45 protein-coding genes are annotated in these 41,224 nt (G+C 65.3%); 25 read left to right on the top strand and 20 right to left on the bottom strand.

Features of this window, described 5'->3' with window-relative positions; all coding sequences use genetic code 11:
* Positions 1-68: 68 nt before the first annotated feature.
* Positions 69-1,379: a UDP-glucose/GDP-mannose dehydrogenase family protein gene (locus AADH62_RS14170; protein ID WP_341580071.1), complete on the bottom strand. Its 1,311-nt coding sequence runs from the start codon at positions 1,377-1,379 to the stop codon at positions 69-71.
* Positions 1,380-1,465: 86 nt separating this feature from the next.
* On the opposite strand from AADH62_RS14170, the gene AADH62_RS14165 reads away from it, so the two are divergent.
* Positions 1,466-1,960 (top strand): DUF4916 domain-containing protein, encoded by a 495-nt coding sequence (locus tag AADH62_RS14165; protein ID WP_341580069.1) that lies wholly within the window; start codon positions 1,466-1,468, stop codon positions 1,958-1,960.
* Here AADH62_RS14165 and AADH62_RS14160 read toward each other — a convergent pair.
* From AADH62_RS14160 to AADH62_RS14140, 5 genes are all read right to left on the bottom strand, one after another.
* Positions 1,954-3,402 (bottom strand): sugar transferase, encoded by a 1,449-nt coding sequence (locus tag AADH62_RS14160; RefSeq protein WP_425355696.1) that lies wholly within the window; start codon positions 3,400-3,402, stop codon positions 1,954-1,956. The two genes, AADH62_RS14165 and AADH62_RS14160, sit on opposite strands and share 7 nt — an antisense overlap.
* Before the next feature lie 180 nt (positions 3,403-3,582).
* Positions 3,583-3,873, bottom strand: coding sequence for a Dabb family protein (locus tag AADH62_RS14155; RefSeq protein ID WP_341580065.1), 291 nt, complete (start codon positions 3,871-3,873; stop codon positions 3,583-3,585).
* A gap of 2 nt (positions 3,874-3,875) precedes the next feature.
* Positions 3,876-4,859 carry a GDP-L-fucose synthase gene (locus AADH62_RS14150; protein WP_341580064.1) on the bottom strand — a complete coding sequence of 328 codons (984 nt, stop codon included), beginning with the start codon at positions 4,857-4,859 and terminating at the stop codon, positions 3,876-3,878.
* A 49-nt stretch (positions 4,860-4,908) separates the two neighbouring features.
* A complete protein-coding gene (gene gmd / locus AADH62_RS14145; RefSeq protein ID WP_341580062.1) occupies positions 4,909-5,937 on the bottom strand; it encodes a GDP-mannose 4,6-dehydratase in 1,029 nt (342 codons plus the stop codon).
* Positions 5,938-5,984: 47 nt separating this feature from the next.
* Positions 5,985-7,232 (bottom strand): glycosyltransferase, encoded by a 1,248-nt coding sequence (locus AADH62_RS14140; protein WP_341580061.1) that lies wholly within the window; start codon positions 7,230-7,232, stop codon positions 5,985-5,987.
* 606 nt (positions 7,233-7,838) lie between these two features.
* Here AADH62_RS14140 and AADH62_RS14135 point away from each other — a divergent pair.
* Together AADH62_RS14135 and AADH62_RS14130 are read left to right on the top strand one after the other, a co-directional pair.
* Positions 7,839-7,988 (top strand): hypothetical protein, encoded by a 150-nt coding sequence (locus tag AADH62_RS14135; RefSeq protein ID WP_341580060.1) that lies wholly within the window; start codon positions 7,839-7,841, stop codon positions 7,986-7,988.
* A gap of 69 nt (positions 7,989-8,057) precedes the next feature.
* Positions 8,058-9,392: an O-antigen ligase family protein gene (locus tag AADH62_RS14130; protein ID WP_341580059.1), complete on the top strand. Its 1,335-nt coding sequence runs from the start codon at positions 8,058-8,060 to the stop codon at positions 9,390-9,392.
* A gap of 263 nt (positions 9,393-9,655) precedes the next feature.
* On the opposite strand, the gene AADH62_RS14125 is transcribed toward AADH62_RS14130, so the two are convergent.
* Positions 9,656-10,288, bottom strand: coding sequence for a glycosyltransferase (locus AADH62_RS14125; protein ID WP_341580058.1), 633 nt, complete (start codon positions 10,286-10,288; stop codon positions 9,656-9,658).
* A 566-nt stretch (positions 10,289-10,854) separates the two neighbouring features.
* On the bottom strand, positions 10,855-12,090 hold the full coding sequence (locus AADH62_RS14120) for a hypothetical protein (protein ID WP_341580057.1): 1,236 nt from the start codon (positions 12,088-12,090) through the stop codon (positions 10,855-10,857).
* A 171-nt stretch (positions 12,091-12,261) separates the two neighbouring features.
* On the opposite strand from AADH62_RS14120, the gene AADH62_RS14115 reads away from it, so the two are divergent.
* On the top strand, positions 12,262-13,221 hold the full coding sequence (locus AADH62_RS14115; RefSeq protein ID WP_341580056.1) for a sulfotransferase domain-containing protein: 960 nt from the start codon (positions 12,262-12,264) through the stop codon (positions 13,219-13,221).
* Here the strand turns inward: AADH62_RS14115 and AADH62_RS14110 are convergent.
* The 4 genes from AADH62_RS14110 to AADH62_RS14095 are packed head-to-tail and all read right to left on the bottom strand — an operon-like array spanning position 13,195 to position 17,002.
* A complete protein-coding gene (locus tag AADH62_RS14110; protein ID WP_341580054.1) occupies positions 13,195-14,064 on the bottom strand; it encodes a hypothetical protein in 870 nt (289 codons plus the stop codon). The two genes, AADH62_RS14115 and AADH62_RS14110, sit on opposite strands and share 27 nt — an antisense overlap.
* Before the next feature lie 9 nt (positions 14,065-14,073).
* Positions 14,074-15,324, bottom strand: a complete 1,251-nt coding sequence (locus tag AADH62_RS14105; protein WP_341580053.1) for a sulfate adenylyltransferase subunit 1 — start codon at positions 15,322-15,324, stop codon at positions 14,074-14,076.
* A 2-nt stretch (positions 15,325-15,326) separates the two neighbouring features.
* Entirely contained in the window at positions 15,327-16,238 is a 912-nt protein-coding gene (gene cysD, locus AADH62_RS14100) for a sulfate adenylyltransferase subunit CysD (RefSeq protein WP_341580052.1), read from the bottom strand.
* The gene (locus AADH62_RS14095) at positions 16,235-17,002 is read right to left on the bottom strand and encodes a 3'(2'),5'-bisphosphate nucleotidase CysQ (protein WP_341580051.1); all 768 of its coding nucleotides are present in this window, start codon (positions 17,000-17,002) and stop codon (positions 16,235-16,237) included. The genes cysD and AADH62_RS14095 overlap by 4 nt, the downstream gene beginning before the upstream one ends.
* 115 nt (positions 17,003-17,117) lie before the next feature.
* Between AADH62_RS14095 and AADH62_RS14090 the strand changes: the two genes are divergently transcribed.
* From AADH62_RS14090 to cysC, 4 genes are all read left to right on the top strand, one after another.
* A complete protein-coding gene (locus AADH62_RS14090) occupies positions 17,118-17,588 on the top strand; it encodes an Rrf2 family transcriptional regulator (protein WP_341580050.1) in 471 nt (156 codons plus the stop codon).
* Positions 17,589-17,708: 120 nt separating this feature from the next.
* Positions 17,709-18,626, top strand: coding sequence for a sulfite exporter TauE/SafE family protein (locus AADH62_RS14085; RefSeq protein WP_341580049.1), 918 nt, complete (start codon positions 17,709-17,711; stop codon positions 18,624-18,626).
* 109 nt (positions 18,627-18,735) lie between these two features.
* Positions 18,736-19,701, top strand: a complete 966-nt coding sequence (locus tag AADH62_RS14080) for a sulfite exporter TauE/SafE family protein (protein ID WP_341580048.1) — start codon at positions 18,736-18,738, stop codon at positions 19,699-19,701.
* Complete coding sequence (gene cysC, locus AADH62_RS14075; RefSeq protein ID WP_341580046.1) at positions 19,698-20,798, top strand: adenylyl-sulfate kinase; 1,101 nt, start codon at positions 19,698-19,700, stop codon at positions 20,796-20,798. Before AADH62_RS14080 ends, cysC begins: the two co-directional genes overlap by 4 nt.
* An 80-nt stretch (positions 20,799-20,878) precedes the next feature.
* Here cysC and AADH62_RS14070 read toward each other — a convergent pair whose 3' ends face one another.
* The 3 genes from AADH62_RS14070 to AADH62_RS14060 form a co-directional block, all read right to left on the bottom strand.
* Positions 20,879-22,264 carry a polysaccharide biosynthesis tyrosine autokinase gene (locus AADH62_RS14070; protein ID WP_341580045.1) on the bottom strand — a complete coding sequence of 462 codons (1,386 nt, stop codon included), beginning with the start codon at positions 22,262-22,264 and terminating at the stop codon, positions 20,879-20,881.
* A gap of 164 nt (positions 22,265-22,428) precedes the next feature.
* Complete coding sequence (locus tag AADH62_RS14065; protein WP_341580044.1) at positions 22,429-22,827, bottom strand: type II toxin-antitoxin system VapC family toxin; 399 nt, start codon at positions 22,825-22,827, stop codon at positions 22,429-22,431.
* On the bottom strand, positions 22,824-23,078 hold the full coding sequence (locus AADH62_RS14060) for a type II toxin-antitoxin system VapB family antitoxin (protein ID WP_195693032.1): 255 nt from the start codon (positions 23,076-23,078) through the stop codon (positions 22,824-22,826). The genes AADH62_RS14065 and AADH62_RS14060 overlap by 4 nt, the downstream gene beginning before the upstream one ends.
* A 150-nt stretch (positions 23,079-23,228) precedes the next feature.
* On the opposite strand from AADH62_RS14060, the gene AADH62_RS14055 reads away from it, so the two are divergent.
* The 10 genes from AADH62_RS14055 to AADH62_RS14010 all read left to right on the top strand — a co-directional run bounded on the left by AADH62_RS14055 (position 23,229) and on the right by AADH62_RS14010 (position 31,405).
* Complete coding sequence (locus AADH62_RS14055) at positions 23,229-23,837, top strand: hypothetical protein (protein ID WP_292734231.1); 609 nt, start codon at positions 23,229-23,231, stop codon at positions 23,835-23,837.
* Between the two features lies 1 nt (position 23,838).
* Complete coding sequence (locus AADH62_RS14050) at positions 23,839-24,525, top strand: hypothetical protein (RefSeq protein ID WP_414683158.1); 687 nt, start codon at positions 23,839-23,841, stop codon at positions 24,523-24,525.
* Positions 24,526-24,567: 42 nt separating this feature from the next.
* Positions 24,568-24,813, top strand: a complete 246-nt coding sequence (locus tag AADH62_RS14045; RefSeq protein WP_292734225.1) for a hypothetical protein — start codon at positions 24,568-24,570, stop codon at positions 24,811-24,813.
* 20 nt (positions 24,814-24,833) lie between these two features.
* The gene (locus AADH62_RS14040; protein WP_341580043.1) at positions 24,834-25,121 is read left to right on the top strand and encodes a hypothetical protein; all 288 of its coding nucleotides are present in this window, start codon (positions 24,834-24,836) and stop codon (positions 25,119-25,121) included.
* A 79-nt stretch (positions 25,122-25,200) separates the two neighbouring features.
* Complete coding sequence (locus AADH62_RS14035; protein ID WP_229382258.1) at positions 25,201-25,452, top strand: type II toxin-antitoxin system Phd/YefM family antitoxin; 252 nt, start codon at positions 25,201-25,203, stop codon at positions 25,450-25,452.
* Positions 25,449-25,709 (top strand): Txe/YoeB family addiction module toxin, encoded by a 261-nt coding sequence (locus tag AADH62_RS14030; protein WP_292734219.1) that lies wholly within the window; start codon positions 25,449-25,451, stop codon positions 25,707-25,709. The genes AADH62_RS14035 and AADH62_RS14030 overlap by 4 nt, the downstream gene beginning before the upstream one ends.
* A gap of 113 nt (positions 25,710-25,822) precedes the next feature.
* The gene (locus tag AADH62_RS14025; RefSeq protein ID WP_341580042.1) at positions 25,823-26,134 is read left to right on the top strand and encodes a hypothetical protein; all 312 of its coding nucleotides are present in this window, start codon (positions 25,823-25,825) and stop codon (positions 26,132-26,134) included.
* A 119-nt stretch (positions 26,135-26,253) separates the two neighbouring features.
* Positions 26,254-26,586: a hypothetical protein gene (locus AADH62_RS14020; protein WP_195693039.1), complete on the top strand. Its 333-nt coding sequence runs from the start codon at positions 26,254-26,256 to the stop codon at positions 26,584-26,586.
* 148 nt (positions 26,587-26,734) lie between these two features.
* Complete coding sequence (locus tag AADH62_RS14015) at positions 26,735-30,007, top strand: DEAD/DEAH box helicase (protein WP_341580041.1); 3,273 nt, start codon at positions 26,735-26,737, stop codon at positions 30,005-30,007.
* A gap of 114 nt (positions 30,008-30,121) precedes the next feature.
* Positions 30,122-31,405, top strand: coding sequence for an ATP-binding protein (locus tag AADH62_RS14010; RefSeq protein WP_341580040.1), 1,284 nt, complete (start codon positions 30,122-30,124; stop codon positions 31,403-31,405).
* Positions 31,406-31,563: 158 nt separating this feature from the next.
* Here the strand turns inward: AADH62_RS14010 and AADH62_RS14005 are convergent, their stop codons facing one another.
* The 3 genes from AADH62_RS14005 to AADH62_RS13995 are packed head-to-tail and all read right to left on the bottom strand — an operon-like array spanning position 31,564 to position 33,792.
* Complete coding sequence (locus AADH62_RS14005) at positions 31,564-32,250, bottom strand: low molecular weight phosphatase family protein (RefSeq protein WP_341580039.1); 687 nt, start codon at positions 32,248-32,250, stop codon at positions 31,564-31,566.
* Positions 32,251-32,293: 43 nt separating this feature from the next.
* Positions 32,294-33,580, bottom strand: coding sequence for a type II toxin-antitoxin system HipA family toxin (locus AADH62_RS14000; RefSeq protein ID WP_341580037.1), 1,287 nt, complete (start codon positions 33,578-33,580; stop codon positions 32,294-32,296).
* Positions 33,577-33,792, bottom strand: coding sequence for a helix-turn-helix domain-containing protein (locus AADH62_RS13995; RefSeq protein ID WP_292735617.1), 216 nt, complete (start codon positions 33,790-33,792; stop codon positions 33,577-33,579). The genes AADH62_RS14000 and AADH62_RS13995 overlap by 4 nt, the downstream gene beginning before the upstream one ends.
* 243 nt (positions 33,793-34,035) lie before the next feature.
* Here AADH62_RS13995 and AADH62_RS13990 point away from each other — a divergent pair, with 243 nt between their 5' ends.
* Together AADH62_RS13990 and AADH62_RS13985 are read left to right on the top strand one after the other, a co-directional pair.
* A complete protein-coding gene (locus AADH62_RS13990; RefSeq protein WP_341580035.1) occupies positions 34,036-34,278 on the top strand; it encodes a helix-turn-helix domain-containing protein in 243 nt (80 codons plus the stop codon).
* Positions 34,275-35,567: a type II toxin-antitoxin system HipA family toxin gene (locus tag AADH62_RS13985; RefSeq protein WP_341580034.1), complete on the top strand. Its 1,293-nt coding sequence runs from the start codon at positions 34,275-34,277 to the stop codon at positions 35,565-35,567. Before AADH62_RS13990 ends, AADH62_RS13985 begins: the two co-directional genes overlap by 4 nt.
* Positions 35,568-35,654: 87 nt before the next feature.
* Here the strand turns inward: AADH62_RS13985 and AADH62_RS13980 are convergent, their stop codons facing one another.
* Together AADH62_RS13980 and AADH62_RS13975 are read right to left on the bottom strand one after the other, a co-directional pair.
* Entirely contained in the window at positions 35,655-36,296 is a 642-nt protein-coding gene (locus AADH62_RS13980) for a low molecular weight phosphatase family protein (RefSeq protein ID WP_341580033.1), read from the bottom strand.
* 156 nt (positions 36,297-36,452) lie between these two features.
* Positions 36,453-37,304, bottom strand: coding sequence for a hypothetical protein (locus AADH62_RS13975; RefSeq protein ID WP_341580032.1), 852 nt, complete (start codon positions 37,302-37,304; stop codon positions 36,453-36,455).
* A gap of 421 nt (positions 37,305-37,725) precedes the next feature.
* Between AADH62_RS13975 and AADH62_RS13970 the strand changes: the two genes are divergently transcribed.
* The 5 genes from AADH62_RS13970 (at position 37,726) to glmM (ending at position 41,042) form a co-directional block, all read left to right on the top strand.
* The gene (locus AADH62_RS13970; RefSeq protein ID WP_341580031.1) at positions 37,726-38,370 is read left to right on the top strand and encodes a CPBP family intramembrane glutamic endopeptidase; all 645 of its coding nucleotides are present in this window, start codon (positions 37,726-37,728) and stop codon (positions 38,368-38,370) included.
* 28 nt (positions 38,371-38,398) lie between these two features.
* Positions 38,399-38,554 carry a hypothetical protein gene (locus AADH62_RS13965; RefSeq protein WP_341580030.1) on the top strand — a complete coding sequence of 52 codons (156 nt, stop codon included), beginning with the start codon at positions 38,399-38,401 and terminating at the stop codon, positions 38,552-38,554.
* Between the two features lie 144 nt (positions 38,555-38,698).
* A complete protein-coding gene (gene rplM / locus AADH62_RS13960) occupies positions 38,699-39,145 on the top strand; it encodes a 50S ribosomal protein L13 (RefSeq protein ID WP_228177219.1) in 447 nt (148 codons plus the stop codon).
* A gap of 29 nt (positions 39,146-39,174) precedes the next feature.
* Positions 39,175-39,657 carry a 30S ribosomal protein S9 gene (gene rpsI, locus AADH62_RS13955; RefSeq protein WP_292729292.1) on the top strand — a complete coding sequence of 161 codons (483 nt, stop codon included), beginning with the start codon at positions 39,175-39,177 and terminating at the stop codon, positions 39,655-39,657.
* 20 nt (positions 39,658-39,677) lie between these two features.
* Entirely contained in the window at positions 39,678-41,042 is a 1,365-nt protein-coding gene (gene glmM / locus AADH62_RS13950) for a phosphoglucosamine mutase (RefSeq protein ID WP_341580028.1), read from the top strand.
* Positions 41,043-41,224 lie beyond the last annotated feature (182 nt).

The following is a 41,224-nucleotide window of genomic DNA, read 5'->3' as shown; positions in this document are numbered from 1 at the left end:
TCTAGGCGGTGGCGTGGGCCACAGTCGTGCACACTCGGGCCCCGCGGTGTGCTGTGGAGGAATCTGACCTACGGCCGCCCCATGCCGTAGTAGGTCCAGCCGGCGGCCCGCCAGGCGTCGGCATCCAGGCAGTTGCGTCCATCGACGATCACGCGCCCCTCGGTCAGGGCTGAGACGTGCTCGGGCGGCATCTGCCGGCGATATTCGTCCCATTCGGTGACGACAATCACGGCGTCGGCCGCGCGCAGGGCCTCGTCGCGGTCGGCGACGTAGTTGAGCTGTGGATGCTTCGCCTGAGCGTTCGCGATCGCCTCTGGGTCGGTGACCGTCACCCACGCGCCAAGGCCGTGCAGGCGCACGGCGACGTCGAGGGCGGGGGAGTCGCGGATGTCGTCGCTGTGCGGCTTGAACGCGGCACCCAGCACGGTGACGTTCTTCTTGAACACGGATCCGCCGAGCCCGTCGACCACAAGCTGCACGGCCCGGTCGCGGCGGCGCATGTTGATCTCGTCGATCTGACGCAGGAAGGCGATCGACTCGCCGCGGCCGAGTTCTTCAGCGCGGGCCGAGAACGCACGGATGTCTTTGGGCAGGCATCCGCCACCGAAACCGATTCCGGCGCCGAGGAACTTGCGCCCGATGCGTGCATCGTGACCGATCGCGTCGGCGAGCTGGGTGACGTCGGCGCCGACGACCTCGGCGATCTCAGCCATCGCGTTGATGAACGAGATCTTGGTCGCGAGGAACGCGTTCGCCGAGACCTTCACGAGCTCGGCGGTGGCAAGGTCGGTGACGATGAACGGCGTGCCCTTTGCCACCGGCGGCGCGTACACCTCTTTGAGAGTGCCGACAGCGTCGGCTCCGGCATCCGTTGAGGGCACACCCACGACGAGCCGGTCAGGGTCGATCGTGTCTTGCACGGCCCAGCCTTCGCGCAGGAACTCGGGGTTCCACACGAGCGTCGCCCCCACAGCCTCGACCCGCGGAGTCAGCTCGGCTGCGGTGCCGACGGGAACCGTCGACTTTCCCGCAACGATGTCGCCCTCGCTGAGGTAGGGGACGAGTGCGTCGATCGCGGCGTTCACGTACGTGAGGTCTGCACCATAGCCGTCGCGCTGCTGTGGGGTTCCGACACCGATGAAGTGCACTTTCGCGCCGCGAGCTTCGGCCATGTCGGTTGTGAAGCGCAGGCGACCGGATGCCACACCCTCGGCAAGGATCTCGGGCAGGCCGGGCTCGAAGAACGGGGCCTCACCCTTCGAGAGGGCATCGATCTTGCGCTGGTCGACGTCGATGCCGACGACATCGTGGCCGATGGATGCCATGGCCGCCGCATGGACGGCTCCGAGGTAGCCGCATCCGATGACAGAAAGTTTCACGCACCAAGCCTAGGGGCCGAATGTGACGCGCAAGTGACGCGCAGGCGTCGCGCGGATCGAGAGCGTTTGCCCGGGACAATGAAGTCATGGCCTACCTACCCGACGATATCTACCGCCAAATCGAGGAGTCGATACCGATCGCCTGTGTCGACTTCGTGGCGACACGCACGCGGCGTGACGGGACGCGCCAGTACGGTCTGATTCGGCGCCACTCACCGTACGGCGAGGTGTGGTGTCACCTGGGTGGCCGCATTCAGCGAGGGGAGACGATTGCTCAGGCCCTCCAACGCCACGCTCACGACACCCTCGCAGCCGGCCTGGACCTTCCGCTCGACCCGCAGCCGGTCTATACGTACCAATGGTTCCCGGCGGGCGATGCCCCGACCGATGGAACGCCCTACGGCAGAGACGAGCGTAAGCACTCGATCGGTATGGCGTTCCTGGCCGAACTCACCAGTGATCCTTCGCCACGAAACGAAGCTATCGACTTCGCGTGGTTCACCAGTGAAACCATTCCCGAGGACATCTGGCCCGGATGCGAGCACCTCTTCGAGAAACTCGGGATCGTCTCGCGTCAGTGAGCGGTTTCGCCGGGAGCGAGCGCGGCCCGGGCGGTCTTGAGCAGAATCGTGAGGTCGCCGACGAGCGTCCAGTTCTCGACATAAGAAAGGTCGAGACGAACGCTCTCGTCCCATGACAGAGACGATCGACCACTGACCTGCCAGAGGCCGGTGATACCGGGCTTCATCAGGAATCGGCGGTGGACGTGCTCGGCGTACTGCTCGACCTCACGGGGTAGCGGCGGTCGCGGCCCGACGAGCGACATCGACCCACCGATGACATTGAACAGCTGCGGCAGCTCGTCGAGGCTGTACTTGCGCATGAAACGTCCGACGCGTGTCACGCGCGGATCGTTCTTCATCTTGAACAGCACCTCGTTGCCCGAGTCGCGTTGCTCTTGCAGCAGCCTCTCGAGCAGTTGTTCGGCGTTGGGCACCATCGAACGGAACTTGATCATCTTGAACGTCTTGCCGCCGCGCCCGACTCGCTCCTGACGGAACAGTACGGGCCCGGTCGAGGTCAGCATGATTGCCACGGTCAGCAGAAGTAGGAGTGGGCTGATGACAATGACGCCCAGAACAGATGCGACGAGATCGAAGGCTCGCTTCGTGACCCGCTGACCGAGCGAAAACCGAGGCGTCTCGACGTGAATCAAGGGGAGGCCCGATACGGGACGAATGTGGATGCGTGGGCCGGCGATGTCGGCGATGCTGGGGGCGATCACGAGGTGCTGCTTGCCTGCCTCGAGTCCCCACGAAATCTGCTTGACCTTCGCGGGCGGAAGATCGTCGGCGCTCGTGACCGCAACGGTGTCGGCGCCGGTCGCCAGCAGCGCCCTCTCGACGGCGTTGACGTTGCCCATGATCGGGATCGTGGTTCCCGAGATCGTGTCACCGACCTTGCCGCTCGGCACGCATGCGCCGGCGACGAGGTAGCCAGCGCGGGGCGTGCGCTGCAGCTCGTGCGCGATCTGCGCCACGGAGCTCTCCGAGCCGACCAGAAGGACGCGGTGCATATAGGCACCGCTCCGGCGCTTGGCGATCAGCCACTGCCGCCACAGCCATCGCACGAGGATGAGCACGGCGACCCCGAGGGGCAGGCTGATCAAAAGGAAGCCGCGGGCGATGTTGATCTGGAAGACGAACGCGATGATCGCAATCACCCCGAACAACCGAACGCTCGAATCTACGATGCGGATGTACTCCGAGCTTCCGGCCCCGATGACGCGGTGGCTTCGTGAGTCGGCGAGCGAAAGTGCCCAGAACCACGCCACCACAAGTATCGCGGATAGGGCCCAGTACGAGACGTCGCTAAAGCGGTGGTCTTGCAGGAGTGAGAGCTCGGCGTTGCCCGTGCCGAACCAGAAAATCTGCGTTCCGAACACGACCCAGATGAGTACGACGGCGTCACTTATCCATAATCGCCGACTGAACAGTTGTTGCCACCGCGCGTCGGCGCGCATCGCGGGAATGACGACCGAACCTGTTGAGGTCGTTACGGGGCGCGGCCCCGTGGAACTCTCTTCGCCGTGCGCGCGATGCCCCGTTGCATTCGTGCCGTGCTGAACGTCAGCCGTCACAGAGTGCCCTTCGTCGTGGTCCCGATTCCACCCGGAGGTGAAGATACCACTCCTGTGTTTCGCTCAGTTGTCGCGCGCGTGATAGTCACCGACCCACCAATCCGAGATGCGCGCCATCTGGTCAGCAATAGCGACGTGCGCGGGATGGGCGCGGAAGCGTCGAAAGGCTTCGGCATCCGCGAAAGCCGCATCTTCGACTATCACCCGACCCTTGCGCGAGTCCAGCGAGACTTCAACGTTCCACGCCGCAGCCTCGATCTCATCGCCGAGTGCCCGCAAAGCCGAAACCACCTGTTTCAGCTCGGCGTCGGACACAGCGTCGTGCACGCGGAAGAGCACGATGTGCCGAAACACGTCTACTCGCGGATCGACTCGACGTGATCGTGATACCAAGCCACGGTGCGCTCGATACCGTCTTCCAAGGAGATCTGAGCTGTCCAGCCTGCCTCAGCGAGCTTGGAGACATCCAGCAGCTTCTGCGGCGTGCCGTCGGGCTTGGAGGTGTCCCACTCCGTCTCGCCCTCAAAGCCCGTGACAGATGCGATCGTCTCCGAGATCTCACGAATCGTGACATCCGACCCTGTGCCGACGTTGACCTGGTCGGGACCGTCGTAGTGCTCCATCAGGTGAAGGCACGCGTCAGCCATGTCATCCGCGTGCAAGAACTCGCGGCGCGGTGTGCCCGTGCCCCAGTTGGTCACGGTCGCGGCGCCCGACTTGGCTGCCTCGTCGTACCGGCGGATGAGTGCCGGTAGCACGTGCGATCCCTTCGGCGAAAAGTTGTCGTTCGGCCCATAGAGGTTGGTGGGCATCGCCGAGATCCAGGGCAGGCCGTACTGGCGGCGCACCGCCTGGGTGTGAAGGATGCCGGCAATCTTGGCGATCGCATACGCGTCGTTTGTCGGCTCGAGGTGGCCAGTAAGCAGCGAGTCCTCGCGAATCGGTTGCTCAGCGAGCTTGGGGTATATGCACGACGACCCGAGGAACAGCACGCGCTCCACATTGTTCGCGAGCGCAGCATCGAGCACATTGGTCTGGATGCGCATGTTGTCGCTCAGAAAGTCGACGGGGTAGGTCGAGTTCGCCAGGATGCCGCCGACCTTGGCCGCAGCCAGAACCACGTACTTCGGCTTGATTTCGCCCATGTACGCGAAGACCGCATCCCGATCTTTGAGGTCGAGTTCGGCGGATGTCTTCCCGACGATGTTCTCGAACCCGGATGCCTCGAGCTTGCGCCAGATCGCAGACCCCACGAGTCCTCGGTGTCCCGCGACATAGAAGGTCGCGTCCCGGTCGAGTTCGCCAGGCGTGTACTCGACACCATCGATAGCCGTACTCATGCAGATACCGACTCCCGGTCGTTGAGCGAGCGAAGCGAGACGAAACGCATCACTTCGTCCCCCACGATGCGAGCTTCACGGTGTCGATCCAGTCCGCGCCCTTCTCTAGTGCTTCCATGTCGGCATCAACCATGAGCTTGGCCAGTTCCTTCCCATCGATCGTGGGGGTCCAGCCGAGCTTCTCGCCGGCCTTCGCCGGGTCGCCGATGAGCGCGTCGACCTCGGTCGGTCGCAGGTAGCGCTCATCGAACTTGACGTAGTCCTGCCAGTCGAGCCCGACGTGGCCGAACGCAGTCTCGAGGAAATCCTTGATTGTGTATCCCACGCCGGTCGCGAGCACGAAGTCTTCGGGCTCGTCGACCTGAAGCATCCGCCACATACCCTCGACGTACTCGGCGGCGTATCCCCAGTCGCGGATCGAGTCGAGATTGCCGAGGTATATGTCTTTCTGCACTCCGGCCTTGATGCGCGCCACCGCGCGCGTGATCTTGCGCGTCACGAATGTCTCACCGCGGCGCGGGGATTCGTGGTTGAACAGGATTCCGTTCACGGCGAACATGTCGTAGGCCTCGCGGTAGTTCTTCGTAATCCAGAAGCTGTAGAGTTTGGCCGCCGCATAGGGGGAGCGGGGGTAGAACGGCGTTGTCTCCGACTGTGGCGGGGGAGTCGCCCCATAGAGCTCGGACGTCGAAGCCTGGTAAAAGCGCGGACGGATGCCGGACATGCGCACCGCCTCTAGTAGGCGGATTGTGCCGGTGCCCGTCGTGTCGGCCGTGTGTTCCGGCTCATCGAACGACACACGCACATGCGACTGAGCCGCCAGGTTGTAGACCTCGTCGGGCTCGATCTCCATGAGCAAGGTGACGAGGCGTGCCCCATCGCTGAGGTCGCCGTAGTGCAGAAAGAGCTTGGCCTCAGGGTTGTGAGGGTCGGTGTAGAGGTGGTCGATCCGGTGCGTGTTGAAGGTCGAGGCGCGCCGAATGATCCCGTGCACCTCGTAGCCCTTGGTGAGCAGCAGTTCCGCGAGGTACGAACCGTCCTGTCCCGTAATTCCAGTAATGAGTGCGCGCTTGGCCAAGACCGTCTCCGATATCTTTCGTCGTTGCTTTCGGTGGAATGGAGTGACTACGCAGTGCGATCGCCGCGCATAGTGAGTTCGTACAGCATGTCGGCAAACTTCGTGATTGCTGTCTCTTCGTCGAGCACCGTCTGACGGTAGTGCAGCGCGTTCGCCGCGAACGTGGCAGCCCGGTCGGGACTCGCGCGCAGTTCGAGCGCCGCGTTGCGTAGTGCCTCGGGATCTCCGGCCGGGACGACAAGCCCGGCGTCGGCTGCCCGAACCTCGCCCGCGGTTATGCCGGACGGATCGGTCGCGGCGATAACGGGGCGTTCTGCCTGAAAGTACGAGGTCAGCTTGCTCGGCACAGCCATTTCGGCGACGCCGGCGAGCTCGTTGACGAGCAGAATGTCTGCGCTCTTGAGAGCGGCGGCGTAGTCCGCGTCGTCAAGTGGGGGGACGAACTGGAGCGGCCCCACACCACGACCAAGGGCCTGCAGCATCTCCCGCTCACCGCCGTCGCCGACAAGTACGAAGCGCACCGGATCGCCGTGGTGCTCGACTGCTCGAGCCGCGTCGATGACATTCCTAAGGCCCTGCTTCACGCCCATGTTCCCGGTATGCAGCACGACGGTTTCGTCGGGCTTCCAGCCGAACCGTTCACGGCTAGCCGCGACATCGATCGCGGGGAACGGTGTGAGATGCGTCCAGTTGCGGACCACGACGATTCGGTTGCGGTCGACGCCGAAGTCACGGGCGATGATCTCGCCGAACCGCTCATGAATCACCACGATGCGGTCAGCGCTACGCAGGAGCCGACCCTCGATGGCGGCAAGCGCTTGGGCCGCACGCCCACCCTGGCCAGTCTCGTCCATTCCTCGTGCATAGAGGTCTTGCACCCAGACGATCAGAGGTACTGACCGGTTCACCGTCTTGGCTCTGACTGCCGCCATCGCTGATGAGATCATTGCCGGGGAGACGAGGACAATGGCGTCAGGCGCGCCCCATCGTGTCGCGGCGGCGCGGAAACCGTAGCTCACCTCGGACACTAGTCGCCGTACGCCTTTCGGTGGCGTCGGTACGTAGTGGCGAACCCGCCGCACGGATACGCCATCCACTATCTGGTCGAGCCTCCATTGTCCGTACCCGCGGCGGATACGCCACTCGGGGTAGTGCGGGTGGGTGGTGATCGCCCGCGCGGAGAACCCACGCATCGAGAGTCCGCGGGCCATCGCCGATGTGTACGGTGCTATTCCTGTGTGTTCCGGCGCGTAGTTGAGACCGATTAGCAGTATGCGTGGGGCGACGCGCGGCATACCGAGAGGCTACCTTGCTCCGCGTTTCGCTCCGATTACGAGACATGTAACGCCACTGTTCGAATCAGCAAAAGGGAGCAACGCATCCTGAGCGACCCCTCCCGTCGCGAGGGATTCCCCAACCGTCAATGATCGCGAACTGCAGCGCGGCGTGCCGTCCCCACGATTGCCCAGGAGCGCGCCTCCTTTCGGTGCCCGATTGCGCGATGCAGCCAAGCTGGACAGGCTCATCCCGGTTCGTTTGTGAGCATCCTGGATGGTCCACGCGGCGCACTTGTCATTCGCGCGAAACCGTAGCGCTGCTCGGAACGTGACAGACTGCCAATGCGAGTACCGCACCAGCCTTCAGGAGGGTCAGGGAGGTGCTGGCGCTGTTCGGAACCGCTGCGGTTGATGGAGGCGAGCGTGATCGTGGTCCGCGACTCTAGTGCGACCCGGAGACGGACTGAGCGCCGATCGCGCTCCTCGGCTTTCCGAGAGAAGGCGACGTTCCCGGTGCTCAGAGTCGCGCTCCCGCGAAACCTGCGACGTGACCCCCGCGAATGGTTCGCTAATCTGAAGTGCAGTGGGCTGGTCGTCGCATTCGGCGCCGGTATCGTTTCCCCCATGAGCCTCAGCACCGTCCACCTGCGACTCCGCGGTAGTGCTGTGGACTTCTCTGCCGGGTCGGTCTCGGTCATCGGGGGATGGATCGTCAGCGGCGCTACCGTCATGCATTCCCGCTTCTCCGTCGCGTCGCTGGCGGGATCATGGTGACGATCGGCGCGGTCTCTCTGATGATGGCCGACCCGCGCCAGCACGAGGATTCTGTTGGCAGGTAGCGGCATGCAGAAGATCGGTCGGACAGACTTTCTCGCGTGGACAACCATCGGGGTTGCGGTCGTCGCGCTCCTCACGCTGCTGTGGACTGACAGCTTCGTCGCGGTCCCGATCATTCTTGGTATGGTCGCCGGTCTAGCGTTCGGCATGAATCGCGGCTTGCCGTATCTTCTTCTGTTTGCTGCGCTCTCGTCCGCGACAGGGCTCAAGTACGGTGCCCTAACTGTCGGCGATGTTCTAGCGATCGCAGCCGTAGCCTTCGGACTAATGGGGCGGATCATCCACAAGGACGGGGCTCCGATTCTCTGGCCCTACGTTGCTCCAGCACTCGTGTTTCTCTGGGGCGCCGTAGTCGCAGCAGCGCACGATGTTCCCGTCGTACCGGTAGCGATCTTCGCGGGCTCGATCGTCGTGGTAATCGCCGCCTTCACGTTGCCGATTCGCACAGAGCGGCAACTTGAACTCGTCGCGGCAGCGTTCGTCATCGGCGCTTGCGTGAACTCCATTTCCGCTGTACTCGACTACCTCAATGTATTCGATGTGACGGCCTTCACGGCCTCCGATCGCCTAAACGATACCCGCCCACCCGGGCTGACGACACATAGCAATCAGCTCGCTCTCGTCACGTATCTTGCGCTTCCTTTCGCATACCATTTGACGGGTCGACGACCGATATGGGGTGTGTCAATCGCGGTGTTGGCGGCGGGCGCTTTCGCGACGGGGTCACGGGGTGCTCTCATCGGGGCAGTCATTGTGACGGTGCTGTACATCCTGATCTCGGGGCGGCGAGTGTTCGGCAAGTTCACTATCGCGATACTTGCCGCGATCGTCGTCATACTCGTCGCAACAGAGCTGGGGCTCACCACCGGTCTGACGCGACTCACGGGAGATGCGTCAGCGGATCAGAGCGATGTCGAGCGGGTCCGGCGCGCTCAGGTAGCTCTTTCGGAATTCTTCGCTAATCCGATCACCGGCGTCGGGTTCACAACCGGCGAGGCCCACAACTTCTACCTTGAGGTTGCTCGATCGGGAGGACTCGTGACATTGGTGATCATGGTGGTGTTTGCGGCCACGGTTCTGATTGCAGGATGGCGCGTGAGGCGACAGGTTGCGATCGCCGTTCCAGCACTCGCCTCGGCGAGCATCTGGTTCATCATGGCTTTTCAGCAGAACTCGCTCAACGTGAGATTCATCTGGGTTCCCGTAGGCTTCGTCCTCGCCGCAGTGGCTTTATCGAACGCGATTTCTAAGCAACCTTCGCTAGACGAACCGGTATTAACGACGCGTCTGACGCGAAAGCATCGCGCCCGTGGCTCGCGAGTCTCGCGTCCATCATCTTGATCGGCCCGGCCCCCAACGCGAGCGCCTTAATCGCTGCGATTTCCATTGTCCACACGAGACGAATGATGAGCAGCACGGGCCCCGCTGGTTGACGCGGTGGGCGAGCTATACCCGCTTGCGGCCTTCGGGAATCCGCGCTCTTGCCGCCGGACGGCAAGAAGCCGCGAGGTGCGCTCCAAAGACCAATCTCGAACTCGCGGAGAAGCGCGAAAGTCGGCGACAGGGCCCGGCACCCACCTCATTGAACGCTAGTGAGCAGCGTGTCACCCGACGCGTTGCAACGCATCCCGGTAGATCGAGATGAGGGCTTCGGCGTTAGCAGAAGGAGTGTAAGCCCCTTCATAGCGAGCTCGGCATTGTTGCCGGAGTAGCGCAGTCTCCTCGCGCGAAATGTTGAATAACCGCTCGATCTTGTCGGACCAGAGTTGCTCGGCTGAGGACTCCACTGTGAGCTCGTGGGGAAGGCCGCGCACAATCTCACCGAGACCGCCCCGATCCATCACGAGTGCTGGGGTACCGACGCTCAGCGCTTCCGCTGCTACCCGCCCGAACGGCTCATCCCACATTGACGGTACAAGCAGGACGCGGGCTCTCGCCATGAGCGCGAGCACCTCATCTGGATTCATGCGGGGGGTCCACTCGATATTCGCTGCCTGCTGTGTTGCAGCGCGCACGGCCTCCTCTCGATCGCCACGGCCAACGATAAGGAACTGGCGATTGGGCAGTCTCCGCGCGAGTCCCAGCACGAGGTCGATCCCCTTGTACGCGTCGAGTCGGCCGACATATGCAACGGCGTCGCCGCCCTCGAGCGACGGGTGCCCATTGTCATCGACGGCGTTTGGCTTGACCCATACCGGAAGGCCTGGTTCCAGTGTTGGTAGCAGTTCGTTTGCCACGTGTTCGCTCACTGCGATGTATCCCGCGAGATGTCTGCCAGCCGCGCGGCGCTCGCGCACTGCGTAGCCGAGGGCGACTGCGGAGCCTGCGCGCCCGCGATAGCACCCATGCACGACGCCCGGGAGTCCTGTTGTCGATGACCTGCATTCATGGCAGGGTGCCCCGTCGCGAAAGTGGGTCCCCGCCAGGCAGCTAAGGCGGTAGTTCCGCAAGGATCGGACCCACGGGATCCCTGAGTCCTCGATTGCGCGGATGCCGCCAGCACCGATCAAGGGGAAGAGGTTCTGCGCGTGAACAATCGTTGGGCGATACTCGTCGATTGCTGATGACACTGCCTCATGGCCCTCCCGCGTGCCGAGCGTTCGCAGTGCCGACGTGAGCCTGGAACCACTGCTCAACGCGTTGTTCGACACCTCTACCAGCTTCACTTCTGCTCCAGCCTGCTCAAGAGCGGCGGCCTCTGTTCGAGTGGAAACCGTTTCGCCTCCAATGTGCTGGTAATCGTTGTGGAGCATCAGAACTCTGAGAGGGCTGCTCATAATCGTGTGTCGACTCCCAACTGTCGCTAGCGGTCGTTGTCGCCTTTATCGGACTGCGCGGGCGGAAGATTCGGTGCTGCCCGAACAGCTGACAACGCGTAGAACGATGTACGGATCACGCTGTCGAAGAACTGTCCCCAACCGACGCCTGCAAGCCCGAAGCTGGCACCCATGATCGCACTCCACAGCAGCGTTGGAACGATGAACAGCCACCCGGTGGTTCTAAGCAAGGCGAACCGCCTGAAGGCACGGAGGTAGAGCATCGCCAGCGTCATGAATGGTCGCACCACGCCGAAGAGCGCCAGTGGGATGAGGAGGGTCGTGACGAGCCCCCATGATTCGCCAGCGATCTGGACGCCGACAGTGGACGGCAGAAGAAGAACAACAGCGCTATAGAGCACGTTTACTGCAGTCAGGCCCAGGAGATAGCTACGGCCAATCTTGCGCGTAGGCTTCCCGCCGTCGATTCGCACAGCCAGTTCTCGGAGGACTACCGGGGTGAGACCCGCGATCAACGTCGTTAGCGGAGCGAAGAGGGTTTGTGCAACACGGAATGCACCGGCCGCGGCGAGACCAACGACAGCAGTGACAACGAACGGGAGCAAGTTGGCGGCAAGCGCGTTGGCCAAGGACTCCCCAAACAGTCGACGAGAGTCCGCATTGTGCTTCTGATAGAACGCTACAGTTGCCGCGCTGGAGAGGCGCGCGTATGGGTCAAGAACAACACCCAAGATGACGGCCGCTGCCGCACCCGCGGTCCATAGTAGCGACAGGACGACCGCCGACGTCCCGCCAGACACAAGGTATGCAAGGGACGTGCCGACCTGGACCGTGAGCCAAGTGACATCGAGTAGCAGCGATCGCCCGGGGCGGCCGCGTGCGATCCATGTGTAGCGCATGAAGTCCTGCACGAGCGCGAAGACAGCGGAGAGCGCCAGCGCTGCAGCGACGTCGAGCGAGACGAGCCCGGTAAATCCCAGAAGGAGGGTAGCCGTGCCTGTCGCGAGTCCTCCGATGATAGACGCGCCTAGACCACCAGAGATGTCTCTCGCCGGGTCGTCGACGCGCGTGAGGATGATCGGGGTTGAGAGGGCAGCGCGGCCCAGCGTCGTTCCGAGGGTGACGATGGCGAAAGCAAGAGTCCAACTACCGAGTTGGTCGGGGGACTGCGTGCGCGCGATCGCTATCACGACGAAGAAATTCGTGAAGCTGGTGACGCCCTGACTTGCAACCCCAAAAATCACTCGACCGCGCGTGCTCAACCATCCTCCAAGTCAGCGTGAAGATGGCCCCGGCCCCCGGTTCGCCCGGAGGGTTCCGGGGCGCTCCGGAATCTCAAGTATGCTGCATTCGAGGGCCTCACACCGACGTGCACGACTGGCTTTTCATGCTCATGAGAAACGCACTAACGACGTCGAAACGCGGGAGCGCCTGTGGAACTTCGTGGCAGTAGACCCACTTTTCTCATTATCGGCGCCCAGAAGGCGGCTTCGACTGCGCTTCTGAATACCCTTAGATCGCACCCCGAGATCTGGATGCCCGAGCAGGAGGATCCGTTCCTTCGCGACCCCGTGTTCGACATCGCGCGGCTACCGGAATTCCTTGCCTCGTACGCGTCACATCCTGAACCGATCATCGGCCTAAAGTGCCCGGACTATCTTGGCCGCGCTGAAGTCCCGCAGCGAATCGTGGATCACCTCGATCGGCCGAAGATCATCTTGATCGTCCGCAATCCAGTCGAACGAGCTATCTCGGGCTACTTCTGGCAGATGCGGTGGGGTTCATTGCCGATAGTGCACCCAGACGAGGGATTCCCTCGCCTGATGCGGGGCGAGTACCTCGATATCAACCCGAGGTCAGCTGAAGTGCTCGACTGGGGACTGTACCACAAGCACATTCAGGATTATCTCCGCCTGATCCCGTTCCAAGATCTCCTTGTGATCCACGACAAGGATTTCCGATCGAGACGTGAGGAGGTCCTCGCTGAAGTGCTCAAGTTCATCGGCGCTGAGAAGCCGGGAGGTGGGCTACCAGTCACTCGGTCGAGCAACGAAGGAGTGTATCCTCTCCCGCGCCTGCGGTTTCTCCAGATTCGAAACCGACTTATTCTCCGATGGACGCCGGACCGGAGTTACTCGACGATCTTCAAGCCTCGCAACCCCCTCCTACGCGCCTATTCGAACGGGGTCGCTGCAATCGACCGCTGGATCCTGGCGAGAGTGTATGGGAATGCGAAGCCGTCAATCTCCGCGGAAGTGATTGAGCAGCTGCGCGGCTACTACGAAGCCGATGCCACAGATTTTCAGCGGCTTATCGGCAAGAGGCTTGAAGGGTGGCCTTACCGTGAAGAATCGTTGCCGAACTCCTCAGAAGACGTACCCGAGCTTCGCTGAAGCCGCGCGACACGACTCCTCTGCAAGCTCGAGAAGTTCGCCGTCGAGGTGTCGTCTCCACCCTTCGATCTCGCCGCTCCTGAACGTGGCTGCGCGTGTGTCAAAGGCGGCGCTCGCCGCTGCGCGAACTGTGTCGGGGCCAGCGTCGAGGCCGAGGTGTTCGCTGATTCGCCTTGCTGTCTCGAACTGAAGCTCGTCGGTTCCACCTCCGGCGCTCCCGACCAGATCCTCGAACCGAACGAGAAGGGCACCAGGTTCATCCAACCACGGGACGAACGCGTCGAGACGTTCCGACATTGGGCGGAGGTGGCGGGTTCCATTGTCCTGATCGAATCCAGCAATCACGCCCCGGATGACATCTGCGTCCGACGTAAACCGTCGGGCAACGGTTGCGTGAAGCGGGTGTCGTTCATAGGACCGCATGTACAAGGCGCCCGAGACGATCAATGCGCGTGGGTCTCGCACGACCAGTAGTTGGCGGAATCCAGCGTCATCAACTGTTCGCGCGATGGAATCATGGTAGGCGAGGTGCCCAGTCATGTATTGGCCACGGCGAACTTTGCTCATCTGTCGCGCCAGGCGAGCGTTGCGTTCGGTCAGTTCAGGCTCGTGCAGGTCGATCACGCTGAACGTGAAATGGCGCCCCGAGAACCGGTAGGCCGGGAATGCATCTAGCAATGACATCAGCAGGTGGGTGCCAGCCTTTGCGAGCGTGTTGACCATGACAGGATCAGCGTCGCTGCGGTGCGTCAGATTGGTGATCGCGCGATATCCGGCGACTCCGATCCGTCTACCAAAATCGCTTCGCTTTAGCGTTCGCCCGATTTTGCCGTTGATGTCCATTCGAGTGTCTCAGTCGGCGGCAGTGATCGTGCCGGCACCGACGGTTCGGTTGGTTGACTCGTTGATAAGCACGAAGGCGCCCATCGTCCGGTTCCGTACATACTCGTCTGCCACAAGCGGCGTCGTCGTACGCAGCTTGACACGACCGATCGAGTTGAGCCTGAGTTCGCTCGCCATCTCGCTCCGGTGGAGGGTGTTCACGTCGAGCTCGTAGGCGATTTCCTTCACGACAGCGCGCGCAGCGCGGGTGGTGTGAAGGATCGAGAGCTTTTGGCCGACAGTAAGAGGGACGTCATCCATCCAGCAGACCATCGCATCGATGTCCTGACTCACTTCGGGGTGGTTGCCCTTGCGGCAAATCACATCGCCACGTGAGATGTCGATGTCGTCAGCTAGGCGGACGGTGACCGACATCGGCGGGAAGGCCTCGTCGACCGGACCGTCGGCGGTGTCGATCCCGACGATCTTCGACGAGAGGCCGCTCGGCAGCACGAGAACCTCGTCGCCGATCTTCATGACACCACTCGCGACCTGGCCGGCGTATCCGCGGTAGTCGCGGTGCGCGCTCTGCTGAGGGCGGATGACGTACTGCACCGGGAAGCGAACATCCTGCAGGTTGCGGTCGCTCGCGATGTAGACGTTCTCGAGGTGATGCATGAGAGACGTGCCCTCGTACCAGGGCATGTTCTCGGAGCGGTTCACGACGTTGTCGCCGGCGAGCGCCGACAGGGGGATGGCCGTCATGTCGGTGATGTTGAGCTTCGACGCAAAGGCGAAGAACTCGTCGCGGATGGATTCGAAGACCTCCTGCGACCAGTCGACGAGGTCCATCTTGTTCACGGCGAGAACGATGTGCGGCACGCGCAGCAGCGACGCGATGGTCGCGTGGCGGCGGCTCTGCTCGAGCACACCCTTGCGGGCATCCACCAACACAATCGCAAGGTCTGCCGTCGACGCACCCGTGACCATGTTGCGCGTGTACTGCGCGTGGCCCGGGGTGTCGGCGATGATGAACTTGCGCTTGGGGGTGGCGAAGTAGCGGTACGCGACGTCGATCGTGATGCCCTGCTCGCGCTCAGCGCGCAGACCATCGGTCAGCAGGGAGAGGTCGGCATACTCGTCGCCACGGGCCTTGCTTGTTGCCTCGACACTCTCGAGCTGGTCTTCGAAGATCGACTTCGAGTCATACAGCAGACGGCCGATGAGCGTGCTCTTGCCGTCGTCGACCGAACCAGCAGTCGCAAATCGCAGCATGTCCATGTTTAGAAGTACCCCTGCTTCTTCCGGTCTTCCATCGCGGCCTCGCTGACCTTGTCGTCGCCGCGGGTCGCACCGCGCTCGGTGACGCGCGTGGCTGCCACTTCTTCGATGATCAGGTCGACGGTGTCGGCATCCGACGCCACCGCCGCCGTCAGGGTCGCGTCACCGACGGTGCGGTAGCGCACCTTGCGCGTCTCAACGACCTCGCCCTCTTTCGGAACGCAGAACTCGTTCGCGGCGAACAGCATGCCGTTGCGCACGAACACGTCGCGGTCGTGCGCGAAGTAGATCGACGGGATGTCGACCTCGTACTCGCCGATGTACTGCCAGATGTCGAGCTCGGTCCAGTTCGACAGCGGGAACACGCGGATGTTCTCGCCCGGGTGCACGCGTCCGTTGTAGAGGCTCCAGAGCTCGGGGCGCTGGTTCTTCGGGTCCCACTGGCCGAACTCGTCGCGGAACGAGAACACGCGCTCCTTGGCGCGCGCCTTCTCTTCATCGCGGCGGGCGCCGCCCATGCAGGCGTCGAACTGGTTCTTCTCGATCGTGTCGAGCAGCACCGGAGTCTGGATGCGGTTGCGCGAACCGTTGGGCTCTTCGCGAACCGTGCCCTTGTCGATCGCCTCCTGCACCGATCCCACGACGAGGCGGATGCCGTGCTTCTCGACGATCGAGTCACGGAACTCGAGAACCTCGGGGAAGTTGTGCCCCGTGTCGACGTGCACGATCGGGAATGGGATCGGCGCCGGGTGGAAGGCCTTCATCGCGAGGTGCAGCAGCACGATGGAGTCCTTGCCGCCCGAGAAGAGCAGCGCGGGGCGCTCCATCTGCGCGACAACCTCGCGGATGATGTGGATCGACTCAGCTTCCAGAATCTGGAGTTGGCTGAGCGCGTACTGATTAGGCGATGTCACTCCGATGCCTTCCGTTCAGCGTTCGCGATGGCCTCGAGAATCTGCGCCGCGAACTCCGGGCGGCAGACGACGAGGTCGGGGAGGTAGGGATTTTCTTGGTTGTAGACGAGAGGGCTTCCATCGAGCCGCGACGTGTGCAGGCCGGCGGCGCGAGCGACAGCGACCGGCGCCGCTGAATCCCACTCGTATTGTCCGCCGCCGTGGACATAAGCATCCACTTCGCCGGTCACGACGGCACACACCTTGACTCCCGCCGACCCCATCGCCACGAGGGTTGCTCCGAGTTGCTCGGAGACCGCGTTCACGATCTCCGGTGGCCGGGAACGGCTGACGGCGATGCGGATCGGACCCTCCGGGCGCACCGGTGGAGTGGGAACGGTGGCGCTCGAGAGCACGGTGTCGGGCCCGCCGAGAGCGACGGCGCCAAGAGCAAGCTCGCCGCCCTGCCAGAGGGCCACATGCACGGCCCAGTCGTCACGGCTCTCGGAGAACTCGCGGGTGCCGTCGAGGGGGTCGATGATCCAGACGCGATCTGCCGACAGCCGCTCTGCCGTGTCCTTCGCCTCTTCGCTCAGCACGGCATCGGCCGCAGCTTCGTCGGCAAGCCGCCCCGCGATGTGCGCCTGCGCTGCGGCATCCCCCGCGTCTTTGAGCGCGCGAAGGTCATCGCCGAGGAACTCTCGGCGAGTGGTGATCAGGACTTCGGCGGCCGTACGTGCGATGGATTCTGCGAGCGATGAATCGCTCAGTGGTGCTTGTGTCATTGGTCGCTTTCCCAGTGGCTGACCGTACGCTGAGCGACCTTACCGTAAGCGTGTGTCGTCAAACGAACGCCGGGTCTCTTCCGCGTTACGCGTACGTAACAGGCCATAATCGGGTATGCGCATCTCAGCCCGAGCGGACTATGCCGTCCGAGCGACGGTCGCGATCGCGCAGGCCGGCGACGAGGTCATTTCGGCAGATGCCGTAGCCGAGGCGCAGGGGATTCCGGGCAGCTTCCTCGAAGGCATCCTGACTTCGCTGCGGCGGGCTGGAATCGTCACCAGTCGTCGCGGAGCGGCCGGCGGCTATCGGCTCGCATTGCCCGCCTCGACCGTTTCGGTGGCTGACGTCATCCGCGCCGTTGACGGACCGCTCGTGTACGTGCGCGACGCGCGACCCTCGGATGTCGACTACGTCCAGGAGCAGGAAGCGCTCGCTGCCCTGTGGGTCGCACTGCGGGCAAACGTGCGTGCTGTTCTCGAGGCGACAACGATCGCCGATCTTGCTGCGGGGAGCCTGCCGTCGTCCGTGCAAGCCCTGGCCGACGAGCCACGAGCCTGGCTGAACGCTTCTTCTCTCGGCGACTGACCCAGCAGCCACTGGCTCATTGGCGACTGGTCGGTTCTCGAACTGTTCATTTGCGCCATCAGGCTCTCGTGTGTCTTAATACCCACTAATCCAGTCGGATTTATCGGGAAGAGGCATCGAATGCAAACCCTGCTCCTGCTTGCGGTCGTCGGTTTCGCCGCCCAACTCGTCGACGGCGCGCTGGGCATGGCCTATGGCGTCACCTCCACCACCCTCCTGCTGCTCATCGGCGCGAGTCCCGCGGCAGCGAGCGCATCTGTGCACCTCGCCGAAATCGGCACGACGCTGGCGTCGGGTCTGTCGCATTGGAGGTTCGGCAACGTCGACTGGAAAGTCGTCGCCAAGGTCGGCATCCCTGGCGCCATCGGCGCGTTCCTCGGAGCGACATTGCTCTCGAACCTCTCGAGCGAGGCTGCCCGGCCTTTGATGAGCGGCATCCTGCTCGCTCTGGGCTTCTATGTGCTCGTGCGGTTCACGTTTCGAGCGCTTCCCAAGCCCGACGGGTCCAGGCCTCTTCGCCTGCGGTTCCTGGCGCCGCTCGGTCTCTTCGGCGGGTTCATCGACGCCACTGGCGGGGGCGGATGGGGGCCGGTCGGTACGCCCGCCCTGCTCGCAAGCGGACGGATGGAGCCCCGCAAGGTCATCGGCACGATCGACACGAGCGAGTTTCTCGTAGCCATCGCGGCCAGCGTTGGCTTCTTCATCGGCCTGGGATCGCAGGGGTTCGATATGGCGTGGGTCCTCGCGCTGCTCATCGGCGGCCTCGTTGCCGCGCCGGTCGCCGCCTGGCTCGTGCGCATCATGCCTCCGCGACTTCTTGGGTCGCTCGTGGGCGGGATGATTGTCTTCACGAACACCCGCACGATCATGCTCGGCGTCGATCAAACAGGAGGTCTGCTGACCTGGTGGGTGCTCGGCGGTGTGATCGTGCTCTGGGTCGCCGCCGTGTGGATTTCGGTACAGGCCGTGCTCGCTGACCGCCGGGTTGCTCGGCATGAGCAGGAGCCTGAGCGAGCTCTCGCCGACAGTGCTGAGTGACGACGTGAGCAAAGAATTGACGAGCCGTTAACACGCCTGGACTTGCTTCGTCTGCACCTGTGCCGTTGAATACCGACTAATCCGGTCGGAATTTACGAGGGGGCACCGCATGGATTGGGGACTTGCCCTTGCGGGTCTCGGAATCGGAATCGTCGTCGGGCTGACCGGCATGGGCGGTGGCGCCCTGATGACGCCCGTGCTCGTGCTGTTCTTCGGAGTGTCTCCGCTCACCGCGGTCTCGAGCGACCTCATCACGAGCGCTTTCATGAAGCCGGTCGGCTCAGTCGTGCACATGCGACACGGCACCGTGCACTGGAAGATCGTGCTCTGGCTCGTGGTCGGATCGGTGCCTGCTGCCTTCTCTGGAGCGCTGATCATCAGCGCGATCGGCCCGATGGAAGAGGTCAACAACTTCGTCAAGACAGCGCTCGGCATCGTGCTGCTCATCGCCGCCGCCCTGCTGATCGTGCGTGCTTACATCGCGATGCGCACGCACGCGCGCATCATGCGCGGGGAAGAGATCGCTCGGCCCGAGGTCGAAGACAAAGACATCAAGGTCAAGATCGTCACCACGGTGATCGTCGGCATCGTGGGTGGCCTCATGGTCGGCCTGACCTCGGTGGGCTCGGGATCGTTCATCATCATCACCCTCATGGCCCTCTATCCGATGCTCTCGGCCAACCGGCTCGTCGGTACCGACCTCGTGCAGGCCGTGCCCCTGGTCATCGCTGCGGCCGCCGGCCACCTGCTCTACGGCGACGTCGACTGGGGCATCGTCTGGCCGCTCACGCTCGGCGCTATCCCTGGTGCGTACTTGGGCGCTCGGCTCTCGTCACGGGTCTCGGGAACCATCGTTCGACGCGCTCTGGCCCTCGTCCTCTTGGCTGCCGGCCTCAAGATGCTCAAGGTGTCGAATGAGTGGACCCTCATCCTCGTCATCAGCGCCTTCGTGATCGGTACTCTGGGCTGGATGTATCTGCGCACCCGCCACGGCCTGAAGCCCACGCAGCGACAAGAGAAGCGCGCTCGTGAGCTGCAGGAAACCCACAGCAGCGACAACGAGTCGACCTCGTGACCGCTCGCATGACGCTGAGCCCGGCGGGAGTCGCCGAGCTCGAGCTGGTGCTCGCCGGTGGCCTCGGATCGGCCTCGTACGCGTCTGAAGGCGCCGGTGGCCGGCTGCAGACGACTGAGCCCCTCACGAGCGGGGCCGTGGAACTGCTCGACCAGGAGGGCACGCCGCTCGCTGTCGTTGAGATCGATGGCGATGTCGCAGACGGCGAATGGCTAGTCGGATCGGTGAGACAGCTTCGAGCGTTCGGGCACCAATTGCACCGCGATCGCCGCATCGGCGCCCAGACCTCGCGTATCGAGAGTGCACTCGTCGTACTCGGCGACCTTCCCGGCGAGGAAGACGCACGCTGGGAGTCGCTCGGTGAGCGACCGCTCGTCGTGCTCGACACTGGCCACCACGCGGAGGCGTTGAGTCGCGACGTGCGGCGAGCCCTCACGGCGGGACATGACGTGCGGGTTCTTCCTGCCCCCGACGCGGCGCTCCGATCCGCCGAAGACTGGCGCGACGCCGTCGCTGTTGCCGCCCACGCGCTCTTCGCCGATGAGATCGAGGTCTGGGACACCGAGCGCGCCGTCGGCCCCGGCCTCGTCATCCTGCTCACCGGCCTCTCGGGTTCCGGCAAGTCCACGATCGCGAAGCTCTTGGCCGAACGCCTCGGCGAGGTCGACGACCGCACGGCCACGCTGCTGGACGGCGATGAGGTGCGCCTCATCCTGTCTTCCAAGCTCGGCTTCTCGCGTGAGGACCGCCTGATGAACGTGCGCCGGATCGGCTGGGTCGCCGCGCTCATCGCGAAGCACGGCGGAATTGCGGTCTGCGCGCCGATCGCGCCGTATGCGGAGATGCGAGCCGAGATGCGAGAGCGCGCCGAGAAGGTCGGACGGTTCATGCTCGTCCACGTCTCCACACCACTCGAGGTCTGCGAAGCGCGCGACCGCAAGGGTCTCTACGCGAAGGCGCGCGCCGGCGAGATTCCGCAGTTCACTGGAATCAGCGACCCCTACGAGGTGCCCACCGGCGCCGATCTTGCGGTCGACGCCAGCGTGGTGAGTCCCGAGGACGCCGTGGATCAGATCGTCGCCGCGCTCCCGCGCTGACGATCGCCGAGAGCGCAACGCCCCGACCCCGCCCGGCGCGATAACCGTCGGATCGCTCGGCGGAATACTTCTCGCCGGGACTACTTCTTGTCGGAGTGGCCGTAGCCGTATCCGTACCCGTAGCCATACCCATAGCCGTACATGTACGAGTCGGGCCCCTTGGTGGGCGCCATCGTCATGACGAGGCCAGCGACCTTCGCGCCGACGGTCTCGAGGGCATCCAGGGCGCCGTCGAGCTGGTGAGTCGTCGTACGCCCTGCGGCGGTGATGACGATCGCGCCGGCCGTGAGGCGTGACAGAACGGCGGCATCCGTGACCGGAAGAAGCGGGGGAGCATCGCAGATCACGACATCGAAGGTGTTCGCGAAATCGTCGAGCAGGGCTTTCATCTGCGACGATCCGAGAAGCTCGGACGGGTTCGGCGGTACCTTGCCCGCGGGAAGCACGTACAGAGGGCGGCGACCCCAGGGGAGCATCACATCGGTGACCTTCGCGCGCCCGATCAAGACGTCCGTCAACCCGACCGCGCCCTCGATACCGAGGTACTCGGCGACCTTCGGCTTGCGCAGATCGGTGTCGAGCAGGGCCACGCGCTTGCCGGCGTCCGCGAGAGCGATCGCGAGGTTCACCGCGGTCGTCGACTTACCCTCGCTGGGAATGCTCGAGGTGATGACGAACGTCTGGCCGCCATCCAACTCGATGAACTGCAGGTTGGTGCGCAGGGCTCGGAACGCCTCGGCGCGCTGGTTCGTGGGGTCGGCTTCGAGGATGATCGGGCGCTCGGCCGCCTTCGGGTCGAAGGGAATGACACCGATCATCGGGCGATCGGTCAGCTGTGCGACATCGCGCGGCGTGCGCACCTTGGTGTCGAGGACCGTCCGCAATATCGCGAACGCGACGCCCAGCGCGAGACCGATGAGGCCACCGAGCGCGAGGTTCAGCGGAACATTCGGGCTCACGGGAGCGCTCGACGGAAGCGCCGGGCGGATGACCGAGAGGCGCACCGGACTCGCTGCGAGACCCGCCGTCGTCTCGATCTCTTCCACGGCATCCGACAGGCCCGCCGCGGTCGCGTTCGCGATGTCGGCGGCAAGCTGGGGGTCGGCATCCTGCACCGACACGTTGATGATCGCGGAGTTCAACGGCGACGAGACCGAGATCTGTTGCGCGAGCTGACTCGCGGTCGTGTCGAGCCCGAGGTCGTCGATGACGGGGTTGAGCACGACCGGAGATGTGGCGACGAGCACGTACGACGGCACCCGGTCGAGGGAGAAGTTCGATCCCTGAGTCAGGTCCTGGACGGTTCCCGAGCCGGCCTGGGTCGAGACGAAGACCGAGCTCTCGGACTCATAGAGCGGCGTGCGCGTCAGGGAATATGCGGCGGCGGCACCCACACCGACGAGAGTCAGCGCAAGAATGATCAGCCAGTTCTTGCGCAGGATGTGAAGGTAGTCGCGGAGCTCCATGGTGCCTCTCGGTTGGGGATCCTCGAACTATCCTCACACACCCGGTATTTCGCGCTGGTATCCGGTTGGTATCCGGTTGGGGCGGGGAGGGCGCGTTTCGTCTCGCTTTGCTCGCTCAACGACCGGGATGAGGCAGCTCGCTCAAGGGCCGGGAGGGGAGAGTGTCAGAGGGCAGACGGGATGTCGGTCTGGGCGAAGTCGTCGCCCTTGAAAAGCAGCGGTGCGCCCAGGCTGCGTGCGAGCGCGTACGAGTAGCAGTCGCCCATGTTCAGTGATGCGGCGTGGCGACCCTTGCCGAAGCGCCGCCACGCTGCCGTTGCGATCGATGCCTGAGCAGTGTCGAAGGGTGCGACTGTGACGCGAGCGCGAGAGATGAGGGCTTCGAGATCCTGGGTAGCTGCTGGCCCCTGGCGCGCTTCGGCCACGATCGTCGCCTCAACGAGCGTTGCCGCGCTCACGTGTAGATCGCCGACGTTCTCAGCGATCACCTGGGCGAAACGCGACGCATCCTCTTCGCCAAGCACGATGGCCATCAACGCCGACGTGTCGAGGGCGATCGTCATCGGGGCAGGCCGTGCTCGTCGTAGCCGATGATCTCGTCGGCCGACCGCGCATCCAGGGTCGCCCGATCGCGCCCTCGGGAGATGATCGCCTCGAGGTCACTCTGCACATCGGGTGCCGTGGCCTGTGCCCTGACACGGTCGAGGCGCTCGGCGAACGCCCGCCGTGCGGCAACCGTGATGCTCTCGCCCGTTGCGTCGGCCAGAGCCCGCACCAGGCGATCGGCCTCGGGGTCCTTGATGTTGAGAGCCACGGTGGAAGTCTACCCTTTGAGGAAGAAAGGATGATGGCCAGGAAGATCGAGCCAGGCGATCCGCGATTCTACTTCTCGGTCGATTCTCGATTCCACCAATAGGTGGATTCTTGATTCTACTACTGAGTAGAATCAACGGGGAGGAAAGCGATGCGCGAAACCGATGCCGTCTGGCGAACGATGGTCGATGCTGCCCTCGCCGGGCGGAGGCAATGGAAGAACGCCGGTGACCTCGCGTGGGAAGCCGGCGTCGGAGAGAAGATCACCTACAAAGCCTTGTCTCGCCCGACTGCGATCGGTGCGGTGACGAAACACCTCGGTGGAGGCTTCAGTGTGTCGGATCCGGAACGCGTCCTTATGCTGCTCGCGGCAGCTCGAACACTCGCGGGTGCACGCGGAACCGAGTTCGCCGCGGCCCAGGACCTCGTCGCGCGTGCGCCTGAGTATGCGATTGGGGGTACTCGTGCAGCTGCTCATCACCTCGGTGGTCGCAATCTCATCGCGGATCACGGAATCGCAATGGTCTACGTGCCCTTCGATACGGATCTCAATGGACTTCCGCCTGGTGACGATGCGCGCGTGATCACGGTTGATCAGCGCACGCTCGCGAGGTGGGGCGACGGGTTCACCAGTGCCGCGCAGACTTACGCGGATCTCTTCGCCCAGCCGGGCTGGCAGGCTAGCGAGTTCCGTCGCGCCCTGTGGCGGGAGTGGTTCGCGATTGACGACTGGGCGCGGGCGGAGGAACGCGTTGGCTGAGGTGCCACTGGATGACGAGGGACATCTGAGGTTCGTCCTGGACTACCTGGGCCACGAACTCGAGCCTTCGATCCTTATCGGAGGGTGGGCGACGTTCGCGCGAGTCGGCGGTGATATCAGCCGTGACATCGACCTGATCATCGGCTCACATGAGGTGCGGGAGAAGGTCAGAGGCGCCTTGTCGGAGCTGTCGGAGTCCAGCCATCTGCAAGGAACAAAGTGGCGCGGTGAAGTCGAGGGTGTCCACGTCGATGTGTACATTCCACACCAGTCCGAGCTCGGCGGAAAGCTCCGTCTACGGGTCGAGGTTCTCGCCGACCACACAGAAGACCTCGGCCAAGGCAAATGGCGTCTGCTCACGATCGACGCCCACACGATCTCGAAGATGGCCGCACTGCTCGATAGGCCTGACACCGAAAAGGGCTTCAAGGACGCAAGGGAGATTCTGCGCCTGCTCGAGACGGGCGTCGACGCGTCCTCGGCATGTCGCATACTCGCGCGTGCATCGGCCAGCCCGCAGGAGGAGCTCGTGGGTTATGTCGATGCGGCATTCGATCTCCTGGGCCCCCGCTCTGGCGCCAACAAGAAGCAACGCGAGCAGATTCGTCGCTGGCGCAGGGAATGGGTGACTGCCATCACGCGGGAAGTGGAGGCGCGCCCGCAGCGCGGCAGACCAGCCCTCGCCTGAACGCCCCGACGTCCGGATACATGCGCCGACTACAGTATGGGCATGAAGACCGAGCGGCTTCAGGTGCTCATTGAGACCGAGCAGCGTGAAAGGCTTGGACGAATCGCTGCCCAGCGGGGCGTCTCCGTCGCTTCTCTGGTGCGTCGCGCGATCGATGTCGCCTACCCCTCGAGCCTCGAACCGAAGGCCGCGATCGTCGCAGGCATCCTGGCTGCGGTACCGATGGATGTTCCTGATCCACACCACCTGCGCGCCGAACTCGAACTCATCCATGGATACGCGCGCTGATCCGGCGCACACTGGAGAACATGGAGGTCGTCGTGGGGATGGACACACTCGCCGTGCTCGTTGCGCTCGCCGTGGGCATCGTCGGGCTGGCGACGACCGTGACGGCGTCTGCGCGACGCACTCGCGTCGAGCTGAAGGCCGAGTTCGCGACGGAGATCTGTCGCCTCGACGACCGACTTTCGCAGCTTGACGACCGGGTGTCTCGGCTTGACGACCGGGTGTCTCGGCTTGATGACCGGGTCTATGCGCTCGCGGCGGGTCTCGCGCCGCGACTTGCGCCCGCGCGCGAGGCTCCGCGCGACGAGTAATCTGCGTTCGTCGCTCCCGACGCCAGACCAATCTCCAGAGTGGTACCGTTTTACGTACTACTCACTCGGAGGTGTTCCCGTGTCCGCGATCACGGCGACCGAAGCGCGAAAGAGCCTGTTCGGACTCATCCAGCAGGTCAACGACGATCACACGACGGTGGAGGTCGTCTCCCGCCGTGGCAATGCCGTGATCATGTCCAAAGACGATTACGACGCTCTCACCGAAACCGCGTATCTTCTTCGAAATCCCGCTAACGCCGAGCGGCTGCTCGAGGCGGTCGAGCGCGCGCGTCGCGGCGAGTTCGAGCAGCACGACCTCGTCGATCCGTGACCCGCGCGCTTGTCTTCGACCCGAACGGGTGGGAGGACTGCGTGTACTGGCAGGCGCAGGATCGCAAGACGCTGAAGCGGATCAACACGCTCATCGCCGCAGTCCTTCGCGATCCGTTCGACGGCGTCGGCAAACCCGAGCAGCTCCGCCACGTGCTGTCGGGCTCCTGGTCTCGGCGGATCGACGAGAAGAATCGACTCGTCTATTACGTCACCGACGACCACATCGTGATCCTCCAAGCACGAGACCACTACTGACGTCACCGCCCCGGTTCCTCCCCATCGGACGACGGTGAGCGTTGGTATGGTCCCCGCCCGTTCTCGTGTTTCGCGGGGTGCGCGCTCGCCTACGGTTCTAGATACGTGGGCCTATGAGGCGCACACTGGAGAACATGGAGGTCACCGTGGGCATAGACACACTGGGCGTGATCGTTGCACTCGCTGTCGGCATCGTGGGCCTCGCGACAACCGTGACGGCGTCGGCGCGTCGCACCCGCGCGGAGGTGAAGGCCGAGCTGACCGACCTGAAGGCTGAGTTCAAGACTGACCTGAACCGTCTCGACGAGCGTCTCTCACGGCTCGAAGACCGCGTGTCGAAGCTTGACGATCGGGTCTACGCGCTCGCCGCTGGCCTCGCACCGCGTCTCGCGCCCGCGTCAGGTGATACCTCTCGCGACGAGTGATCCGCCTCGATCCGCCTCCCCATTCGTGCGAACGGCGCGGGTCTCCACACCCGTGACGACACGTGCGCGCTGAGGCCCACGAGGTGGCAGGCTTGCCGCATCCGTCGCACAATGAAGGGGTGATCTCGCTCGTGGACCCACAGAACTGGCTCTACATCGCCGCGCTCACGACCGTCATGCTGGGAGGCACGACGGTGATCGTCACACTCACCAATCGCACGACGACTGCCGCGATCCACGGGTTGCGGGGCGAGCTCTCTGGGCGGATCGACGCACTGGGCGGTGAGGTCAACGGGCGAATCGACGCGCTGAGCGGGCGTATCGACGGGCTGCAGGGGGAGATGAATGCGCGGTTCGCGGCGGTCGACGTGCGCTTCAGCGCGCTCGAGCACCGGATCGACAACCTCGACCGCGACGTGTCGGCTCTCATCAAGCGCGCGCTGGACTCCTAGACTCGCGACACGCTGGCGTACGGCATCCGCTGTGCTGCACGCAGGACGATGAGGAGCGGTTCCTCCACAGCGCGCCGAAGAACTCGGCTGCCGTTGGACCGGCGTCGACCGAGTGCGAGATGTCGGCGGCGGCTGCAACGATGGTTTCGTGGACTACTGGCATGAGGTTGCCCAATCTCTCGGGGGCGCGAACTACGACCGCGGCTGGACGCTGAACGCGGCAGGGCGGGTCACGATCGTCGACCTGGAAGCCGACCACGCGCGCACCTCGGTCGATGCCGTCGTGCGCGATCGCGGCCACGGGGGCGATGAGGTCGTGGTCGTCTCGGCCGTCATCGAGCCTGCGCGCGGGTCGATGAGTGCCTACTGCAGTTGCGAGCATGCCCCGCACTGCGCGCACGTCGCTGCCGTGCTGCTCGCCGTCTCGGATGCCGGGACGGACTCGGGCGCGAGAGGGCCGAAAGGCCAGTCATTCCCGCCGCGAGACAGCACTCCACCGTGGCAACGCTCGCTCGATGGGCTGCTGCCGGCATCCGATGCAGCCGCCGTGGAACTGTGCCTGTTCATCACCCTGCAGACACCGCGCGCGACGCGCTGGAGCAGGGTCCCGCAGCAGCCGAGGCTCGCGGCCCGGCCCGGGATGCGCGGCGCGCGAGGCGCATGGATCAAGGGCAAGGCCCGCTGGGGGCACCTCGACGGGCTGCAGGCGGATCCTGCGGCGCTCGCGCTGCTGATCGAACTCGACGTTCTCGACCCTGCCGCGAACTCGTGGGGCTACACCTATCGCGACGACGAATGGATGCAGCTCGACCGGCTGCCCTCGCGGACGCTCTGGTCGCTGTTGACCGATCTCGAGGCGGCGGGGGTCGCGCTCGTCTCACCGGGCAAGGCGCAGCATCCGGTGCGGCTCGACGGGGAGCCGTTGACCCCGCGGATCGCGGTCACCGAGAACCGCAAGCGACTCGCGGTGCGCGGCGAGCTGGTGCCGGTGCGAGACGACGAGGATGCCGGCGCCGGGGACGCCGACGCCGGCGCCGACGGGGAAAGTGAAGCGTCGGAGCCGCTCGTGACCGTCGGTAATCCTCCGATCGCCGTGGGTCGGGTCACCGCAGCCGGCACCGCGGAAGAACGCATCGTGCTGCACCCCCTCGATCCGCCGCTCACCGGGCCGATGCGCGACCTGCTCGCCGCCGACAAGCCCATCTCGGTCGACACGGCAGGCAGAGAGCGCTTCGAGAGCCACTACCTCCCGCGGCTGCAGGCGATCGCGCCGGTCGTATCGCCCGATGCCAGCTACACGGTGCCGGCACCGCCGAGCACCGTGCTCGAAGTGCGCGTCGACCACGGCGACGGGCTTGCCCACCTCACCTGGCGATGGGACCGGCTCGGCGGCAGCATCCGTCCCGACCGGGTTCGCGAGGGCGGCATCCTCGATGCCGTTCGCGGCGCCGCGGGTGCCCACGCCTCCATCGTCCTGCCGGATGCCGCGGTGGTGCCGCCCGACCAAACCCTGCGAGGTGCGGCTGCTGTGCTGTTCGTCGCCGAAGTGCTGCCCGGCCTGCGCTCGCTCGAGACCGTGCGGGTCGTCGAAGACGTCGAGGCTCCCAGCTTCCGTGCCGCATCCCGGGCGCCGGATGTCTCGGTCGCCGCCCAGCCCGGAACCAACGACTGGTTCGACCTGAGCGTGCAGGTGCGTATCGAGGGTGAGGACGTCGACTTCGCTGCCCTGTTCCGGGCGCTCAGCGAGAACGAGCCGATCCTCGTCCTGCCCAGCGGCACCTACTTCTCGCTCGATACGCCCGAGCTGCAGCGCCTGCGCGAGATCATCGCCGAAGCCAGTGCCCTCTCGGACCGCCCCGTCACCTCGGTGCAGGTCAGTCGCTACCAGGCCGACCTCTGGGAAGAGCTCGTCGAGCTGGGCGTCGCCGCGCGCCAGGAGATCGAATGGTGGATGCGGGTGCGTGGGCTCAGCGACCACGATCAGCTCACCCCCATTGATGCGCCACCGACGCTGTGCGCCGAGCTGCGCGACTACCAGCGCACAGGGTACTCCTGGCTGCACTTCCTGCGCACTCACCAACTCGGCGGGGTGCTCGCCGACGACATGGGCCTGGGTAAGACCCTGCAGACCATCGCGATGATCGAGAAAGCACGACTCGATGCGCTTGAGACGGGCGACCAGCAGCATCCGCCGTTTCTCATCGTCGCCCCCACCAGCGTCGTCGGCAACTGGGCTGCCGAGTGCGCGCGATTCGCGCCCGAGCTGCGCGTCGCTGCGATCAGCGCAATGGGAAACAAGCGCGGCACGGTACTGGCCGACGAGGTCGCCGGGGCGCACGTCGTCGTGACCAGCTACGCGCTGTTCCGTCTCGAGTTCGACGCTTACGCGACCCTGGACTGGCAGGGGCTCATTCTCGACGAGGCTCAACAGATCAAGAACCCGTCGTCGCAGGGCTACAAATGCGCCCGGATGCTGGATGCCCCCTTCACGCTCGTCATCACCGGCACTCCGCTCGAGAACAACCTGCTCGAGCTGTGGGCGCTTGTCTCACTCGCGTGCCCGGGTCTGCTGGGCGGGCGTCGCAACTTCACCGAGTACTACCGCACACCCATCGAACGAGAACTCGACAACGAACGGTTGCGGACGCTGCAGCGCCGCATCCGCCCCTTCCTGCTGCGCCGCACCAAGGAGCTTGTCGCATCGGAGCTGCCGCCCAAGCAAGAGCAGCAACTCGTGCTCGATCTGCACCCGACCCACCGGCGGCTCTACGACCGCAGGCTCGCACGTGAGCGCCAGAAAGTGCTCGGTCTGGTCGACGACGTCGAGGCGAACCGGTTCCAGATCTTCCGCTCGCTCACCCTGCTTCGCCAACTCTCGCTCTCGCCCGACCTGGTCGACGAAGGCGAAGCGCCCTCGGCAAAGCTCGACGCCCTCCTCGAGTTGCTTCGCGAGGCAGCTGCCGAAGGGCACCGCGCCCTCGTGCTCAGCCAGTTCACCCGCTTCCTCGGCCGCGCGCGGGATGCTGCGACGGATGCCGGGATCGCCTCGCTCTACCTCGACGGCTCAACGACCAACCGCGCTGCCGTCATCGACCAGTTCCGCACCGGCGACGCGCCAGCGTTCTTCGTCTCGCTCAAGGCGGGCGGTGTCGGGCTCAACCTCGTCGAGGCCGACTACGTCATCCTGCTCGACCCGTGGTGGAACCCGGCCGTCGAGGCGCAGGCCATCGACCGCGCCCACCGGATCGGTCAGACCAGACCCGTCATCGTCTACCGGCTTGTCTCGAAAGGAACAATCGAAGAAAAGGTCATGGCGCTCAAGACCGCCAAAGCCCAACTGTTCGACCGCGTGCTCGACACCGACGGCGACGCCATCGGTGGCGGACTCTCTGCGGACGACATCCGCAGCCTCGTCGACTGAACCGCCGATCGGTATTAGTCAGACGCGAGAAGAGTCGCGCCCGGCTCTGCGTTTGGTGGCGTGAAAGCGATGCTATCGGTAGCGTAAGGATGCTGCGGATGGTAGTTTAGCCGCGTGGATGGCTACCTTCCTCGGTTGATGGATCAGCAGCTGACCGCTGCGCTCGGTGAGGTGGCAGCGGTAGCCGTCGAGGGTCCGAAGGGAGTCGGAAAGACGGCGGCGGCCACTCGACAAGCCGAGAGCGTCATCCGGTTGGACGATGACTCGCAACGCCAGGCGTTCGAAGCCGACCCCAACCGCATCAGGTCACTCGCGTCGCCGCTGCTCATCGATGAATGGCAGCGATCACCCCAGGCGTGGGACGTTGCTCGCCGATGGGTGGACGACGGCGCGCCGACCGGAAGTGTCATCCTCACCGGGAGCGCGCATCCGCCCGGAGCGGCTGTTCACTCGGGGGCCGGCCGGATCGTTCCGCTTCGTATGCGGCCGCTCTCGCTCGCCGAACGATTCCCCGGGTCGGTGACTGTATCGCTCGGCGACCTGCTGTCGAGCCAAGCGTCAGTGGAGGGCGTGAGCGGTCTGGGCTTCGTGGACTATGTGCGTGAGATCACGGCATCCGGCTTTCCAGGTATCAGAACACTCACCCCGCGGGGCCAACGACTGCAACTCGACGCCTACATCGACAACGTGATCCACCGGGAATTCGCCCAACAGGGTCACGTCGTGCGGGCCCCCGACACTCTGCGACGGTGGATGCGTGCATACGCCGCCGCCACCGCGACCACGGCAAGCTACGCGACGGTGCTCGAGGCGGCCACGCCGGCTGAGGGCGCGAAACCCGCCAAGACGACAGCGATCGCCTATCGAGACGTGCTCTCGTCGCTCTGGCTGTTGGATCCGGTGGAGCCGTGGGTTCCGCGAGGAAATGAACTCGGTCGTCTTTCTCAAGCACCCAAGCACTTCCTCGCCGACCCCGCTCTCGTGTGCCGTTTACTCGAGCTCGACTCTGACGAACTCCTCGGATTCGACGGCGACGGATCGCGAACCTCGGAGTTCTTCGGCTCCGGTTACGGGCCGCTTCTCGGACGACTCTTTGAAGCGCTGGTCGCGCTCAGCCTCCACGCGTATGCATCCCACGCAGAGGCGCGGCTCGGCCACTTTCGCACCCGCAACGGCGACCGGGAAGTCGACTTCATCGTGCAACGAGGACGACGTGTTGTGGCCTTCGAGGTCAAGCTCTCGGCTGCTGTCGACGACTCCGACGTGCGGCACCTGCGCTGGCTTCGTGACCGCCTCGGGCCGCAGCTCGCGGATGCGGCAGTGATCACCACGGGCGAGCTCGCCTACCGAAGGTCGGATGGAATTGCGGTGATCCCGGCTGCACTGCTCGGGGCCTGACCTGAGCTGTCGCGCCTGCATAATCGCGGATCCGCGGGCGCGCGTTACTCAGGCCGGGAGGCGGGCTGTATGACAGGTATCCCGAGAACGGTGAGCGCTTCGGCTCGGCGGCAGGCGTAGGTCACGAAGCCGTCGAGGTATCGAGATAGACCGCCATCTCAGAAACGCTCGTCGTCGCGCAGCGCGTGCAGCTGCGGCGACAGCGAGTCGCCGGGCGCGGGCGGCATCAGCTCGGCGATTGCGCGACGCGAGACGAGAGCGCTGCGGATGACGCGAGCCACTTCCTCCACGGCCGGGAGGAGCTGGCTCATCGAGGTTTCGTAGGTGTTCCAGCTGCGGCCGGCCGGGTCGAGAACGTCATCCTCTGCCGGATCGGCTGGCGCGTCAACAGTGCCGCGGACGCTAAGCACCCGCGCGAGGGCAGCCTGGAACCGCGCTCGCGGGTCGTCGCCGGCATCCGTCGCAGCCTCGTGGATCTCGGCATCCGTCACGTGCCGTGACAGGCGAGCGAACTCGAGGATCGTGAACGCGTTGCGCAACAGTGACGGGTCGAGTTCGACCACGGCCTTGCGGTGCGCGCGCGTCATCGCGAGCACCAGATCACGACCGGCGAGCACCGGCTCGGTCAGACGCTTGGCCTGATGAGCCTCGATCTCTGCCGCCGGGATGCCGAGCTCAGCCGCGATTTCGCACGCCTGCTCGGTCATCGCCTCACCCGGACGCGGCTGGGTTCCGGCGCTCGCCACCTCGACCGGGAGATCGGCCAGGAGGAGACGCAGGTACAGCTCCGATAGGGGGGAGCGGACGATGTTGCCGGTGCAGACGGTGACGATCTCGATCGGCATGAATCGAGGGTACCTGGGGTGCGTTTCGTCTCGCTTCGCTCGGTCACCGAACGCGGACGAGCGGGAGGCGGCGAACGCCTGCCAACGCGGCATCCATCACCGCGACAGCGTCGGGGTCGAGATCGAAATCGGCCATGCTGGCTCGAGCAGCCTCGAAAGCTTCGACGAGACCCGATCTGATCTCGTCAACGACTGAGGATGCATCGTTCGGGGGTACACCGAATCGCGACCCCGTGCGGACGAGACCTGCCACAGAGATTCGGTCGAGTGCGTACTCGCCCTCCACGCTCATGGCGCTGCTGATGATCGCGGAGCCATCCCAGTACGCGGCGTACGTCAGCAGATCGTAGAGTGGCGCGAGCCGCACCGAGCGGCCCCTCAGCATGAGGGAGTAGTTCTTGGCGTGAGCATCCGTGCACCCCGCCACCACGTTGAAGACGAACGCGCGGAAGAACGCGGCGCCGGTCGCCTCGCGATCCGCGACGAGCGGCAGGGAACCGATGAGCTGAGCGATGCTGGCCACGCCCGGTCCGCCGTCGCGTTGCTGGTACTTCTTTGACGGCGGCACGCTGAGTGCCTGGCACATGTCCTCTTGGTGGAGGCGATGCCACCGCCCATCCGTCCACTCGCGGTCGTATCTCTCGCTGATCAAGACGTTCCAGTGGCCGACACGGCCAAGCCGCGCGGTTGCGACATCACACCCAAGATGAGCCGCTGCGCGCAGAGTGAGTTGCTCAACCACGTCGATGCGGCGGAAGGTACCGACGACCGGCTTGAGGATGTGCGTGGTCGGTTGGCTTCCCTCAGGAACCGCCCAGCGGCCATCCGGCATCCGGAACAACGCGATCTTCGGTTGCGCGCCGGCGATGCTGAAGCGCCCAGCGCCATCCCCGACAGCGACGCCGTCGGTGTACTCGGTAACCACCTGGTCGAGCATCCGAGCCACCTCCGCCTCGGTGACCGGCCGCGCGCTCTGTTCGGCGCGCGCGTCGCTCGCGAGTTCAGCGGGCGGAAGGATCTGTACCGCGCCCGCCGCATCTGCCCCAATGTGCTCGAGGAGCGCGAACGGGTTCGCAGGCGACGCCCCGAAGCGTCGTCCGATCGCCCGGAGCGCCTCGTCGTTGTCGGGGAGCAGCCCCTGGAGCCAGGGGAGCACCACGCGCTTTCGATGTGTTGCCGCACTCAGCGGCATCGCGAGCGACAGGGGAGTCGCATCGTGACGATCTCGGTAGTCGGCGTCATAGGTGAAGCTGACGTTTCCTGCTGCCGACTGGGTGAGCATCCCCGTCGGGATGCCATCCAGATACACCGCCAGTTCGGATGCCGTCACCGCAGCACCTGCCCGGTCGCGAGATCCCGCAGCACGACCTCGTAACCGAGCGCCTGGAAGAGATCGAAGAGCTTCGCTGACTCGACCGTCGGCTTGCCCGACTCGACATCGGCGACGAAGGATCGTGACAATCGCGCTCGTGTGGCGAGGTCTTGCTGTGTCCAGCCCCGTTGCGTGCGCAGCTCTCGCACAACTGCCGACGCGTCGCGCATTGTCAACACTCCGGGCCCCCTGATCAGTCCGTGCAGCCGTACGGCTGCACGAGCGGTTGTCGCCGTACGGCTGCATTCTACGTTGTCGCCGTACGGCTACACAAGGCATGGGCTCAGGGTGCTTCGCTCGCGCCTTGCCGTCCCTGACGTCGTTTCGGGAATCGGCTGCGGGGTGATTCCCGAAATGACATCGAGGCGGGTATGATGTTGTAACGGGAATCACCAGTGTCGGGGGGACATCACATGCGAGTGCTCATCGACGATCCGAGTGACCTCGGGCGGGTCATCCGTCGCATCCGAGAACAGCATGGGTGGACGCAACGCCGACTCGCCGCAGCTCTCGGGGTCGGCCAACGCTACGTCCACGAACTCGAAACCGGGCGCGCAAAGAGGTTCGACACTCACTACCTGCAGGTGCTCGCTGCACTGGGCGTGCAGCTGGTCGCCGAGGTTGACGATCCCGATCCCGCGGCATCCGAATCATGACCGACGCCCTGCCCGTGCGGCTCTATGACACACGCATCGGAACGCTCGAACGCACGGCGCGAGGCGGGGTGGTTCTGCGCTGGTCGCGCGAGGCGATCGACCGGTGGGGTGAGAACTCCCGGGTTCTCAGCGCTGGCCTGCGCGTAGGAGTGGACGACGAGCACGCCTCCGAAGCGTTCTTCGGGGGGCTGCTTCCCGAGGGCGAGCACATCGCCCGGCTCGCGCGGGAAGTCAAAGTCGACCGCGGCGATGTCGTGGGCCTGCTGGCGGAGGTCGGAGCCGACCTCGCCGGGGCGTTGCGAGTGGGTCACCTCGAGGCTCAGCAGCGCGACCCCGAGAAGCTCGACATTGACGCCGTCGGGGCGCTCCTGGACCGTGCGAGCGGCTTCCTCATCGGCGGGGGAGGATCTGCGCTCCCCGGCTTTCAGCGCAAGCTCACGCTCACACGCCGTGACGGATCGTGGTGGCGTGGTAACGGCGTCATCCCCTCGACCCACATCCTCAAGCCTGTCGCGGCCGAATACGTGGCATCCGTCGAGAGCGAGAACTATGCGCTGCAGGTCGCGCGGCACCCCGGGCTTCTCGCATTCGAAACCTGGACCGAAACCGTTGCGGGCCGCCCCGTGCTTGTCGTCGAACGCTACGACCGCGTCGACGACGGTGACACTGTTCGCCGCATCCATCAGGAGGATGCCGCGCAAGCGCTGCGCCTGCCATGGGGTGGCAACGACAAGTTCGAGCAGAACAACCCCAGCGCCACCCTGCGAGGCATCGCGGGCCTTCTTGACACCGGACGGACCGTCTTCGAGACGCCGTACGCCGACCGGCTACGCCTCGCGCGATACGCAGCGTTCACCATCGCCGTCGGCAACACAGACGCCCACGCGAAGAACTTCTCTCTGCTGCACGATGAGCGGGGCCGGATCACGCTGGCGCCGATCTACGACGCGGCGCCGCTCGCTCTGGCCTATGACGCGACGGACGCCCTCGCGTTGCGGATCAACGGGGTGACACGTCTGCCCGATGTCACGGCCTCCGACCTGGTCGCCGAGGCGACGAGTTGGGGTGTGCCGGACGGGGAGGCTCGGGCGGCGATCGATGAGACGCTCACCGCCATCGTCGAAGCAACGCGCGACGTGCACGCGCACCCGGCGATCGAGGCGCACGTGCCCGGTTACATCCGCGGGCAGGCAGAGAACCTGCTCGCCGGTCGACCCGCACGGATCTCGTCCACCATTCCGCTCGCGTTGCGCGAACGCATCGGCAGCCCCCAGGACCGGGACGCGTGAGGGCTGGGACGTCGCGTCGCTCGGGCGGCGGCCGGGAGGGGTCGCTCGTTCAACGACCGGGGGGTCGCTCGGATGGGGGCTGCCTGCTCACCGAACGGGCGCGGCCTCGCGGATGCGGTCGGCGAACGCCGCGGCGGCATCCAGCGCCGGGATCATCTCCGACACCATGCGGGCATAGTGAGAGCGCCGACGCGTCAGCTCAGGGTCGAAGACATCATCGACCGCCGGGTCACCCGGTGGATTCATCGTGCCCCGCACCTCGCGCACGAGGTCGGTCGCGGCGCGGACCCTCGCATCCGGATCATCGCCGGCGCGATCAAGCGCCCGCTGAAGGGTATCATCGTCAACCGCCGCGGAGAGCCTCTCGAACTCACGCATCGTGAACGCGCGATCCAAGGCGCTCAGGTCCATCCGCACGCACGCACTGCGATGGATGCGAGCAGCACCGAGAATGATGTCGGCCTGCTCCACCATCTCGCGCGTCAACAGCTGCGGCCGATGAGCCTCGGCATCCGTCATCGACAAACCCAGCGCCTTCGCCGCATCCCGAGCGCGCCGTGTCATTCCGTCGCCCGGCGCCGGATGCGTTCCGGCGCTGCGGATCGTGACCGCGCGGCCCGCCAGCTTCTCGCGCAAATACAACTCTGCCAACGGCGAACGAATCATGTTCGCCGTGCACACCACAAGGACATCGACCATTGATCCCCAGATCTCTTTGGTCCCCACCACTTCGGGTGTCGAAGCCCCGTCCCCATGTGCATCGACATGACGCATCGTAGGGGGCGAATGTGAACGGGGGGTTTCGCGGGGTCGGGGTGCGTTTCGTCTCGCTTCGCTCGCTCACCGACCGGGGAGTGGGCGCTCGCGAGGCGACCGGGGAGGGGGTCAGCGGGTGGCTACGAAGGTGTCGCCCGCCCAGATCCAGGGCGTGCCGTTGGCATCCAGGGTTACGGCAACCGGGGCATCGGTCGGAACGCTCGGGATGCACGTCGCAGCCCCGGGCTCCGCCACCAGCGTCCCGTCGCAGGATGCGGCATCCGCCCGCGCCGTCGTGATCTGACCGTCGCCGGCAACCGTCAGCGCCAGGACTCCGGCCTGATCGAGGGAAGACCAGGTGGCGGCATCCGTCGTCTGGGAGGCATCCGACCCGCAGATGACCGCCGTCGTGCCACCATTCGCGCGGACGCCTGTCGGTGTTGCGCACGGGGCGTCGAGTTCGCCAGCCGGCGTCACGACTGCCGCCGGATTCGCGGGGTCAACGTACGTCGACGAAGCGAGGATTTCGTCGTTGGGTTCCCAGAACTCGCCGTACGTGAAGGTCCGCAGCCCCTGCAGTTCGCAGCCATCACCCATCAGCGCGACGATCATCGCCTGATCCGCCGCATACGGCTCCAGGGCGAGGATCTGCTGGATGCCGCGATAGCGGGGCGTCACGTCACTCCACGTCGCGCCGCCATCGGTTGAGCGCTCGAGCAGCGGCTCTGCCGCGCCGCACGCGCCAGCAGTCGCCCGCCACATGTCGCCAGCGTTGACCATGAGAAAACGCTCATCGGCGCCGGTTGCCGCCGCGACCGTCGAGGTCGGTGTCGGGGTGGGCGTTGCGGTCGGCGTCTCGACACCCATCGTCGGGGTCACGCGCGGCGACTCGGTCGGAGGAGGAGTCTGCGTGCGCGTGATCGCCAGCCAGCTGAGGCCCCCGACGGCGAGGATCAGCGCCGCGACGATCACGATCGACACCCACGCGGGCACAGAGCCCCGGGAGCGGCGTCTTGACGTGCTCGAGCGGTAGGCCACGGCGGTCCTCGCGAGTCGGCTGGTGTGCGGTGGGCGGAACAGTATCCGCTCGCCCTCGCGATGCGGATAGAAGCGTGTGGTTCTGGCGCCGAACCGGCGAGGAGTTCCCCCGACAGGTACCCTGGCGCCTATGACGGAGTCTAGCGCGGCGACAGTACGTTCACGGGAACGAGGATCGTCGAGGGGCTCAGACTCGGCCGCGGAACCCGGATCCTCGCGGCGATCCGCCTCTTCACGCGGGTCGGATTCGTCACGCGGGTCGGATTCGTCCCGCGGTTCGCGGCGGAGCGAACGCGCCAGCCACACCTGGCGGTCGGGCGGGTCATCCGTCGCCCGGTGGGACTGGGAACTCGTCGGATGGGCAGTGCTGCTGCTCGGCGCCGGCATCCTGCTCGCAACCCTTGCCGACCGGCTCGTGGGCGGCGCGCTCGGTTCCGCGCTCTCGATCGCCGCCCTCTGGGGAGGGATGCTCGCCGCCATCATCCTCGCCTTCGTGCGCTCGCGGCCCCGGATGCTGCTGCGCTTCCACCCCTTCGACCTGCTCTACGGCGTCGTGCTCGGCGTGCTGTTGCGCTTCATCCAGGGCTTCCTCGAGATCGCCGGCACCGGCACTGCCGCGTGGCCCACAGCAGGCACGCTGGACGGGTCACTTCCGGCATCCTTCTGGTTCGACGGGGTGCTCGCACCGGTCGTGATCGCGCCGCTTCTCGAGGAGTTCTTCTTCCGGGCCGTGCTGCTCGTCGCGATCTTCACGGCGGTCAGACGGATGACGAACTCCCGCTCGTGGGCCGGGTTCGCCGCCATTGCCGTCACGACTCTGCTCTTCATCGGGCTGCACCTCGTGTTCGACATCTACACGTGGTGGTCGGTTGCCACTCTCGGAATCGTCGGACTCGTCTGCGCCGGCCTCGTCGTGGCCACCTCGCGCATCTGGGGAGCCGTACTCACCCACATCGTGTTCAACGGCGTCGCCGTCGCGATGCTGCTCGTCGGCACCGTCGGCACCTAGGGCGTCGGGGTTCAGCGCGTCGCGCCTAATGCCGTGGGGGAGCGAGACCATCGGCTGGTACGCGCTGAGCCTCAGCGAAACCGGGGGGACGTCGACGCTCCGTGCCAGTCCGGCGGGGGAGTGGGATGCGGTGCGCCGCAGTATCGATGCCGGAGCGTTCGCGCGCAGCATCCGGATGCCGTAAGCTAGCTCTTTGGTGCCTGCCTCACTGCGGCAGATCACCGCGAACGTGAGCCCTCCACTGGCGTGTTCGGCGGCCTTCGGCCGCGGAACCACCCCGGAGCGGGATTCACGAACTCCTCCGTTCGAACCAGAAAGCAGCACTATCGTGACGCGCACATTCACCCCCAAGGCTGGCGAAATCCAGCGCGAATGGCTCGTGATCGACGCCACCGACGTCGTTCTCGGCCGCCTCGCCTCTCACGCCGCCGCGCTCCTGCGCGGCAAGCACAAGGCGACCTTCGCGCCGCACGTTGACAGCGGCGACCACGTCATCATCATCAACGCCGACAAGGTTGCCCTCACCGGCCAGAAGCTCGAGAAGAAGATGGCCTACCGCCACTCCGGTTACCCGGGCGGCCTGAAGGCCGTCGCGTACAGCGAGCTGCTCGAGAAGAACCCCGTCCGCGCTGTCGAGAAGGCCATCCGCGGCATGCTCCCCAAGAACAGCCTGGGTCGCCAGCAGCTGTCCAAGCTGAAGGTGTACGTCGGTGCCGAGCACCCGCACGCCGCTCAGCAGCCCAAGACATACACGCTCGACCAGGTCGCCCAGTAAGCGCCGGACAGACCCAGAAGGACATACTCGTGGCGAACGACACCACCGCAACCGAGCCCACCAGCTACACCACCGAATCCGCCGTCGACGTCGAGGCCGTTGAGGCTGCACGTCCCGTGCTCAACGTCCCCGGCGCGGCAGTGGGCCGCCGCAAGGAGGCCATCGCGCGCGTGCGCCTGGTCCCCGGCACCGGCACCATCACCGTCAACGGCCGCACGTTCGAGAACTACTTCCCGAACAAGCTGCACCAGCAGCTCGTGACCGACCCCTTCACCCTGCTGAACCTCACCGGCGCCTACGACGTCATCGCCCGCATCCAGGGTGGCGGCCCCTCGGGCCAGGCAGGTGCGCTGCGCCTGGGCATCGCCCGTGCGCTCAACGAGATCGACGCCGAGAACAACCGCCCGGCCCTCAAGAAGGCCGGCTTCCTCTCGCGCGACGCTCGCGTCAAGGAGCGCAAGAAGGCCGGTCTCAAGAAGGCGCGCAAGGCTCCGCAGTACTCGAAGCGTTAATCGCTTCGCCACCGCGCACCATGCCGCTGTTCGGCACGGACGGCGTACGAGGGCTTGCCAACGGCATCCTCACCGCCGATCTCGCGTTGTCCTTGGCCCAGGCGACCGCTGTCGTCCTGGGCCAAGGACGCACCGCTGACGCCCGCCGCGCCGCGGGTAAGCGGCTCACCGCTGTCGTCGCACGGGATCCTCGCGTCTCGGGGGAGTTCCTCGTCGCCGCCGTTTCGGCGGGACTCGCCTCCTCGGGCGTCGACGTGCTCGACGCCGGCGTCCTTCCGACGCCCGCCCTGGCCTACCTCGTCGGCGATCATGACGCCGACTTCGGGGTCATGGTGTCGGCATCCCACAACCCCGCCCCCGACAACGGCATCAAGATCTTCGCTCGCGGCGGCGTGAAGCTGCCCGACGTCGTCGAGGCGCGCATCGAAGCCGCCATGAGCGGCGAAAAGCTGCAGCCGACCGGCGCCGGCGTCGGCCGGATCACCCGGTTCTCGGATGCCGAGGACCGCTACGTCCTTCACCTGCTGCAGTCCCTGCCGCATCGGCTCGACGGGCTTCACGTTGTGCTCGACTGCGCGCACGGCGCGGCATCCGGCGTCTCACCGCAGACGTTCTCGGATGCCGGCGCACGCGTGACGGTCATCGGCGCCGATCCCGACGGACTGAACATCAACGACGGCGTCGGCTCGACGCACCTCGATCAGCTCTCGGCTGCTGTCGTCGCGCACGGCGCCGACCTCGGCATCGCGCACGACGGCGACGCCGACCGGTGCCTTGCCGTGGACGCTGCAGGCCAGGTCATCGACGGCGATCAGATCATGGCTATCCTCGCCGTCGCTTTGAAGGAGCGCGGCGAGCTCACCGACGACACGCTCGTCGCGACAGTCATGAGCAACCTCGGTCTTCACCGCGCGATGGCCGATCACGGCATCCGTGTCGAGCAGACAGCCGTCGGCGACCGGTATGTGCTGGAGCGCATGACCGAGGGCGGGTTCGCCCTTGGCGGCGAGCAGTCGGGCCACGTCATCATGTCGCGGTTCGCCACCACCGGCGACGGCCTGCTGACGGGGCTGCACCTCATGTCGCAGATGGCCCGGACCGGGCGCACACTCGCCGACCTCGCCTCGATCATGACCGTCTACCCGCAGGTGCTTGTGAATGTGACGGGCGTCGACCGATCGCTGGTTGCCACCGACGAGGTCGTACAGGATGCCGTCGCTGCGGCATCCGCAGCGCTCGGTCAGTCGGGCCGCGTTCTGCTGCGCCCTTCGGGCACGGAGCCCCTCGTGCGCGTCATGGTCGAGGCCGCCGACGCCGAAACCGCGCACGCTCAGGCCGAGGCCCTCGCCGAGGTCGTGCGCGAACGCCTGAGTCTCCCCGCTTGAGGCACGCCATAGCAGGCGCATAGGATTCGCCTTCCGGTGCCATAGCTCGACCCGTCACTCTCGATCCATCGATCCGCACGGACAGGAGAGACGGATGCCCGAGTTTCCCGAACCACAGACCACCCCCGATGGGCCCGCGTACGAGGGTCGGCTGCTGGAACGGCCCGACGAGGAGGTCGTCG

It is taken from the genome of Microbacterium schleiferi (assembly GCF_038150145.1).
GTDB classification, from domain to species: Bacteria; Actinomycetota; Actinomycetes; order Actinomycetales; family Microbacteriaceae; genus Microbacterium; species Microbacterium schleiferi_B.
The sequence above is the reverse complement of the archived record's forward strand: the minus strand, read 5'-3'. Positions and strand labels throughout refer to the sequence as shown.

What these genes read in the sequence shown, in the direction of transcription:
- AADH62_RS14165 (WP_341580069.1), top strand. Translation starts at nt 1,466, where the DNA reads ATGGCCTACCTACCCGACGATATCTACCGCCAAATCGAGGAGTCGATA.
- AADH62_RS14160 (WP_425355696.1), bottom strand. Translation starts at nt 3,402, where the DNA reads ATGCGCGCCGACGCGCGGTGGCAACAACTGTTCAGTCGGCGATTATGG.
- AADH62_RS14150 (WP_341580064.1), bottom strand. Translation starts at nt 4,859, where the DNA reads ATGAGTACGGCTATCGATGGTGTCGAGTACACGCCTGGCGAACTCGAC.
- AADH62_RS14140 (WP_341580061.1), bottom strand. Translation starts at nt 7,232, where the DNA reads ATGCCGCGCGTCGCCCCACGCATACTGCTAATCGGTCTCAACTACGCG.
- AADH62_RS14135 (WP_341580060.1), top strand. Translation starts at nt 7,839, where the DNA reads ATGAGCCTCAGCACCGTCCACCTGCGACTCCGCGGTAGTGCTGTGGAC.
- AADH62_RS14130 (WP_341580059.1), top strand. Translation starts at nt 8,058, where the DNA reads ATGCAGAAGATCGGTCGGACAGACTTTCTCGCGTGGACAACCATCGGG.
- AADH62_RS14110 (WP_341580054.1), bottom strand. Translation starts at nt 14,064, where the DNA reads ATGGACATCAACGGCAAAATCGGGCGAACGCTAAAGCGAAGCGATTTT.
- AADH62_RS14105 (WP_341580053.1), bottom strand. Translation starts at nt 15,324, where the DNA reads ATGGACATGCTGCGATTTGCGACTGCTGGTTCGGTCGACGACGGCAAG.
- AADH62_RS14095 (WP_341580051.1), bottom strand. Translation starts at nt 17,002, where the DNA reads ATGACACAAGCACCACTGAGCGATTCATCGCTCGCAGAATCCATCGCA.
- AADH62_RS14090 (WP_341580050.1), top strand. Translation starts at nt 17,118, where the DNA reads ATGCGCATCTCAGCCCGAGCGGACTATGCCGTCCGAGCGACGGTCGCG.
- AADH62_RS14085 (WP_341580049.1), top strand. Translation starts at nt 17,709, where the DNA reads ATGCAAACCCTGCTCCTGCTTGCGGTCGTCGGTTTCGCCGCCCAACTC.
- AADH62_RS14080 (WP_341580048.1), top strand. Translation starts at nt 18,736, where the DNA reads ATGGATTGGGGACTTGCCCTTGCGGGTCTCGGAATCGGAATCGTCGTC.
- AADH62_RS14070 (WP_341580045.1), bottom strand. Translation starts at nt 22,264, where the DNA reads ATGGAGCTCCGCGACTACCTTCACATCCTGCGCAAGAACTGGCTGATC.
- AADH62_RS14065 (WP_341580044.1), bottom strand. Translation starts at nt 22,827, where the DNA reads ATGACGATCGCCCTCGACACGTCGGCGTTGATGGCCATCGTGCTTGGC.
- AADH62_RS14055 (WP_292734231.1), top strand. Translation starts at nt 23,229, where the DNA reads ATGCGCGAAACCGATGCCGTCTGGCGAACGATGGTCGATGCTGCCCTC.
- AADH62_RS14045 (WP_292734225.1), top strand. Translation starts at nt 24,568, where the DNA reads ATGAAGACCGAGCGGCTTCAGGTGCTCATTGAGACCGAGCAGCGTGAA.
- AADH62_RS14040 (WP_341580043.1), top strand. Translation starts at nt 24,834, where the DNA reads ATGGAGGTCGTCGTGGGGATGGACACACTCGCCGTGCTCGTTGCGCTC.
- AADH62_RS14025 (WP_341580042.1), top strand. Translation starts at nt 25,823, where the DNA reads ATGAGGCGCACACTGGAGAACATGGAGGTCACCGTGGGCATAGACACA.
- AADH62_RS14005 (WP_341580039.1), bottom strand. Translation starts at nt 32,250, where the DNA reads ATGCCGATCGAGATCGTCACCGTCTGCACCGGCAACATCGTCCGCTCC.
- AADH62_RS13995 (WP_292735617.1), bottom strand. Translation starts at nt 33,792, where the DNA reads ATGCGCGACGCGTCGGCAGTTGTGCGAGAGCTGCGCACGCAACGGGGC.
- AADH62_RS13990 (WP_341580035.1), top strand. Translation starts at nt 34,036, where the DNA reads ATGCGAGTGCTCATCGACGATCCGAGTGACCTCGGGCGGGTCATCCGT.
- AADH62_RS13985 (WP_341580034.1), top strand. Translation starts at nt 34,275, where the DNA reads ATGACCGACGCCCTGCCCGTGCGGCTCTATGACACACGCATCGGAACG.
- AADH62_RS13965 (WP_341580030.1), top strand. Translation starts at nt 38,399, where the DNA reads ATGCCGTGGGGGAGCGAGACCATCGGCTGGTACGCGCTGAGCCTCAGC.
- glmM (WP_341580028.1), top strand. Translation starts at nt 39,678, where the DNA reads ATGCCGCTGTTCGGCACGGACGGCGTACGAGGGCTTGCCAACGGCATC.